The sequence below is a fragment of the Arthrobacter silvisoli genome, from assembly GCF_003369445.1.
Classification (GTDB): Bacteria; Actinomycetota; Actinomycetes; order Actinomycetales; family Micrococcaceae; genus Arthrobacter; species Arthrobacter silvisoli.
In genome coordinates, this window is record NZ_QRCU01000007.1 from 1 (window position 1) to 56,425 (window position 56,425).

The window sequence follows — 56,425 nt, forward strand, 5'->3', positions numbered from 1 at the left end:
CGGGGTCGTTGTGGTTGTATCCGGGGAATGGTCGTGGTGGGTGGTTGGCGCGGGTGCGTGTGGGTGGGGGGTGGAATGTGATGTCGGCGTTGGTGGGGCCGGGGGATTTCAATGGTGATGGCCGGGTGGATGTGTTGGCGCGGGATTCGTCGGGGTCGTTGTGGTTGTATCCGGGGAACGGGCGTGGTGGGTGGTTGGCGCGGGTGCGTGTTGGTGGGGGGTGGAATGTGATGACGGGCCTGGTGGGGCCGGGGGATTTCAATGGTGATGGCCGGGTGGATGTGTTGGCGCGGGATTCGTCGGGGTCGTTGTGGTTGTATCCGGGGAACGGGCGTGGTGGGTGGTTGGCGCGGGTGCGTGTTGGTGGGGGGTGGAATGTGATGACGGGCCTGGTGGGGCCGGGGGATTTCAATGGTGATGGCCGGGTGGATGTGTTGGCGCGGGATTCGTCGGGGTCGTTGTGGTTGTATCCGGGGAACGGGCGTGGCGGATGGCTGGCGCGCGTGCGGATCGGCGGCGGCTGGAACGTCATGACCGCCTTGGTTTAAACACCGGTGGGACGCGCCGGCCATGCCGACGCGTCCCACCCGTTGCCACCTTTGTCGAACCGGTTCCTACTGAACGGTGAACCTCCCGCCCGCCAGCTGATCATCGGCGAGCTGATCATCGATGAACTGCCCTTCCGCGAGTTCCTCCCCGGCGGACCGGCCGCCCTTGGACCGGTCGCCCGTCGACCGGCCGCCCGCGGCCAGCCGCCGGATCAGCTCCGCCTGCGCAGGGAACCCGGCCACGAGCGCCGCCACCTGCTCCTCCGTGGGCTTCGCCGAATCCGCCGGCTCGTAGCCGGGCGACAGGCTGCAGCTGACCAGCGCGAACCCCGGTCCGGCCAGTTCCGCGCCGAACCAGGTGGAATGCGGCGCGGCTCCGTGCAGGACCTGGCCGGCGTCCGGATCCGGCCCGAACACCGTCTCCGCATACCCGTCCTCCCCGGAGAAGACGTGCAGCCGGATAGGCGCACCCAGGTGGAAGAACCACAACTCATCCTGCTTGAGCGTATGCAACTGCAGGACCTCGCCGGCCTCCAGCAAATACCAGTTGGAGCTGTAGAGCGGATGGTCGGCGCCGCCGAAACGGGACGGCAGCGCCGCGCCGGGGATGGCCTCCTTGCTCACCATTGCCGGTGCGAACCAGCCGCCAACCCCCGACGGCGTCATGCCCAGCCGCTTGATCCAGCCCGCTGCGTCGGGTCCGCCCATGCCGATGTCACTCACTGGGCGGATCCGCCAGGGAGAAGCACACCGTGATCCCGATGATCGCGCCGGTGTCCAGGGACCGCAGGAGGCCCTTCTGCGTCACGATGTCCACGTTCACCCAGCCGCCGTCCTTGAGGGGCACTTCGATGGTTTCGTGGAAGTTCAGCAGGGGCTTGCCGCTTGCCATGACCTCCTTGTCGTGGGCCACGTGCTCGGCGCGCGAGTCCTGGTGGCCGATCAGTTCGTCCTTGGTCATGCCCACCAGGTCGGCGAAGTTCTGGTTGACCCACAGGAACACCGAGTTCGCGTCCTTCACCACCCAATAGACGCCGTCCTGCTTGTCCAGCACATCGGCGATGGTCATCGGCGGAACGGTGGGCAGGACAACTCCTTCCACCGCCGGGACCGCCGCGGTCACTGCGAAACTCCCTTGCCGCCGTCGGCCTCCAGTCTTTCGGCAAGATCCTGGGCGAGGGCCACCATGGTCATGGTCGGGTTCCAGGAACCGCCGGTGGGCCACAGCGCGCCGCCGGAGACAAAGACGTTCTCGACACCGTTGAGGCGGTAGTCGGTCCCGACGACGGCGTCCTCCTCTTCGCCGATGGGCAGGCTGGAGCTTTCGTGGACCAGGCCCGGGACGCGGCGTTCCGGGATCCCCGGACGCTCGGTGCTCCAGCTTCCGTTGTTCGGATCGCCGTGCCAGTACTCCACGCGGCCGGCCCCACCGGGGGAAAGCACGCGCTCGAGCATCTGGAAGGTGCCTTCGTCCATCGTGTCCCAGGTGACGTCGTCAGTGGCGTTGGCCAGCACCTGCAGCGTTACGTTGGTGGTGGGGTCCGCGCCGCCGGAGAAACGCAGGTGGTTCTCCGGATTCGATTCGTCCAGCTCGCCGAGCACCGCACAGACGAACACCAGGTAATCCTCCGAGGACAGCAACTGCGCCATGGACGCGGTGGCCACCACGTCCGGGGCATAGCGCTCGGACTTCTGCGCGTTCTCCGCCGGCTTCCGGTCCGAGAGCACGGACAGCTGCACGTGGTACTGCATGCCTGCCGGGCTCTTGCCCGCCATGTAGATGGCCGCCAGTTCCAGTTCGCCGAGGGCTTCGCTGAAGTCGTAGTCCTGCCGCGGGACCCTGGCCACCACCGAGGTGATGAAGTGCGCGCTGAAGCTTTCGCCGGCCCGCTGGACCTGCGGGAAGGAATTGAGCACCAGCGTGGCCGGGGGAAGCGTGCCCATGGCCAGGACCAGGTTGGCGTTGCCGACGTTCACCACGCCGCGGCTCGTATCCAGGGCCGTGGCCCGGCCGTCCTGCTGGAACACGGACTTCACGGTGCAGTCGGTGACAACGCGCAGTGGCGAGCCTTTGCCCTGCGAGGCGAGGGCCTGCTGCCTGTCCGAAAGCTCAAGCAGTACGGCCGGCGTCGAGAACTTCGCGAAGTCGATGCCGGAGTTGGCGCCTGAGGCCGCGGCGAGCGGCGCCGGCATGGAGCGCGTGGCCGAGTCGATCTCGTGCAGGCCCGCTGCGAGCCGCTCCTGCAGGGCCTTCTGCATGATCCCGTACACCGGGCGGGTGTTGTTGATGAGGTCAACGACTTCGGCCGGGAGCCCGGCGTCGATCTGGTCCGCCGGAATGACATTGAGCAGGTCCTCGGCCGTGGCGAAGTGCGCCTTCGCGGCGTCCATGACGGCCCGCGGCCAGCCCCGCATCTCGTCTTCCTCCGGGCGGGGACACCAGGCGCTCCACATGATGGAGCGGCCGCCGTAGAACGGGACCATGCCGTGCTGCCAGGAGATCTTGCCGGGCGGCTGGCTGGCGGTGGCTGCGGCCAGGGTCCAGGGGAAGGTCTCGGAAAGCCCGCCGAGCGTCTCCCGGTACGGCAGGGGCAGGTTCTGGAAATGCTGGGGCAGGAAGAACGGACCACGCTCGATGATGAGGATCCGGGCCTGCGGGTTGACGGTCAAGGTCCGCTCTGCGAAGGCGTAGCCGCAGAACCCGCTGCCGATCACGATGTGGTCGAATTGTTCTTCTTCGCGGACCGTTTTCCATTCGCCTTCACTCAGGAAAAACACATGGTCCATCACTTTTTGCGGTGAGGGGTCCTGGGGTCCGGGCGTGGGAAATCCGTGGTTGAAATTCTGGGACGAAGAAACTGCACTCACAATGAAGCCCCCATCAGTCTGGTTTGTCTCACGACGTCGTGAAAACAAGCGTCCTGCCGGGCAGAGAGGAGTTTCACCCGCCCCAGCGCGGATCACTGGCATTAGTGAACCACTGATGGAATGCGTTCACAATAGGGTTTGCCGCCGACTTTCGGCGGCCTGTATTGCGGACGTAATTGCAAGTCAGGTATCGATTAATATCCGAGAATTGAGTGTCAAATAAAGTCGATAAGACGTGACCCGCCGGGAAATTCGGGAATCGGTGCCGGGCCCTATTCGATTCCGGCGAAAAGCTCGTTCAGTTCGTCCGTGAGCTGCTTGCGCAGGGCCGGGGTGCCGATTTCCCTGCCGTCCACGTGGTTGACCGGTGCGATCAGCCGGATGCTCGAAATCAGCCAGACGGCGTCGGCGTCGTACAGGTCCTGGGTGACCAGCGGGCCGTAGCCGAGCTCCCAACCCGCCGCCTTGGCCTTCGCGAACAGCGCGCCCTGGGAGGTTCCGGGCAGGATGCCGCTGTCCAGCTGCGGGGTGATGAGCCGCTTGACGGTGCGCTGGGAGCCGCTGCCGTCGTCGAGGGTTTCCACATGCGCCAGCAGCACGGTCGACGTCGGGCCCTCCAGGACGCGGCCGTCGCTGGAGATGAAGATCGCGTCATCGGCGCCCTGCTTGTGCGCGTAGCGCAGCGCCGCCATGTTCACCGCGTAGGACAGCGTCTTGGCGCCGAGCAGCAGCCACGGGGCGCGCTCGCCCGCCTCGGCGTCGAAACCGCGGTCCAGCAGGACGACGTCGATCCCGGTCTCCCGCTGCCGGCGGCTGCCCGCGGGGGACGGCGAGGCCTGGATCCAGCACGTGGGGGCCGAGGCGCCTTCGACGCCGCGCGTCACCAACAGCTTGACCACCACTTCGTCGGACTCCGGCTCGGGGGCGGGGAAAGTCCCGCGGTATTCGGCGATCGCCGTTTCGATGGCGCGGCGCCAGGCCTCCTGCTCCGGGATCACGAGGTCCAGCGCGCGGGCCGAGGCCTGCAGGCGGTTCAGGTGGGCGTGCACCTTCCGGGCATGGCCGCCGACGGCGAGCAGGGACTCGAAGACTCCGTCACCGCGCGTAGCCCCGAGGTCCGTCGCCATCAGCTGGGGCTGCGTGGCATCGGCGATGCGGCCGTTCTCGAACGCGGGGTCAAGGAACACGAGAACCGTGGGGACGGGGAGAGTCATGGTTCCAGCTTAGTGCGGGCGGACGGGCCTGATCCGCCCAGCCCACGGTGCCCCTTTCCCGGGCCCATGGCTATGGCGCAAGACTGCCCAGGCCGCTGCTTGGCACTTTCTCCAGCCTGCCTCTGCCGGTTTCCGCGTGATCTTTCCGGGTGCGGGCCTCACCGGGCCACCGTTTCCGGGGTGGGAGCCCGCGCTGCTTCGATTGATGCCGCGGAATCCTACGTGGCCACGGACAGAACAATGCGCCCCGCCGGTTACGCTGGTCCCTAACGGCAGTGGGAATCGTGGGGGTTTGAGTGCTTTTTCCTTTCCAGGTGGGGACCGATTGGACCTGGCCCTTGGCCTTGTGGGCGCTCGCCGAAATCATCCTGCGCATCGTGCTCCTGGGCACCATTCCCGGCAACCGCCGCCCCACTACCGCCATGGCCTGGCTGCTGGTGGTCTTCCTGGTCCCTTCTATCGGCTTCGTGCTGTTCCTGCTCTTCGGCAATTTCCGGCTGTCCCGGCGCCGCCGCGAACAACAGGCGGAAGTCAACGAACGGGTGCGCTCGGGCGTCTCGGCGATGGCCGACGTCGTGAGCAAATACTCCGGTCCTGAGTGGGTGAGCTCGGCCGCAGAGCTCAACCGCCGGCTCGGTTCCCTGCCCATGGTGGACGGGAACTCGGTGCAGCTGATCCCCGGTTACCAGGAATCGATCGACGCCATGGCCGAAGCCATCCGTGGCGCCCGCAGCTACGTCAATGCCGAGTTCTACATCATGGGCAGCGACTCCGTCACGGACGGCCTGCTCACCGAACTTGAGAAAGCGGCCGAGCGCGGAGTTGAAGTGCGGCTCCTGTTCGACCACATCGGAACCCTAAGGGTGGCCGGCTACCGCCGGTTGATCCGCCGGCTCAGGGCCAGCCGCATCCAGTGGAAGCGGATGCTGCCCCTGCTGCCCATCCACGGCCAGTGGCGCCGGCCGGACCTGCGGAACCACCGCAAGATCCTGGTGATCGACGGCGAGACAGCCTTCACGGGATCGCAGAACCTGATCGAGCCCTCCTACAACAATCCGCGGCACCGCCGGGCCGGCCGCAAATGGGTCGAACTCATGGCCCGCTTGGAGGGCCCGATCGTGGCAACCCTCAATGTCGTGTTCGCCACGGACTGGCTCAGCGAAACCGACGAATCCCTCGAATCCCAGCTGCGGCTGCCGGAAGACCCGCGCCGGGGACAGGTCACGGCCCAGGTGGTGCCCAGCGGGCCCGGGTTCGTCACCGAAAACAACCTGCGCCTGTTCAACACCCTGATCTATTCGGCCCAGCACCGCATTTCCATCTGCAGCCCGTACTTCGTGCCGGACGATTCCCTGCTGTACGCCATCACCACCGCGGCCCAGCGGGGCGTGGATGTGGAACTCTTCGTTTCGGAAAAGGGCGACCAGTTCCTGGTCCATCATGCCCAGCGCTCCTACTACGAGGCCCTGCTCGAGGCGGGCGTGCGCATCTACCTGTACCGCGCTCCGCAGGTACTGCACGCGAAGCATTTCACCATCGACGACGAGGTCTCCGTGCTGGGGTCCAGCAACATGGACATGCGCTCCTTCTCGCTCAACATGGAGGTGTCGGTGATGCTCCTGGGCGCGGAAACCGTGGACCTGATGCGCTCGGTGGAGCAGAGCTACCGGGAGGCGAGCTTCGAGCTGACGCTGGGGGACTGGCTGCACCGGCCGATGCTGGCCAAATACGTGGACAACGTGGCGAGGCTGACCGCGACCCTGCAATAGTCTGCGCCGCAGTGTCAGCCTCCGCCGCATGGGCAGTCTTGCCCATGGCAGCGCTGCCGGGCTCCATGCAAGGATTTGGGGACGCCGTACGCCGACCGCACTCTTTCCCGGGGGAATCATGACCTTCTTTGGAGCTGATGTAGACCAGCTTCGCGCCTTGGCCAAGGCGGCCGACAAGGCTGCCACGCTGCTGAGCACCAAGGCTGCATCCCTGCAGGGCCAGATCATGGCGGCCCCCTGGAAAGGCAACGACGCGGAACGCTTCAAGCACGACTGGACGGGCAGCCACCGCCCCAGCCTGGACAAGGTAGTCGAAAGCCTCCGGCAGAATTCCAGGATCCTGCTCAAGCACGCCGACGAGCAGGAAAAGGCCTCCGACCGCGGCACCGGCGGGACCAGCATGACCTTCGCGGAGAAGGCCCAGGAGAAGATCGACGCCGCCCGGGAATGGCTGGCGGAGCGCGCCAAGGAAGCGGCCGAGCGGGAGGAACACCGCAAGGAGCTCACCGAAGGCGCCGAAAAGATGCTCAAGGCCAGCCCTGAAGAGCAGGCAAAGTGGTGGAACAGCCTGTCCGACGAGGACAAGAAGTACCTGCTCAACAACGAAGAGACCGCCAAGCAGATCATGGAGATGGACGGCGGAGTCCCGGACTCCGCCCAGGCAGAGGCCCGCAAGTACCTCCACGAACAGGCGAAGGCCGACATCCCGGTCTACAAGGAAACCGGCAAGGCCGCGATCGAAGCCCGGGTCGCCTGGGTGCACGGCGGCGCCGAGGTGGGCACCGAAATCGTGCAGAACGCCGACGGCTCCGCCACCATGAAGGTCCATGGCAAGCTGGGGCTGGGCGTGAACGACCCGTCCGGAACGGCCGGGGCGACGCTCAGCGGCGAGGTCTCCCGGGAGTACACGTTCGACAGCGTTGAAGAAGCCAAAGCGGCGCAGGCACAAATGTTCAGGGAACTCCCGCCGGACAGCATCGGCGACGTCAAGGACGTGGCGTCGAACCCGCCGGACTACATCCTCGACCGGATCAACGATGCCGCCGAGGACAACGGGGCAGACGGCCACGTGGACAAGGCAAAGGGCACTCTGTCCCTCGAGGCGTCCGGCAAGGCCGGCACCGACGCCGAAGGCGGCGTGAAACTGGACCTGTCCTACGAAAAGAACCTGAGCGACGGCACGTCAAAGGCCAGCGGCGAGGTGTCCGCCTCGGGACAGCTCGACCTTGACGGCCAGCGCTTCGAGGCCTCCGGCAAAGGCGGCCTGGAGGTCAATATGAACAAGGACAACAACATCGACTCCGTCTCCCTGTCCCTCGAGGGCACCGTTGCCACGGGCGCCGTCGACGGCGTTGAGGCCAAGGGTGTGGGAAGCGCCGAGTCGAGCATCACGGCCGGCACCCAGGGCACGGTCAAGATCGACATTGACTACACTCCGGAGAACAAGGAAATCATCGACAGCTACATGCGGAACGTCGCCACGGGCAACACCGCGGCTGCGGCATCCGATGCCGCGAAGCTGTACGACCACGGTTCCGCCACAGTCCAGGTGAACAACGTGGTGACGGCCAAGAACGAGGCCGGCGTGGACCTCAAAGCCGGCGAAGTGAAGGTCAGCACCGAGAACCAGGTGACCACCAATGTGACCACGTACCACAAGGTCGAGAACGACACGAAGCTCGAGAAGCTCTAGGCAGCCGCGCAGGCAGCCGCACCGAGTCCTCACCGAAGGAGCAGCCACATGACAGTGCACATCGAATCCCCGCTGGGTTTCACCGCGGACTTCCCCGAATTCACCCAGGTCCTCCCCGAATCCACGGCCGGGCCCAACACCGAACAGTACGGGCTCCTGGGCGGCGTCCTGGTGACCGTCGTCAAGGACGATGGCGCCGTCACGGACGCGCCCCAGGCCACCGGTTGGGCGCACCTCATGGCCGCCTACTACGTGGACGAACGCGGCGGCACCCAGCTCGCCGAAGGTTCCCTCGACCTGCCCGGCAAGGACTCCTACGCCGTCATGGTGGGCTTCGAGGATCCCGACGGCACAGCGAAGGTGGCCTCCGCCGTCGGCGTCCTTGAGAACGGCCGGTTCATCGGCGTCCTGGTGGTCTGGCCCGTGTCCGACGCCGGGAAGGAACCGCGCACGGACCGCCTGAAGGAGATCGTCGGGGCGATCAGCCTCGGCTGAGTTCCGCAGGCCCAGCCGGGTCCTGTACAGGCAAACAGAAGCGCCGGGCTCTTGCTGAAAGGGCCCGGCGCTTCTGCTGCGTCCGGGGTGGGACCTCAGATCCTGAGCGTGACGCCCTCCGCCGTGCACGGACCGGAGCTGGCCAGGAAAGCGTCCCGGATGGCGTCCTTGGATTCCTGGGACGGGGCGTCCCCGAGCGAACGGTCCAGCGCCAGCAGGCTCAGGGCCGCGAACAGCCCCGACACTTCCTCGGGGGCGGAGTCCTTGGCGTCGTCCGAGCGCAGGTAGATGTCGTCGAAGCCGTCGGCGTCGTCCTTTCCCGTGGCGGCGTATTCGGCGTAGAGGGAGTTGAAGAGCTCGCAGGATTCCTTAACGCCGCCCGCCGCAGCCGACGACGGCGTCCCCTCAGCGCCGCCCGACGGCCCGGCACTGCTTGAAGCGCTGTTCGAGAGGCTTGGCGGCGCGGTGCCCGGTGCCGCTCCGGCGCCGCCCGGCGAGCAGGCGGTCAGGCACGCGGCGCCGGCGAGGGCGATCGTTGCGAGGAGGTTCTTCATGGTCCCCCACCCTACGTGGATCGGACAGGCGGTGCACCGGATGCGCATGGGGAGTTCTCCCCTCCGGAGGCAGCCCAGCTATTGTTGCCCGCTCAGTCGTCCTCGGGGAAGTCCGTGCCCAGCGCGGAGAGCACGCCGAATGCCTTGGTACGGATCTCTTCGTATTCCTCCGCCGGTTCGGAATCGGCGGTAATCGCGCCCCCGACGCCGAGCGAGAGCGCGTGTCCGCGGTCGCCGTCGCGGTTCATCACCAGCGTGCGGATCACGACGGCGAGGTCGCTCGCCGCGTTGAGCGAAAAGTAGCCGATGGCTCCCGAATACACGCCGCGAGGGCCGTCCTCGAGCCGGTCCAGGATGTCCATGGTGCTGATCTTCGGGGCCCCGGTCATCGATCCTGCCGGGAAGGCGGCGGCCACCGCCTCGGCCCGCGGCGCGCCGGGGCGCAGCTGCGCGTCGATGGTGCTGACCATCTGGTGCACCGTGGCGTAGCTTTCGATCGCGCAGAGCCGGCTCACGGTCACCGACCCCGGCACCGCGAAGTGGCTCAGGTCGTTGCGGAGCAGGTCCACGATCATGATGTTCTCGGCCCGGTCCTTGGGCGAGCGGGCCAGGTCGTTGCGGAGATGGGCGTCGATCACGGGGTCGTTCGCGCGGGCACGGGTGCCCTTGATCGGTTCGGCCCGCATGGCGCCGTCGGAAGCGATCCGCAGGAAACGCTCGGGGGAGGTGCTGGCCACCGTGAGGCCGCCGAAGCGCAGGTAGCTGGCGAACGGAGCCGGGTTGCGGCGGCGCAGCGCGAGGTAGCTCTCCCACGGATCGAGCCCCGGGTCCGGCGCGCTGACGGTGGTGGTGAGGCAGACTTCGTAGCTGTTGCCTTCGGCGATTTCTTGCTGGGCTTCCTTGATCTTGCGGAGGTAGTCGGTGCGGCCGTCACGGCTGGCGAACGACGGCGGCTCCGGCGCTTCCGGCGAGGGCCCGACGGTGGCAGGCCCGGCTTTTTCCGGCGCCGCTGTGCCCGGCTCTGCCTTGAACGGCTCAGCCGCCGCCTGCACCGCCGCGCGGGCGTGCGCCAGCCAGTCCCCGGCGTCGGGGGCGTCCAGCGCGAGCAGCCACGCTGAACCTTCCTGGTGGTCGAGCACCACGGCCCGGCCCGCGAACAGGAGCGCAGAGTCCGGGGTGTCCGAGGGAACGTCGTTGCCGCCGGTCTCGCGCTTGAGCTCATAGCCCAGGTAGCCGAGCCAGCCGAGCGTGAATTCGCAGTCGTAGCCTTCGGGGGCGCGTACGGCCCGGCGGCCCCACACGGTATCGAGCCAGCGGAAGAAGGGGGAGGCAACCCGGGCGGTGGCACATCCGGCGGTGACCCGGGTGGTCCCGGAATGGTGCAGCACCGACTGGCCGAAGGTTCCGCCGTCGTCGGCCAGGACGCTGAAGCGGCTGCGCGCCGCCGCCTCATCGCCGGCGGCGCTCGCCGTTCCGGCGTTCGAGGAATCCAGCCAGACCGCGTTTTCCGATGTTCCGTACAGGGCCTGGAACAGGGTTTCGGCGCGGGGCTGCGCGTCGATCCGCTCAGACAAGAGCCGCAGTCCCCGCCGTGCGGAGAGTTCGGGTGCGAGGACGGCCGAGAGCGCCGGAAGGTAGTTCAGGGCCTGCATCAGGTCGTCGGGGGCGGCGCCGTCGGCGCGGTTGAGGACGTGGATGTCGGCGTGGGCAGGGACGTCGTCCGTGTCCAGCCATTCCTGTTCCTGTGCTGCCCAGGTGTCCCAGTAGGGTCCGTAGCTGCTGCCGTCGCGGTCCAGGGCGCGCTGGCGGCGGTCCTCCTCGGGTGACTCCACCCAGACCACCGCGTCCACGAGGGGACGGGCTGCCTCGGCTGCCGCACCGACGCCTTCGACGACGACGATCTCCGCCGGGAGGGTGGTGTGGGTGCCGCCGTCGTAGTGCATGTCCCAGTCCCAGCTGACCCATTCGGCTGCCATGCCGCGGCGCAGGGGTGCCAGGACCGTGGTGACGTAGCGTTCGACGCCGGCGGCGAGCCCGTTCCAGCCGGGGTAGATGTCCTCAAGATGAAAGAGCGACACCTTGTGGTGCTGGCGCAGCCGCGCGGCAAGTTCCACGGCCAGCGTGGTCTTTCCTGCTCCTGAGCGGCCATCGACGGCGATGATCACGGGTGCTGGAGTCATGAAGTAGAGCGTACCTGCTGGGTGTCGTCCTGTTTTCCGGCGATGGCGTTCCGCGCGAATCCGACGATGCCTGGAACGGCCGCGTTGATGAGGTCCCAGGTGGCGTCGAAGTCGCGGTGGCCCCCGTACCAGGGATCGTCGATGCCAAGCTCCAGGGTGTTGCGGCCTGCCACGGCGGGATCGAAGCTGCGCAGCATCCGGATTTTCGCCAGGTCCGCCTGCCCCCGGGCAGCCTGCTGCAGCCAGCCGTAATGGTCGACGTCCAGTGCGAGGATCAGGTCGCGCTCCTGGAACCATTCCGGCCGCCAGACGCGGGCGATGTGGGATCCCGAACGGATCCGGTGGGCCGAAAGCTTGCGGGCGGCGCGGGGGTCGATCGGCCGCCCCACCTCATAGGACGTGGTTCCCGCCGAATCCACCGTCACGACGTCGGCCAGCCCCGCGGCACCGAACGCTTCCACCAGCATGAGTTCCGCCATCGGGGAGCGGCAGATATTGCCGGTGCAGACGGCGATGATGCGATACGGCCGGGACGCTGAATACATGTCGTCAAGCATTGCCGGTGCCGCCGCTCTTTGGCTAGTTGAGGGCTTCCGCTCCTGTCACGTTTCCGGGCAACTCCGGTGGGATGGTATCGACGGCGGGTTCGCGCCGGGACCGGCTCAGCGGCTCGCCAGGTCCCGGCGCCGGTAGCCGGCCAGCCCGGCGAGCAGCAGGCCGACCGCCAGCAGCAGGGTCCACGCCACCGGCAGCCAGTCGGGGTTGGACTCCATCACATTGGGCACCACGTGGAACGGGCTGGTGCCAAGCAGCCAGTCCGGCGCTTTCAGCACCGGCCCGAACATCGTGAGCAGCAGCCAGTACACCAGCAGCAGCCACGCCCCCGCCCGTGCGCGCGGGGCCAGGCCCACCAGGAAAAGCGCGACGGCGGCCGCTAGCCACAGTGCCGGAACCTCCGCCAGGCCCTGGAACACCACCTTCGCCGTATCCAGTTCGGACCCGGCCAACCGGGCTGAGGTGGCCAGCGCTGCCGAACCCGCGGCCATGCCGACGGCGGGGCCCACCGCAGCGAGCACGACCGTTGGTCCCACGTAGGACAGGCGGGACAACGGCGCCGAGAGCATCCACTCGGCCCGGCCCTCGTCCTCCTCGGTGTGGAAGCGCAGGACCACCTGGATGCCGAAGACACCGCCGATGAAGGCCAGCACCAGCAAAAGGACTTCCACGAAGGCGAACAGCAACTGCTCCTCGGTGGCCAGCCGGAAGGCGATCATCTGCTTCACGAAGGGATTGTCGTTGAAAATGCCGGACATCGTGGTGGCCACCAACCCGTACACGGAGCCAAGGGCGACGAACACAACGGCCCACGTCAGGAAAGCTCCCCGGTTCAGCCGTGCGGTCAACCCCCAAGTGCCCAGCCGTCCCCGGGCAGGTCCGCCGCGGGGAGCGATCAGCCCCATCCCGAAGTCCCGTCGCGATTCCAACCAGGCCGCCAGCACGGCCAGCATCAATGCCGCCGCCAGCAGGAGCAGCAGTGGCCGCAGCTCGTTCTCCGACGCCGGCCGGATCTTTTCCGCCCAACCCATCGGGCTGGTCCACAGCAGCCACTCTGAATCGTCCAAGGTGTCGCCGAGGCCGCGGAGCAAGTAGCTGACGCCCAGCACGGTGGCGGCGAGCGTGTTCGCCGTCCGGCCGGTCGACCCGAGCTGCGCGGTGACGGCGGCGACCCCGGCGAACGCCAGACCCATCCCGCCGAACGCGCTTCCGAGCGCGAAGGCCGGCACCGGCTCCGATCCCGCCACCATCAGCGCTACGCCGACCAGGACCGTCACCGCGGCGGAAGCAAGCCAGGCCAGCACGACGGCGGACGCCAGCCGGGCGTGCCGGCCCACCACCCCGGAATCCAGGAGTTCGGCCCTGCCGGATTCTTCGGCTGCCCGGGTATGCCGGGTGACGGTGAAGACCGCCATCAGGGCCGCGAAGAACATTCCGAACATCTGGACGCGCCACGCGGTGAAGCCCGCCGCTGTCCCGAGATCGGTGGCCGGGCCAAAGAGCAGTGAGAAGGCCGGGTTGGTGCCCAGGCTGAGCTGCAGGGCCTTGGCTTCCAACGGCGTGGAGAACAAGGAGCCGTACACCGAGTAGCTCACGGTGGGAAAGATCCCGATCACGAGCAGCCACGGCAGCAGTTTCCACCGGTCCAGCCGGAGGGCGTGCCGCAGCAGGGCCAAGGTTCCGGTCAGGGGTGTTCCGGTGAGTGCGATCCGGGTGAGCGGCGTCCGGGAGGTTTGGGTCCCGGCGGTGCGGATCGCGGCGTGGCGGCCGGTCATTGGGTCCGTCCCTGCCCGCCGCGCTCGCCGTAGTGCTGGAGGAAAAGGTCCTCAAGGCTCGGCGGGGTGACCGTCAGCGCGCTCACGCCGAGTCCGGTCAGCACGTTCATCGCCGCCGCCAGCCCGCCGGCGTCGACGTTGAACTGCACCCGGCTGCCCTCGATCCGCAAACCGTCGACGCCGGGGACCGCCCCGAGCTGAGGTGTTGCGGAGAGCCGGGTGGCGCCGTCGCTGAGGGTGGCGGCCACATTGGTGCGGGCGTGGCTGCGCATCTGGTCCAGGCTTCCGCTTTCCACCACTTTGCCCCGGCGGATGATGCTGATCCGGTCCGCGAGGGATTCCACCTCCGCGAGGATGTGGCTGGAGAGCAACACGCTGCGGCCCTGGGCCCTTTCACGGCGGATTTCCTGGCGGAACGTGGCCTCCATGAGCGGGTCGAGGCCCGAGGTGGGTTCGTCGAGGATGAGCAGCTCGGCGTTGGACGACAAGGCCGCGACGATCGCCACCTTCTGCCGGTTGCCTTTCGAGTAGGCGTGGCCGCGCACCGTGGGGTCCAGTTCGAAGGTCTCCAGCAGTTCCGCCCGCCGCCGGTCGTCCAGGCCGCCGCGCAGCCTGCCCAGCAGGTCGATCGCTTCGCCGCCGCTCAGCCCGGGCCACAGGCTGACGTCACCGGGGACGTAGGCGATGCGCCGGTGGAGGGTGACGACGTCGCGCCAGGGATCGCCGTCGAGCACGCGGACGGTGCCCGCATCGGCACGCAGCAGCCCCAGGAGGATGCGGAGCGTGGTGGACTTCCCTGCGCCGTTGGGACCCAGGAAACCATGGACTTCGCCTTCGCTGACCTCGAGGTCCAGGCCGTCCAAGGCCATGGAGTGCCCGAAGCTTTTGGTCAGGCCCGCGATGCTGACTACGGCAGCCATGGACCGAGACTACTCCTGGAACCCCGCCCCCGGAACGGGTGCCGGCAGCCGGCCTAGCCCGACGTGGCCCCTTGCTTTCCATCCGCGGCGGGGCGTGCGCCGGGGCGCGGGATGCTGGCCGCGGCGACCAGCACTGCGAGGGCACCGAGCCCGAACGGCAGGGCGCTGACGGCGGCGATCCCGCCCACCAGGAGCGGCCCGCCGGCGTCGCCGAGTTCCCGGCCCAGTTCGGCCGACCCCATGGTGCGGCCCATGCGGTCGGGCGGCGTGGTATTCGCCAGATGGGCAAAGCCCAGTGGTGTTGCCATGCCGACGCCGGTGCCGATGGCCGCCGCCGAGAGGAACAGTGTCACCGGGCCGGGCGCGACGGCGATGACCGCCACGCCGGCGGCGGTGAGGAGGAGGCCGGCGGCCATGCCCCTGCCGTCACTGATGTGTCCCTCGTCCCGCATGCGGCCCACGCGCGGCTGGGTCAGCAACGATGCGATGGCCAGGACGCTGACCGTTGCCGTGCCCGCCACCGGGCCGAGTCCATGCCTGGTAGCCAGCGCGGGTAGGAAACCGATCGCCGCGCCCATGGCCGCCATCGATGCCGCCAGGACCAGCGTGGGTACCAGGAAGCGCCGCTCGGTGACCTGGCGGAAGAGGTCCACCACGGTGTAGCGCTGGCGGGGGAGCGGCGGGAGGTGCGGCACCCCGAGCAGCACCCAGAGTGCGGCCGCCAGTGCGAGCCCGGACAGGACCGCGAAGAGCAGGGCGAAGCCGCCGAGGAAAATCAGGCCGGCGCCCAGCAGCGGGCCGATGACGTAGCCCAGGCTCTTCCAGGAGCCGTACTTTCCGAAATAACTGCCGGCGTTCTTGCCGGCGGCCAGCCGTGCGACCATCGCAGAGGCGGCGGGGGAAAAAGCCGACGCCGCCGCACCCTGGCCCAGGCGCGCGATGCCGAGCATGACCGGATCGCTGCCGCCGAGCCCCGGGAGCGAGAGCACGGCGAAGGCCAGCAAACCGGCGACGATCACGGGCTTGGTGCCGATCCTGTCGCTCAGCGCACCGAAAACGGGCTTGAGGAAGACCTCGGAAATGTCGTAGGCAGCAAGGAGAACGCCGAGGCCCAGAAGCGTGAGGCCGATGTTTTCGCTCTGGGCACCCATCCCGGCGGCGATGCTGTGGGCGCCGAACGCGGTGACGAAGCCGGCGGCGTACAGCGGTGCGGACGTTCCCCGCGCGGTGGGCGGGGCGATGGGCCGGGTGCGGTTCACACGGGGCTCGGGCGTCACTCGGGGCTCCTTGCCTGCGTCGGTGCCGGGCGGCTTGGCGCTGCGTGGTTTGGGTTCTTAGTGGATGGCGGCCAGCAGGACGCCCACCGCAACGAAGAGGCAGCCGAAGATCCGGTTGAGGATCTTTTGGCCGCGCTGATCGTGGGTGAAACGCTGGAATGTGCGGGCGGCGAGGGCGAAGAAGAACCACATCACCAGGATGTCGATCGTCACCACCGTGGCGGTGAGGACGAGGTATTGCTGCAGCAGGGGCTGGTCCGTGCGGATGAACTGCGGCATGAAGGCCAGGAAGAACACGATGGCCTTGGGGTTGAGCAGGTTCACCCAGACGCCGCGCTGGAACATCGAAAGCGCAGGCTCATTCCGGCGGTCCTCGACCTTCTCCTTGTCGAGGTCCGGCTTGTGCAGGAACTGCCGGATGCCCAGGTACACCAGATACGCGGCACCGGCATAGCGGATCACGTTGAAGACCACCGGGGAACCGGAGACCAGCACGCCGACCCCGAGCGCGACGATCACGATGTGGATGATGAGGGCCAGTTGCTGGCCGAGGACGCCCCAGATGGAGCGGCGGAAGCCCGAGTTGAGCGAGTTGCTCATGGTGGAAATGGCCCCGGCACCGGGAGTGAAACTGATCAGGGTGCCGGCACCGACAAGGGCCAGCCAAAGGGAAAACTGCACTGATCCAGCTTAGGCCCGCCCGGAGCGGGGAACGGACGAAGCTGTTCGGGCCGCGATCAGGCTCCGGTGCGCCGCGCCGACGTTCAGCTCGTCGTTGGGCCGTTCGACGTGGAACCGGCGGCCTTCCACAACAGATAGTTGCGCTCCTGGAGGCTTCCGGTCTTCTTTGCGGCGGCCACGAAACAGGCTCGGGCCGCGGCAAGGTCGCCGGTCATTTCGAGCAAATGCCCGCGGACGGCGTCGAGCCGGTGCGTCTGGGCAAGCTCGCCATCCAGGCCTGCCAACAGCGCCAGCCCGGCCTCCGGCCCGTGCACCATGGCGACGGCGACCGCCCGGTTCAACGTCACGACAGGGCTTGGTGCTACGGACTCAAGTACGTTGTACAGGGCGAGGATCTGCGGCCAATCGGTGTCCTCCGCAACGGTTGCCTCGGCATGAACCGCGGCGATGGCTGCCTGCAGACGGTACGGGCCCGGGCCGTCGATGGTGAGGACCGACTCAAGCAGCACCAGTCCTTCCCCGATCTGCTCCCGGTCCCACAGTCCGCGGTCCTGTTCGGCGAGCGGCACCGGCATGCCGTTGGGCAGGGTGCGGGCCCGGCGTCGGGAATCCGTCAGCAACATGAGGGCCAGAAGCCCGCCGGTTTCCGGTTCCTCCGGCAGCGCCGAACGCAGTAGCCGTGCCAGGCGGATCGCCTCCGTTGTCAGATCTTCACGCTGCATGGACGGACCTGAGCTCGCCGCATAGCCTTCGTTGAAGATCAGGTACAGGACCTGGAGCACGACGGCGAGCCTCGCCTTTCGTTCACCGGGATCCGGCAGCGCGAACCGGGCTCCTGCCTTCTTGATTCCCTGCTTTGCCCGGCTGATCCGCTGGCCCATGGTGGCCTCGGGCACCAGGAAAGCGCTCGCGATCTCCGCCGTCGTGAGCCCGCCGACCGCCCTCAGTGTCAGCGCCAGCTGGGACGGTGCGGAGAGGACGGGATGGCAGCAGAGAAACAGCAGGGCCAGGGTGTCGTCGGCGTCCTGCGGTGGCCTGTCGGTCGGGTCACCGGGCGGGGCGGCTTCCAGGGCAGCGGCACGCTCCTCGCGGGAGCGCCGCGCGGCCTCGCTGCGCCATTGGTCAACCAGCCGCCGGCCGGCCACCGTCAGCAACCACGCCCTCGGATTGTCCGGGACGCTCCCGGACCGCCACGCCAGGGTGGCCTCCAGCAGGGCCTCCTGCACGGCGTCCTCGCACTCGGCGAACTGCCCGTGCCTGCGCACCAGCACACCGAGGACCTGCGGCGCCAGCGTGCGCAGCAGGTCCTCAAGGGCGGGATCCCGGGGAACAGCGGCCAACAGCTAGACCTCGGGAGGACCGTCCGGAATGGCGCGCAACTCCACCACCTGCGAATACTTCACGATCCCGGAGCAGATCTCGATGGCCCGTTCCTCGCTGGCCACGTCCACCACCCAGTATCCGATCAGGGACTCCTTGGCCTCGGCGTAGGGGCCGTCCGTGGTGATCACGCCGTCGGGCGTCTGCTTGACCAGCTTCGCCGTGGAACCGTCCGCCAGACCGGCGTTGAACACGAGCTCGCCGCAATCACTCAGGTCCTTGTCGAGCTGGACCATGTAGCCGATCATCTCTTTGACCCATTCCGGATCCGCCGTGGCCATCATTCCTTCGGCGGAACCGAACATCATGATCATGTACTTCATCTCGAACTCCTTGGGAAGGAGCCCCCGGTTTGGGTGCTCTCACTGACGGGTCGGACCTGCCTGCCGGATTTCTACATGCCCGCGGGACAATTCACGGAAAACTTCCGGAGGCCGCCCCTGGGGGCCTACGCCCGCGCGATCACCTCGCCGTTCGGGATCAGGAACCAGCCGTCGTCGGTGGATCCCCAACGGTGCCATCCCGCGGCGATCCGGGCCAACTCTGCCTCCTGCGCGAAGCCGTACTCGAGGGCCTGCTCGGCGAAGGCCGAGTGCAGCACCCGTTCGCTCCACACCCGCGCCTGCCAGCGGCGCTGCTGCGCCGTGGCGTACAGCCAGTTACTGCTGCTGGGTGCCACTTCGGTGAATCCCGCCTGCTGGGTCCAGGAGACCAGGCGGCGGCCGGCGTCGGGCTCTGCCCCGTTGCGGCGCGCGATCTTCTGGTACAGCTCCATCCAGTCGTCCAGTTCGGGGACCTCGGGGTACCAGCTCATGCCGTGGAAATCGGCGTCGCGCACGGCGACGATTGCTCCGGGCTTCGCCACACGGCGCATCTCGCGCAAAGCTGCCACGGGGTCGGTCAGGTGCTGCAGGACCTGGTGGGCGTGCACGAGGTCGAAGGTCTCGTCCTCGAACTCGAGGTCGTAGATGTTGCCGGTGCGGAACTCGATATTCTCCACTCCACGTTCGGCCGCCAACGACGCCGCGTGCGCCACAACATCGGCCGAACGGTCCAGCCCGACGACCTGCGCAGGGGCCACCAGATCCGCGAAATCGCAGGTGATGCTGCCGGGTCCGCAGCCGACGTCGAGCACCGAGGTTCCGGGGGTGAGATGGGGTATGACGAAGGCCGCGGAGTTCTCCGCCGTGCGCGAGGCATGGGCCCGCACAACGGACTCGTGGTGGCCGTGTGTGTAGACGTCGTCCGGCTTCTGCTCACTCATAGGGAAACGCTACTCCCCGGACCCCGGATTTGGCGGCAGCGTCAGCCGGCCCGGCCGGGTGGCGTGCGCGGGCCGCCCGGGTCCTGGCGGGAGGGCTCCGGAGGGCCGGGCTCCTGGCCGGCCGCGGCCGTGGCCGCAAGCATGTCGGACATGAAGCGGTGCACCAACTCAAGGTCCGCGGCGCTGTAGGGGGCCATCGCCTGGCCCATCGCGGAGGCGAGGGGCATGAACATCGCGCTGCCGTCACGGTAGGCCTTGGGGGTCATCCGGAGCTGGACCTGGCGTCGGTCCGTGCCCAGCCTTTCGCGGACGACGTGTCCGGAGGCGCAGAGCCGGTCCACCAGCGCCGTGGTGGCCGGCGAGCTCAGGTGCAGTTCGCTGCGCAGGACTCCTGGCGTGACCACGCGGTCGGCGGCCGAGTGCCGCATGATCACCGCCAGGGCGTTGAGGTCCGTCCGGTGCATGCCGTGCTTTCCGCCGGCGGTATCCGCATAGCGGTTGGCCTCCAAGGTGAACTCCCGGAGGAGCCTGACCAGCTCCTGCGCGGGGGAGGACTCCGCAGGGGAGGACTCCGCGGGGGAGGACTCCGCGGGGGAGGGCTGCTCGGCAGGAGCAGCCGACGGCGGAATGCCGGCTTTGCCGTCACGGTTTCGCGGCATGCCTCCCTCCTTACTCTCCTCGGACTGCTGCCTTCCGGATATTACCCGCGCGGACAGGCTGAACCGAAGTCGCCGCCCACAGGCCGCACCGGTCCACCCCAATTGTTTCCATGATGGAGATAGTCTATCTTGGAACTAGCTTGCGCAGCTTGGACATTGCGCACTGGCGCGGAAACGCAGGGAGGAAAGAGGGGATCCCGATGAAGGCAGGCAGGACCATGGGGTGGCTGCGGTGGCTGGTCCCCGCAGTGCTGGTGATGGCGTGGCTCGGGATCGCGGGCGTGGGTGGCCCGACGTTCGGGCGCTTGGACGAGGTCTCGGCCAACGACCAGGCGTCCTTCCTGCCCCGCTCGGCGGAAGCCACCGAAGCCGGCGACTGGCAGGCGAAGTTCCGCGACTCCGACGAGGTTCCGGCCGTGGTCGTCGTCGAAAGCGACACGGCATTCACTCCGGCCCAACGTGGCGAAGCAGCCCGGTTGAAAGCCGGCATCGAGGCACTCAAGCTGGGCAGCGCCGTCGTCGGGCCCATCCCGTCCCACGACGGCAAAGCCGTCCAGTTCATCGTCCCGATCGCATCCTCCGGTGAATTGCGGGACGCGGTGAAGGAACTGCGCGACGTGGTCCGGCCCGGCGCCCCGGACGGCATGCGCGCCTACGTCACCGGCCCCGCGGGGCTGACGGCCGACCTGGTCAACGCCTTCGGCGGCATCGACGGCGTCCTGCTGCTCGTGGCGCTCGGGGCAGTCTTCGTCATCCTGCTCCTGGTCTACCGCTCGCTGGTACTCCCGATCATGGTGCTCGTCACCTCGATGTTCGCCCTCTGCGCCGCCATCCTGCTGGTGTTCGGGATGGCCAAGCTCGGCTGGATCCAGTTGAACGGCCAGAGCCAGGGCATCCTGTCCATCCTGGTGATCGGCGCCGCGACCGATTACGCGCTGCTGTTCGTCGCGCGGTTCCGCGAGGCCCTGACCCACACCACCCACCGCACGCGCGCCGTCCTGAGCGCGTGGAAGGCATCCTTCGAACCGATCCTCGCCTCGGGCGCCACCGTGATCATCGCGCTGCTGTGCCTGCTCTTTTCGGACCTGAACTCCAACAAGGCACTCGGCCCGGTCGCAGCGGCAGGCATTGTCTGCGCCCTCTTCGCGGCGCTCACCCTCCTGCCGGCGTTCATGGCGCTGCTGGGCCGCGCCGCCTTCTGGCCCTTCCGCCCCAAGCTCCTGCCCGACGACGAACACGAACCTGCCTTGGTCACCGGCCTTGAGGGGCAAAAGGGCCTGTGGCACGGTGTGGGCACGCTGGTGTCGCGGCGGCCGCGCGTTGTGTGGATTGCTTCGGTGCTGCTGCTCCTGGCCGCCTCGGCCGGAGTCCTCCAGTTGAAGGCCAACGGCGTCCCGCAGACCGACGTCATCCTGGCCGCGTCCGACGCCGTGGACGGCCAGGCCGCGCTGGCGAGGCATTTCGACGCCGGCAGCGGCAGCCCCGTCGTCGTGGTTGCCTCCGAAGGTGCCGCGCAGCGGGTGCTGGACAAGGTCAAAGCCGCCGACGGCGTGGGGGACGCCTACCTGCTCGCAGAGGGCAGTGTGCCGATCACGGGAGCCCCCGGCACGCCCGCCGACCCTGCCGTTCGCGACGGCAGGGTGCTGATCAACGCAACGCTCAACTCCGCGGCGGACTCGGCCGAGGCGGAAGACGCCGTACAGTCGCTGCGCGCCTCCGTCAAGGACGCCGATGCCGGAGCACTCGTGGGCGGGGTCACGGCCATCGCGCTGGACACCAACACCACTGCGCAGCGCGACCTGGCGGTCATCATCCCAGTCGTGCTGGTAGTCATCCTGTTCATCCTCATGCTCCTGCTGCGCTCCGTGGTGGCGCCGGTGCTGCTGGTGCTCTCGGTGGTGCTGTCCTACGGGGCCGCGATGGGCGTCTCGGCCTGGGTGTTCAACGGGATCTTCGCCTTTCCGGGGGCGGATGCCACGGTGCCGTTGTTCGGCTTCGTGTTCCTGGTGGCGCTCGGGGTGGACTACAACATCTTCCTGATGAGCCGCGTGCGCGAGGAGTCACTGAAGCACGGCACGCGGCCGGGAATCCTGCGCGGGCTTGGCGTGACCGGCGGGGTCATCACCTCGGCGGGCGTGGTGCTGGCTGCGACCTTTGCCGCGCTGGGCGTCATCCCGATCATGTTCCTGGTGCAACTGGCCTTCATCGTGGCCTTCGGGGTGTTGCTCGACACCGTGCTGGTGCGCTCGCTCCTGGTTCCCGCGCTCGCCTACGACCTCGGCGCGCGCATTTGGTGGCCCGGCAAACTCTCGAAGGAGCCCGGCAGGCTCTCGAAGGAGCCCGCCGACGTGGCCGGGCCGGCGGCCCGTGAGGACGGCGTGGCGGAGGGGCACACGGTCCGCTGACGCTACTTGAGTGAGGCCAGGCCGGCCACCAGTGCGGCGAGGCCCAGCTCGAAGGCCTGGTCCGCGCGGGACAGGCGCGGTTCCGCAGTTTCGCCGGCCCGCAGGGCCTGCGTGTAGCCGGGGACTTCGCCGGCGAAATCGCCGGGTTCCATCATGTCCGGCGGGGCCACAGCATCCAGGGCCGAGCCAAGGATGAAGTTCTCCAGGGCCACGATGGCGCTGACGATCTTTTCTTCGGGCCAGCCCGCGGCGCGGAAGCCCTGGGATACTTCCTCGTACATCTGCAAGGTGGGGTGCGCGCCGGTGACCGGCACTGTGGCCAGCAGTGAGATCGCATAGGGGTGAGCGGCGAAGGCGGCCCGGTAGGAGCGCGCCCAGATGACGGTGGCCTCGTCCCAGGGCAGGGCCTTGAACACCCCGTAGTCGATGCCCGCCGTGACGAACTGGCGCATGCCGGCCAGGATGTCATTCTTGCCGCCCACATGGTGGTACAGCGCGGGGGTCTTGACGCCGAGCTCCTTGGCCAGGGCCGCCATGGTGAAGTCCTCCGGCCCGGTCCGGTTGAGCACGGTGATGGCCGTGGCCAGGATGAGGTCCCGGTTCAGGACGTTCTTGGCAGGCCTTCCCGCGCGTCGTTCCAGCGTTTCAGACATTTTTCCCTTCGCCCTTGATTGTTGCCTCAATCACACTCTATCCTCAATGCAGGAAATTTAATCCCGTTAAATTTATTTGGAGCGGCAATGACCTTGACCATCTTCCACGGCGGCACCGTCGCAGCGGCCTCGCCGGCCGGAACCACCGGCGGCGGCCGTGCCACCGCGCTTGCCGTGCGGGACGGCGTCATCGCCGCCGTGGGCGAGGACGCCCGGGAGCTGCTCGGCGAGGCCGACGTAACGGTGGACCTGGAAGGCGGCTACCTCTCGCCGTCGTTCGCTGACGGCCACGCGCACCCGCTCTACGGCGGGCTGGAAGACCTCGGCCCGCAGCTCCGCAGCTGCGGTTCCGTCGAGGAAATCGCCACCTCCGTGCGGGACTGGGCGGACGCCCACCCGGACGCGGAATGGATCATCGGCGCCAGCTACGACGCCACGCTCGCCCCCGGCGGGATGTTCGATGCCGCGTGGCTGGATGCCGCCGTCGCCGACCGCCCGGTGCTGCTGCGCGCCTGGGACTACCACACGGTGTGGGTCAACAGCGCGGCCCTGAAGGCCGCCGGCATCGACCGCGACACCCCGGAACCGGCGCTCGGCCGGATCGCGCGCCGCCCGGACGGCACCCCGCTCGGGACACTCCTGGAGCCCGGCGCGATCGACCTCGTGGCGCGCGTGGCCCCCGGATTCTCCCTCCAACAGCGGGTGGATGCCCTGGCCTCGGCCACCGAACGCTACGCCGCCGCCGGGGTCACTTGGGTGCAGGACGCCTGGGTGGAACTGGACGACCTGCCCGCCTACGAGGCAGCGGCCGCGGGCGGCCGCCTGGCCACCCGGCTCAACCTCGCCTTCCGCGCCGACCCCGCCGGCTGGCAGCACCAGCCCGAGGCCTTCGACGCCGCCCGCGGCCGGGTCAAGGTCCTGGACAACCCCCTGCTGTGCGCCAACACGGTCAAATTCTTCATCGACGGCATCATCGAAAGCCACACAGCCTGCATGCTGGCCCCCTACGCCGACGCCCCGGAGGAGAGCGGCCTGCCCAACTGGGAGCGCGAGGACCTGCACAACGCCCTGGCCGCCTTCGACGCCCTCGGCTTCCAGCTGCACCTGCACGCGATCGGCGACGGCGCCGTGCGCATGGCCCTCGACGGGCTCGAGGAGGTCCAGCGGCGCAACGGCCGGCGCGACCGCCGACCCGTGATCGCCCACCTGCAGGTGATCGACCCCGAAGACATCCCGCGCTTCGCCGGACTCGGCGTGGTGGCGAACTTCGAGCCGCTGTGGGCCTGCTCCGACGACGTCATGCAGCTGCTCACCATCCCGCGGCTCGGCGAACCCCGCGCCGCACTGCAATACCCCATCGCCTCCCTCGCTGCCGCCGGCGTCACCATCTCCTTCGGCAGCGACTGGCCCGTCACCGGACACCACCCCGTGCCGGGACTCGCGACGGCGGTCACCCGCCAGACGCCCGACCACCTCCCCGAAGGCGGCTGGCTACCCAACGAAAAGGTCGACGTCGAGACCGCCCTGGCGGCCTACACCGCCGGAGTCGCCCACCAGGCTTTCGCCGAACGAACCTGGGGGCGCCTGCTGCCTGGCATGAGCGCGGACCTGGTACTGCTCGCCGAGGACCCGGCGACCCTGCCCACCGAGCGGATTGCCGGCATCGAGGTCCTCGGTACCTGGCTCGCCGGGCGCCCCACCTTCCAGAAGCTGCCCGAGCCAGTGCGCTAGCGCGCATACCCCAACCCGCCCCCAACCCCGCCCCTCCCCAACCCGCCCCTCCCCAAATATGGGCGCGAGCCCTCCAGCCGAAAGTCTTCCGATGTCCGCGAACCATGGGCGCGAGCCCTCCAGCCGAAAGTCTTCCGATGTCCGCGAACCCCAATAGCAACGCTGCTCCGGTGGCTGCCTCCCCTGGCGCCCCGACGAGCAACCAGCCCCATCTGCGCCGGGTCCTTGGCCTGGCCGCCCTTGTCATGTTCGGCCTGAGCTACATGGCCCCGGTGACTGTCTTCACCACCTTCGGCACCGTCACCCAGATCACGGACGGGCACCTGGCCGCCGCGTACGTTGTTGCCCTGGTGACCATGATCTTCACGGCCTTCAGCTACGCCCACCTCTCGAGGGTGATCCCGGCCGCGGGCAGCGCCTACTCGTACGCCCAGAAGACCTTCGGCGGCCACATCGGCTTCGTCACCGGCTGGACGCTCATGCTGGACTACCTGTTCCTTCCGATGATCAACTTCCTGCTGGTGGGCCTGTACATGAACTCGGCGTTCCCGGCCATCCCGGCCTGGGTCTTCGCCTTGGTGAGCATCGTCCTCGTCCTGGCCTTCATCGCCATGGGAGTGAAGTTCGTGGGCAAGTCCAGTGGCGTCATCGTGGCCATGGCCGTGGCCATCATCGTGGTGTTCGTGGCGCTGTCCTTCTCCTACCTCGCCGGGAACCCTGCGCCGTCCGTACTGGCCCCCTTCGAGTTCGGCGCCGACGGAGCGAGCCCGATCTTCGCAGGCGCGGCCGTCCTGGCCCTGTCCTTCCTGGGTTTCGACGCGGTCTCCACCCTTTCCGAAGACGCCCGTGACGCCCAGCGGAACATCCCGCGCGCCATCGTCATCACCACGGTCCTGGGCGGCATCATCTTCATCGTGGTCGCCTGGGTGGGCGGCATGGTCTTCCCCGACTGGCACAGCTTCGCCGCCTTGGACACCGCCGGCATCGAACTCGTGGAAAAGGTGGGCGGCCCCGTCCTGAGCGCCATCTTCATCGCCGTGTTCGTGGCCGGCTGCATCGGCTCCGCCATGACCAGCCAGGTCAGCGTCAGCCGCATCATCTACGCCATGGGCCGCGACGGCCTGCTGCCCCGCGCCTTCGGCAAGCTCCACCCGCGCTTCGGCACCCCGGTGTTGGCAGCTGTCTCGGTTTCCGCAGTGTCTCTCTTGGCGCTCGTGCTCAGCCTGGAAATGGCCGCCACCATGATCAGCTTCGGCGCCCTGTTCGCCTTCTCCATGGTGAATCTCTCGGTCATCAAGCACTTCTTCTGGGACGGCAAGCTCCGCGACGCCGCCGGCGTGGTGAAGTATCTGCTGCTGCCCTTGGTGGGCTTCGGCCTGACGATCTGGTTGTGGACCTCGCTGGCGCCAACCTCGTTCGTCGTGGGCCTGTGCTGGATGGCGGTGGGCATCGCCTTCCTGGCCTTCCGCACCAAGGGCTTCCGCCAGGCACCGCCGAAGCTGACGTTCGGGTAGGGGTTCGCCTCCCGCTGTTCCCTCTCCCAACTGACTCGCAGTTGTTGTCGTTCTGATGCCTCATGGCGACAACAACGACTGCGAGTCAGTTGCGGTTTTGGGCCTGATCAGCCGGATCCCTCAGGATGGTGCAATGCAAGATGTTCGGCACAACGTTCGCGAGCTGATCCGGCCGAGTAAAGAGGAGTGGGCCTCGCTGCCCAGGCGGCGGTCCGGTGTGCGCCCGACGCTGCTGGCTTGGCTGCTGGGGCTGCTCACTGTCGGCGGGGCATTCGTAGCTGACCGCGGCTGGGAAGAGACTCCGCTGGGGTGGGAGGAGTCGCTGCTGCCGGTCAATGTTTTCGGCGGCATGGTCACAAATACCTCGATCCTGATGGTTGTTTTGGGGTGGTCTCTTGGGAGGCGCTTGCCTTTCGCCTCGGCCGCTCTCCTGGGGACGTGCGCCGTTGCCTATGCCAGCGTGGGCGCAGCATCAACAACGGCCTGGGCCGCGGGCGCGGTACTTTCGGCCGTCCTCGCCACCGCGGAACTCGTGTCGTCCCCTCCTCAGCTCAGGGAAATCCGAGAGCTTTCAGCAAGGTTGAGAGATGGCATGACAACAGTCGTAGGGGAGAAGGCCTTCTTGGCTGAACGGAGGGAACTCGCCTTAGGCTGGTGGGTCGCTTTCGGCCTAGCGTGCGTTTCGGCCGCGCTGTGGGCGTGGTTCGCTGCGGACTGGACGACAGCCCGGGCCACCACCCCACCGTCCGACCGGGAGTCCTTTGAACCAAACGAGGCAGTTTTCGCCCTCGCCGCCACCCTGCTGCTCGCGGTCTTCTGTGGGAAGGCCGCGCATCGGTGGTGGGTGCACCGCTACGCGAGGCAATTCGTGTGGATCGTACCTGGTTCCGGTGGTCCCGTTTGGGCGCAGGGGCTGGATCCCTCATACGGAGGCAAGTTGGAACCCAAGGAAAGCGATGCTCCAGGCTGCACCTGTGATGAGGAGACCGAACGCCGCGATCCGGAATACGAAGAGTCTCCCGTAGGGTACGTACTCCTTGACGATTACTGCGCTGCCCATGGCATAGACACTGTCAACGCCATGAACCACGATGCCTTCCGCGCCATCGCCCGCTCGGCCTGGCTGTGGGACGAGAGCTCGCGGGTCCCGCAAACGAAAGACGACGTGATCGCGTCATCCACCGGCCTGCTGGCATTTGCCGGGCATGTGTTCGGAGGTATCCCGGTGAAGCGCGACGCACGTGGCATGGATGCGGTGGATCCCAGCGTGGGCAAGGCAGAAGAACTGAAACAGAGCGATCAGGACATTCCTGCATGGAATGAACCCAAATTCCTCCCACCCACTGAGCAAGGCATCCTCGACACCATTGATCTCGCACCGGCAGGCCTGACTGGAACAGCGGTCCGCTACCGCCACGGCCGGGCCTGGCTCCGCACCGACGGGCCGTAGCTGGCATCCGCCGGACGGCTGGTTGTCACGCAGACGTCCCGTCCGGCCCCAAAAGCGCTGGTTTTCACGCCGCCTCAGACACTCCCAAAAGAGCGCGCCTCTGCCACAATTGAGCCATGGCCGCAGGGAGGCGGGGTCCGGGCTATTTGGCGGGTATCACTGGTACCGGCGCACTTCGTGACGGGCCGTCGCCCGAGGCGATCCGCAAACCGTTCTTCATTGCCGCCGTCGTGGTTTTTGCCATCGCCGTCCTGGCCGAGATCGGCATGTCGCTGCTGCTGGGCGGGACCGCCGTCGAGCCCGTCTCCCCGGGCGACGCTGCCAAGCTGGGCGTCCCGCTCGACGTTTTCCTCAAGACACAAAAGGCCGACGCCGAGCCGCCCGGGGCGGGGATCGGTTTCCTCGCGTTCCTGGATGGTCTGCTGCTGTTCACCGTGGTGATGCTGGGGCTCAGCCTGATGATGGAGCTGCGGCTCTACGGGCGGATCCAGGGGATCGTGACCCTGATTGTCACGTTCCTGTGGGTAGTGGCGGCGTTCTTCGCGGCGATGCTGGCCATGGCGAAGCTGTTCCTGATGTTCGGGCTGTTCGTCGCCGCGCCATTCGGGACCCTCGCCTACTTGGCTTTGTGGGGGAGCTTCCCCACGGGGCAGGCGGCGGCGATCCTCGGGCTGCTGCTCTTGCTGAAGGCCGTGTTCGCGGTGCTGCTGATCCTGAGCCAGCCCAAGTTCCTCAAGGTCACCGGGCTGGTGGTCCTGCTGGTGGTGTCCGTGCTCCTGCAACTGGTGCTGGGCCTGATCCACGGCTTCCTGCCTGGCCCGCTGGTGTCCATCGGCGACCAGTTCTGGGCGCTGGTGACCGTGATCGTGGCGCTGGTCTGGGCCCTGATAATGCTGATTCTGTCGATTCCGGCGATCATCAACGCCCTCCGCGTCAGCGGCTCGGCAGGAGACTAGTTCGCGTCTGATTCCGCGCGATCATTCCGGGACCGGTGCGGGTGGGACCAAGCAACGCTCGGCGGGGGATTCTCCGGCGGCGAATGATGGCGCGGAATCCGTCAATGCCCCGGCTCGGCGGGGGACTGAGCGCGGCTCTTATCCCTACACCCGGGCCCGGTACGCCGCGAGGAACGTCGAAATCCGGCGCACGGCTTCCTCGATTTCACGCTCGGCCGGCAGGATCACGAAACGGAAGTGGTCCGGCGTCGGCCAGTTGAAGGCGGTGCCGTGCGAGACAAGGATCTTCTGGTCCTGCAGGAGTTCCAGCACGAACTTTTCGTCGTTCTCGATCGGGTAGATCTCCGGGTCCAGGCGCGGGAACAGATACATGGCGCCGGCCGCAGGCACGCACGAGACTCCGGGGATCGCCGTCAGGAGTTTCCAAGCAAGGTCCCGCTGCTCGCGAAGCCGCCCGCCCGGCCTGATGAGTTCCTCGATGCTCTGGTAACCGCCCAGGCAGGTTTGGATGGCGTGCTGTGCCGGGACGTTGGCGCACAGGCGCAGCGACGCCAGCAGCTCCAAGGCCTCACGGTATTCGGCGGTGGCGGCATGCGGCCCGGTGACGGCCACCCAACCCGCCCGGTATCCGGGCATGCGGTACGCCTTGGAGAGCCCGCTGAAGGTCAGCACGCAGACATCGTCCGCCACCGAGGCCGTGTGGATGTGCTTGGCCTTTTCGTAGCGGATCTTCTCGTAGATTTCGTCCGAGAACAGCACCAGGTCGTGCTTGCGGGCCAGGTCAGCGAACTGTTCCAGGATGTGGCGCGGGTAGACGGCACCGGTGGGGTTGTTCGGGTTGATGATCACGATGGCGCGGGTGCGGGACGTGATCTTGGCTTCGACGTCGGCCATGTCCGGCCACCAGTTCCGGCCCTCGTCGCACAGGTAGTGCACAGGATTGCCGCCGGTGAGCGTCACCGCGGCGGTCCACAGCGGGTAGTCCGGGGCAGGCACCAGGACCTCGTCGCCGTTCTCCATGAAGGCCTGCAGGGTCATGGAGATGAGCTCGCTGACGCCGTTGCCGATGAAGATGTCCTCGACGCCGATCGTCATCAGGTTCTGGGTCTGGTAGTACTGCGAGATCGCGGTGCGGGCCGAGAAGATCCCCTTGGAGTCGCTGTAGCCCTGGGCGCCGCGCAGGTGGTGGATCATGTCCACCACCACCGATTCCGGCGCCTCCAGCCCGAACGGTGCCGTGTCCCCGAGGTTCATCTTCAGGATGCGGTGCCCCTCGGCCTCCATGGCCTTGGCCGCCTGGAGGAGCGGGCCGCGGAGTTCATAGCGGACGTTCTGGAGTTTGCTGGAGTGCTGCATCGGACGCATGGTTGATCTTTTCACGGAGGCGGGCCCTCTGCCGAGAGTTACGGGCCGGTCCAGGTATTAGGCTGGCCGGTAACCGCAACGGCGCACAGCACGGGGGACCGATGGAAATCCACGAACTCCAGGGTATTGAGCTGGCCGCCGACCGCCGCGGACCGGAGGATGCCCCGGCGGTGCTGCTTATCGCAGGTGGCGCGCAGTCGATGGACTGGTGGACGCCCGGGTTCTGCGAGCTGCTCGCTGCCGGGGAACTGCAGGTCATCCGTTACGACCACCGGGATACCGGTCAATCAAGCACCTGTCCGCCTGGACACCCCGACTACACCGGCGATGACCTTGCCGCCGATCCCCTGCGGCTGCTCGATGCCTTGGGCATCAGGAAGGCGCACCTGGTCGGCATGTCGATGGGCGGCGGAATCGCGCAGGTCATCGCCGTGCGCGCCCGTGAGCGGGTGCGCACCCTGACACTCATCGAAAGCAGCCCCGCCGGCGGCCGGTATGGCCAATTGCCGCCGCCGAGTCCCGGGCTCGCCGCGGGCTGGGAAGAACCCCAGACGGAAATCGACTGGAGCGACGAGACCGCCGTCATCGACTACCGTGTTGACAGCGAACGGCCGTACGCCGGCCCGCTTGGCTTCGATGAGGCCCGAGTGCGTGCCCTGGCAACGCTCGAAGTGGGCCGCAGCCGCAACATGCAATCATCCATGTCAAACCATTTCATCGCGGAGCCCGGTTCTTCGGTGGATCCGGCGGAAATCCGTGTGCCCACCCTGGTGTTCCATAGCGAGGACGATCCGATGTTTCCCCTTCCGCACGGAGAGGTTCTCGCCAGGATGATCCCGGGAGCCGGCTTGGTGCGCCTCAAGGGGATGGGCCATGAAATCCCGCCGCCCGCCCTGTGGGACATAGTGGTTCCTGAGCTGCGCAGGCACCTGCTGCAGGGCTGACCAGGCCCTATCCGCCCACCTTCACGCATTGGCTGTTCTTGCACAGGTTCGGGAAGGTGTTGTTGTCGATGAAGATCTTGGACCGCAGTTCCGTCCGCACCAGGACCAGGGCGTTCAGGTTCACCCGGGTGCCCACGTCCGGGTTCACGCCCAGCACCACGCAACGCTGCAGGCTCAGCTCCGGAGACTTGGTGCACGTGGAACTCGCCGTGAAATCCAACTGGATCTTCGCAGCGGCGAACTGGGACTTGGCCGATTCGACCGTGGCTCCCAGCACCGCAGGAACGGTCGTCCGCACCGGCACCGCCACCTCCAGGGCCACCGTGGAGCCGCGGCCCACGGTCCGTCCGCCCTCCGGTTCCTGGCCCACAACGGTTCCGGCCGCCTGCGTGCTTTCCTTCTCCGTGACCGAGGTGCCGAATCCGGCGTCCTTGAGGATCTGCACCGCCTCCGCCTGCGGCTTGCCCACCACCGGCGGCACACTGGCGTCCTTGAACAGGAACCACAGCACGGCCCCGACGACGGCGAGCAGCACTACGCCGCCGATGATCACCCAGAGCCACGGGAACCCGGGAGCCGGGGCCGGCGTCGCGGGTGCCGGCACCTCGAGCGTGACCACCCGGGCCTGGTCGGCGTAGTCCTCCGGGGCGTCGTCGGCCGAATAGGCGATGAGCTTCACCGGGTAGCTGCCGGGCTTGGCGCCGGCGGTGTCGAACGTGGCCAGGTACTGTTCCGTGGCTCCAGCCGCGATGGTCCGCAGCGGATCCGGGATCTCCGTGTAGGTTTCGGGGGCGGCGCCTCCCGGGAACGCGCCGAGCACCACGCGCGCGGACGCTCCGGTGCCGTTGGTCACGGAGGCGGTCAACGAGCCCTTCCCGTCCTTGAGGACCACGGTGGGGGAACTAAGGGTCATGGTGATGGTGCCCATGGGATTCTCCGGCCGTTACGGGGCGCTGTGCAGCGCCGCCTCGTCGTTTTCCTGCTTGGTCCTCGTCCGGGTCTCACCGGTCACGCAAACCTGGTCGCCATCGTACGCATCCCGCCACACGAAGCCCTGGAGGCAGGTATTGATGCCATATGGGCCGCCCGGAGGATTGGGCTTGCGCGCCGACTGGGTGCTTGCGGCGTTGTCCTCGAGGACCTGGGCGGCGGATGCAGGCGTCACGCACACTTTGTCGTCCGGAGTCACCCGCCGATAGACATAGCCGGGCTGGCATTTGTCCGCGGCCCGGGCGATCTCCACGCTCACCGTGCTCCCCTTCTCCGCGGTACCTCCCGCCGCAGGGTTCTGGCTGATGACGGTGCCGGGCGGCTCAGTGCTCACCACCTCGGTGGAACCCATCGAGAAGCCGGCGCCGATGAGGATCTGCGCCGCTTCGCCCTGCTGCTTGCCCCGCACATCCGGGACGTTGCCGCCGCCGCGCACCAAGAACCACAGCACCGCGCCGATCGCCAGGAGCAGCACCACCCCGCCGATGATCACCCAGAGCCAAGGAAACGTCGACGGCGGTTTGCCCGGCGCGGGTGCCTGGCTCACCGTCAGGGTCACCACGTGGGCCTGGTCCGCGTAGTCTTCCGGGGCGTCGTCCGCAGAGTAGGCGATGAGCTTCACCGGGTAGCTCCCGGGTGCCGCCCCGGTGGTGTCGAAGGCCACGAGGTACTGGTCGGTGGCTCCCGGGCCGATGGTGCGCAGCGGGTTGGCCACCGTGGTGTACGTCTGCCCGCCGGGCTGGCCGGGGAAAGCCCCGAGCACCACGCGTTCGGCCTCGGCGGAACTGTTGGTCACCGAAGCGGTCAGGGAACCCTTGCCGTCCTTGAGCTCGACCGTGGGGGAACTGAGTGTCAGGGTAATTCCGGTCATGTCAGCCTGCCTCCGCTAGTTGAAGCACACAGTTTCCCGGTACCAGGCAGCGGATGCCGAGGCTCCCGCCCGAGGTTCCGAACGTCAGGTCCACGGTATCCCCGGCGCTGGCCGATTGCTCGGTACGCGTGCCTTCCACGGAGAGTGTCACCGTCACGGCCTGCTGCGGGAGCAGCCGCGCCCGTTTGGTGGGCGGGCCGAAGTCGAACAGCCCGCCGAACTTGCCCACCTCGAAGGTGCAGCTCCCGGCGACCGCGAGCTGGCCGCCCGAGGCCGAACAGGAGCCACCCGCCGGAGCCAGGTCCGCCGTCGTGAGCTTTCCGCCCCCGGCGGCCTTCGCGAACCCCGACTGCCAGCCCGGCGCCCCGGCGTTGTTGCTGCCGCTGCAGCTGACCCCGAGCACCAGCACCAGCGCCGCGATGACCGCGCAGATCGCCACCACGATGATCGGCTTGCGGTTCCCGCTGTTCACGCGTCCATCACCTCGATGGCGTCGGTGACGTGCGCCGGTTTGATGCCCTTGACGATCCGCCGGACGAGCTCGAGCTGCCCGGCGGCGTCGGCCGGCACCCGCACCGTGATGTGGAAGGCCCCGGGCTCGGACACCACCTCGAAGCCCCGGACGCCCGTGGCCAGGTGCAGGAAGCGGGTGAGCCCGTCCACGGTGCCGCGGCGCGCGGACAGCCCGGCGGCGCAGGCGATCAGGTCCCGCTGCCGGGCCACCGGGATCCCGGCGGAACCCGTCCCGGTGGCTTCGGGGCCGGGCAGGGTGAGCCAGTCCAAGTCCACCCAGCGGGACAGGAAGGGAATGAGCGACGACGGCGAGCGCCCGGGATCCGGGACGGTGTGGATCCGGTCCAGGACGTCCCGGACGGGCCCGTGCAGGTCCTCGGCCACGGCCAGCAGGGCCTGCAGCGGCAGGCTGCTTTCGGCCGCCACCTGGTACACCTCCGGCAGCACGCGCACCAGCCGGGAGTCCTCCAGCCTGAAGTCGCCGTCAGTGGCCATGCACTACCTCGATCCGGTGCTCGCCCGAACAGAAGAGCCAGGTTTCCGGCAGCGTCACGACGTCGTCCACCACCCGGCGCGTGCAACTCGCCCAGGACGCAGTGTTGTCCGTGCTGCGGTAGATCCCCTTGGGCCCGGCGGCGAGCAGCAGTTGCGTGCCGTCCTCGCGCACGGCGCCGGAGACTCCGCGGACGGGTTCGAAGCGGGTGCGGTCACGCAGCGGCAGCCCGCAGTTCACGTCCGGGGTGCTCCACTGCTGGGATGCCTGGCCGAGCTGCAGCCGCAGCACTCCGCCGCTCTGCGTGGCGGCGAAGGCTGCGTTGCCCATGACGTGCACGGCCCAGCAGCTACCCCCCGTCCAGCCTGCGCCGAACTGTTCCCAAGCGGCCTGCAGGGTGTCGAGGTCGGTGCGGGCGAGCTCGTCGATCTTCAGCCGCAGGCAGCCGGTGCCGCCGCCCTCCGGAACGGAACGGCCCAGCCACAGGTAGCTCGCACCGCCGTCGTACTGTACGGTCATGCAGCGGATGTCCTCCCCGGCCGCCTTGACCCGCTTGAAGCTGCCGGCCATGCCGGCGTCGGGGGAGAGCCACACCCCGGCCGAGGCCTCAGCGGCCACGGCCACCCCGGTGCGGCCGCGCACGTCCACCAAAGCGTCCACCGCGTAGAAGCCGCGGTCCGGCTGCCCGGCGTCCACCACGTTCTGGACCGGGATGGCGCCTTCGCCCATGGGGAGCTCGTAGAGGCCGCGCTCGCCGGCGAGCAGCAGCACGGGCGCTCCCTGCCGGTCCACCCAGCACAGGTCGGCCACGACGAAGCCCAGTTCGGCGGCACGGCGCCAGGATTCGCCGAGGTCTTCGCTGATGTAGATGCGCGAGGAGGTGCCGGCCACCGTGCTGACCGCGACCATCCCCGGGTGCTGTCCGACGGCGGACCGTCCCGGGGCGGGGGAACGGAACGGTGCGATGGACCGCACCGTTTCCGTGGCCGCATCGCCGTTTGTATCGGCCCCGCCGAATTCGGCGCAGGCTTCCCAGCCGTCGCCGGCGTTGGTGGTGCGGAACAGCAGACCGTCCTGCGCCACGAACCAGGTGTTGTCCTGCCCCTCGGCCTGCACCAGTCCCATCGCATCGCTGTCCGGGACCTTGTCCACCTCCAGCCGCACGCGGTCCACGTATTGCACCCCGGGCTCGGCCTCCTCCATGGCCCGGTACAGGTTGGAGACCCGTAGCGGTTTGCCGAAGCCCGAACCGTAGCCGCCGGTGTCCGCGTGGGACGGGCCCTGGCTGAGCGGGCTGATGCCCTCGGCGAGCCGGGCGGCGATGCGGGACCTGACGGCGTCGGCGTCCTCATCGGGGCGGACCACGATCCGCGCGTCCACCAGCACCTGCTTGTACAGCCCCCAACGCACCACGGGTTCGGCGCCCACGGTGGAGCGGCGGCGCAGGTACTGTTCGACCTCGTCCCGCACCTCGGCGCGGGCCTGCGCGGCCAGTTCGTCGGCGGTGACGGGGGTACCTTGGGCGCCGCCGGTGCGCGGCACGAACGGCACCAGCACCACCTCCACCTCGCCGGGCTTCGCGAAGGCCCACAGGTCCTTGCGGGTGAACGCCCGGGCCCGGTCCACGCCGCCGTGCCGCATGGCCAGCACCTCGTAGTCGCGCACGGTGACGGCGCGGTCGCGGGCCTGGAAATCCTGCGGGGCGCGGCGGAGCGCATTCTCCAGGGCCTCGCCGTCGCGTCCGCCGGTGGCGGGTTCCGGGTTGTCGACCCGCACCCCCGGCACGGGGGTGCGGAGCACCGTGAGCTGCCCCGCCCCGACATTCCCGCGCTGCCCGCCGCCGCCGCGGTACCAGGCGCGCACCTCGGCGCCCGGACCCGGGACGGGCGGGTTCTCCTGGCCGCCGGCCCCCTGCCCGCCGAACGCCTCGTCCCACCAAGCGAACATCACGACGCCGGCACTCCGGTCGATCCGCACCGGCACCTCCCCGGGCCGGGCATCGGCGAACGCCTCCACCTCACGGCAGTACCGGAAGGGCTTGCCGTCCACCAGCACGGCCTCGCCGCTGCTGAGCCGGGTCCCTGCAGGCACTTCGATGGCTACGGACAGCCCGGCCCCGGACACGATCGGCGCGTTCGGAACCACGAAGCTCTGCCCGGGCCGTCCGGTTCCGGTGCCGATCGGGACGGCGTCGTACAAGGTGACATCGGCTGCCGGGACCAGCACACTGGCCTGCCCGGCCGGCAGCACGGCCGCTGCCGTCGTCGTGAAGACCGGCTGCGGCGCCCCGGGCACGCCGGGCGGACAGCTGACCTGGGTGCCGCGCGGGATCCGGATCTCCGGGGCCTCCCCGCCGGTCGCCACACGGGTGAACTCCAGCATGGTCTCGGCGCTGCCCGGCGGGTAAAGGCTGGTGCCCAGCAGGTTCAGGTACACGGCGTACAGCTTGTCCGGGACCCGGTTGAGCCGGTACATCAGGGTGTCCGTGAGGTAGGCGAAGGCCTCCATGATGGTGATGCCGGGGTCGTGCACGGACAGGTCCGTCCAGTCCGGGGCGACCTGCCGGATGCGCTCGCGGGCACCTGCCACCAGCTCCGCGAAGCTGCGGTCATCCAGGTTCGGCACGGGAATGCTCATGCTGCACCTCCGGAATCAACGGGCAGGGTGATGGCCAGTTCGTCCTGGTGCTGGGTGGCGCGGACCCGGTACCGAAGCCTGACCTCCAGCAGTTCCGGGCTTTCCTGCGAGCGCGAGGCGTCCAGCGACAGCACCGTGATCCGCGGCTCCCACTGCTCCACGGCCCGGGCCACGTAGTGGATGGCCAGGCCCGCGGTGGTGTCGTCCGCCGGGGCGAAGGCAAGCCGGAAGAGGTGGCAGCCGTACGTGGGGCGGTTGATGCGCTCGCCGGGCCGGGTGCTCAGGAGCAGCAGCAGGGCCTGCCGGACGGAGGCGGCGTCCGTGACGGTGGCCAGCCTGCCGTCCGGGGTGAGGTTGAGGCCGGAAATCCCGACGGCGGCGTCGAAGTCAGGGTGGACGAAAGCCACCGATTTGTACCGGGGGGCGCTCATGGCCGGGTTCTTTTCATGACTGCGCTCCTCATGATGCTGCCGCCACGAATTCCTGGCCCGGCCGCCGCACGGTGTATTTGACGGCGCCGGGCGGGGTGCCGTCCGTGAAGCCTTCCACGGTGTCCAGGCACATCCTCTTCCCGCCGATCCGGATGAACGTCGAGTACCCCTTCACCACGGGAAGGGTCTTTTGGCAGGGCTTGATGTTCAGGCCGATGTTGGGGCACATGGAGATGTCCCGGCCCACGGGATCGGCTTCGACCAGCACGGGGGAGCCCGCCACCCGCACCCATTCCTGCGAGGGGACGTTCTCCACCTTGCCGTCGTGCCCGCAGCGCAGGATGGCCTCCTTGACCAGGATTTTCATCGCCACCTCAGGCCTCCTCGAAATCGACGGTCTTGGCACGGATCTTCATGGCCTTGCCCGGGGCCTCGAGCAGCAGGTCCGTGGCCGCGGTGATCCGCAGCGTTGACGGCCCGAGTTCCACCGTGGAGCCGTGGCCGTCCGTGAAGCTGACGGTGCGGGCACCGCCGTCGAGCACCAGCTGCTGGCCGTCTGCGGAACGGAAGGTGTAGCGGCTCTCCCGGGCGGTGGTCACGCCGGCGTCGGGGGTGTGCCCGCGGCCGTAGAGCCCGCCGAGCACGATCGCCTGGGCCGGGTCCGTGGCAGGCAGCAGCACCAGCACCGTGTCCTCCGGCGCGGGCGGCAGCACCAGGCCCTTACCGGAGCCGGCGGCCCCGGACAGCACCGGCGCCCAGCCGCTCTCCAGCGGCGGGTAGGCGGGCAGGCGCACCCGCACGCGGCCGCGCTCTTCGGGATCGTCGACGTCGGCCACCACCCCCAGGGTGAACACGTCCGGCTGCCGCGGCGGCGGGGTTTCGGGCGGCCGGGTGGTGATGGTGGTTTCGTAGCCGTTGCTGTCCAGCCGGTGGGCGGCCGAGGCCACCGTGTAGGTGCCTTCCAGCGAGGAGGCCAGTCCCCGCACCCGGACCCGGCCCCCGGCACGCAGGAGCGGGTCGCCGTCTGCCACGAACACGGCGCTGACCTGGCCGGCCATCCGCACATCCAGTTCCGCCTGCGCCAGTTCGTGCGCCGCGGCGTCCGAAGCGAAGGCCTCGTTGCCGCGCTGCAGTTCGCCGCCCGCGCCGACGCTGGCCAGCGCAGGATCCGCGGACACTTCGGCCTTCGCGTCACTGCCCGACGCCGATCCCTCCAGGGCTTCGGCGTCGCCGGGGTTCCAGCCCGCCGTCCGGGCACCAAGGTAGGCCGGTTCCTGGCTGAGCTCCACCTCGGCCGAGTGCAGGCTGCTGCCCAGTTCCAGCTCCACGGGCTCGCCCTCGCCGGCCAAGGGGGTCAGGTGCAGGGCGTCGCCGTCAACCACGGGGTAGACGCCCACCCGGGCGCTTTGCTCCACCAGCAGGCCCAGGTCCGAACGTGCGCACTGGTACACCTTGCCCAGTTTTGCCGCACCCCCGGTGACCTGAAGCCCGGTGCCCTCGCAGAGCGTGCGCGCCAGGCCGGCCAGGTCAAGGTCCCCCTGTTCGCCTCCGTGCAGCCGCGTGAACTGGCGCTTGCGGAGGCGGTGGAGGGCGTCGTAGGCGCGGACCCGGATTTCCTGGGAGAGGTCGGCGCCGTAGCTGCGCTCCACCACGGTCACCTCGCCGACGAACAGCGGAGTGCGTCGTCCGCCCAGTTCCACCCGGAGCGCATCCCCAGGTGCCGGGTCCACGCCCCGGGTTCCCGGGCCTCGCTGGCCACCTGCCGGCCGCCACGTGATGAGGCACTGGGCCGGGCGGGCAAGGGAGCTGAGGACCTGAACGGACACGATCGCGGCGGTGTCGGCCGCGGAAAGCCGGCGCCGCCCGAGGGTGACGATCAGTTCGGGCAGCCCCTGCAGCTGCCTCATGGCGCCTCCTTGGTGGCCCGGTTCATGGCGCCTCGCCCATCGGCGGCACGGCCAGCGGGCCCGTGAAATGTGCGGGGTCGTCCACGTTGTTGTACTCCAGCAGCAGCTTCCACAACAGCGGCGTCCCGAAGGCCTGCAGGCTCAGCCGCCCCAGCTCACCCGGCGGCACCTCGGGAAGCGGCTCGCCGCCGTCGGGGGCCAAGGCGTCCCGGTCCGTGCCGCCGTCGCCGGTCACCGTCAGGGTGTCCACGGGCGGGGCCGTCAGGTCCACCGGAGGCAGGCGCTGGGCGAGCTCGTAGTTCTCGCCGCCTTCCTCGTCCGCGCTCTGGCCCACCCGCACGAACACCAGGCGCATCCAGGAACGCAGGGGCGAGCCGTCCGGGGCGAAGCGGTCGAAGCGTTCAGCAACCTCCGTGACGATTCCGGGCACATTCCACGCCCTGCCCCAGACGAAGCGGACCGACGGCGGCCGGCGCTGCCGCTCTACCTCCGCCGAGTTCTCCGCGAGCGCCCAGATGGGCCGGGTCATCTGCCGGACGTCCTGGACGTTGAGCGACGCCGGTGCGAGATCGACGTCGAACAGCAGATCCAGGCGGAGCTCGGTGTGCCCGCCGCCGGTGAAAAGCAAGGGATCGTCCGCGAGTCCGCTGCCGGTGAGCTTCCCGCCCGCGCTCCTCCGGGGCTCCACACCGGCGCTGCGCTGCATCACCACTGTCTCCGGGTTGAGCAGGCAGCCCAAGTGCTCGCCGGTGTCTTCGATGAGGAACGCGACCCTCTCCATCTCACACCGCCGACCGTTCGTGGTTCAGCCGGGCGGCACGGGCCAATGCGTGTTCGAGGTGTTCGCTGCCTGGTGTGGTGCTCGTCTGGGGGCTTGGTTTCGGGGCGAGTTCGGGCCAGGTGCCGGTGAGCGGGGCCTTGGGAGCGGGGTGCTGGGTGGTGCTGGCGTGCGGGGCCGCTGTGTTTGGAGTTTGTGGTTTCGGAGGCTGCGCTTCCGGGGCGTGTGGTTCCGGGGCGTGGGGTTGCGCGACGTGTGGGAGCACGACGGCGGCGGGCGGGGTCGGGCGCCCTTGCTTCGTCGTGGCTAGCCCATCGCTTGGTGCCTGGGGATTCGCCGTCGACGGGTCCGGGGGCACCGGCATTGGCCCGGCTGCCCGTTGTGAGGCCTGCGATACGCCCTTTGAGCGCGCCAAAAGACGTAGAGCAGGCCTCACAACAGGTGGGGCACCACGTGGTTCGGTGGTTTGGCCTGGCGTGGTTGGAGGTTCCGGGGCGGGGTGCGCCTGGTAGGGCTGGCCCGGGCCGGGTTGCGCGAGGCCGGGCTGCGCCGGGGAGGTCCGTGTTGCGCGCTCCGGCCCCAGGCGCAGCACAGGCACTGCCTCGTTGCCGCGTTGCGCGGCCTGCTCTACGTCCTTTGAGAAGGGGAAAGGACGTAGGGCAGGCCCCGCAAGTGGAGGAGCCACGGCATCGGAGGCTTCGGAGCCAGGGGGAAGGGCTCCTGTTTCCTGAATCCGCATGTCCGGAGCCGGGGTTTCCTGCCGGTATGCCGACGTCGTGGGGATCGTTGGTTCAGCGACGCGGGACGGTGTCCGCTCCGTGGCTGGCCGCAGCCTGATTTTCCGTAGCCGGGACAGTCCAACGTGCCGGACGGATGGTGCATCGATGGTTGGCGCATCGACGCTTGGCACATCGACGCTTGGCACATCCATCGCCGAACCACTCTCCGCAGGTGCCAGGCCGGCATCGCGCAACAGGCGCACCCAGTGCTCGGGTGCGCCGGAGAGATCAAAGGCGTGGGCCGGCGTCGGGCCCGCGGCCGGGCCCTCTGTCCCCACACCGGTGCCCGGCGGGGTGCCCGGCATGACGCCGGGGACCGAAGATCCCCGGCCGGCGGGGTCGAGGCGCTCCGCGAATCCGCGCAGCCGCGCGGCCAACCCCCGCCGCCACCCGGCCGGACCGTGAGACCCGGCCGGACCGTGAGACCGGGCCGTACTGTCAGACCCAGCCGTGCCGTCAGGCCACGGGCGCGCGGGCATCGTCCAGTTCCAGGCGGTCGTAGGCGATGGTCACGGATTCGATGGCCAGGTCCTTGCCCAGGGCATCCAGCGGTGCACCGAACCACTCGCACAGCCAGGCGCCCAGCAGGTTCCAGCGCCGGACCTCGGCCGAGCCGGAATCGTTGAGCATGGCGATCGACACGTTCCGCCGCTCCACCTGGCCGTTGGCTGCCTTGAAGAGCCACTGCAGCATTTCCGTGGAATCCGTGAGCCCGTATTTCAGGGTCACGGGCGTGTATTCGACCTGCCCCGGAATGACCCGCACCGTGCTGTTCTCGCCGCCGGAGCGGTACAGGATGCGGTCGATCTTCATGCCCAGGCCCTCCACCTTGGTGAAGTGCCCCTGGACCACGCCCTGGATGACCAGCTTGAAGTTGTAGGCGCGGTACGGGTCCACCACGTTGCCGGGCTGCGCGGCCGGGGCCGGGGTACTTGGCTGCACGCTCATCTCAGGCTCCTGCGCTTTCTGTCTCGCTGGTGGCTTCGGCCGACTGCATGAGTTTGAAGATCACGAACTCCGCCGGTTTCACGGGCGCGATCCCGATCAGGGTGACCACCTGGCCGGCGTCGCGGACTTCCGGCGGGTTGGTTTCCTCGTCGCACTTCACGAAGAACGCCTGCTGCGGGGTGGTGCCCAGCAAGGCGCCGTCCCGCCAGACGTTGGTCAGGAACGCGCCGATGTCGCGCCGGATCGACTTCCAGAGGGTGTGGTCATTGGGTTCGAACACCACCCACCGGGTGCCGTCCGCCACCGATTCCTTGATCATGTTGGTCAGCCGGCGCACGTTGATGTAACGGTATTCGCTGGCCTCGGGCGCCTTGGTCCGCGCGCCCCACACCCGGATCCCCTCGCCCGGGAAGTAGCGGATGCAGTTCACTCCGGCCGGGTTGAGGACTTCCTGCTCACCGCGGCTGACGCGCCGCACCAGATCCAGGGCGCCCTGGATGGGCTCATTCGCCGGGGCCTTGTGCACGCCGCGGCTGCCATCCACCCGCGCCCAGATCCCTGCCATGTGGCCCGACGGCGGCTGGGTCACCTTCTTGCCCGACACCGGGTCCGTCATGACGATCCACGGGAAATACAAGGCGGTGTACCCGCCGGGCGACTGGGGTGCGCCGAGCGCGTCCTCGCCGGTGGCTCCCGCACCCGGGGCGGGTTTCCCAGCCTCGGGCTTGTCGGGCTTGGGCTTGTCAGTTTTGTCCGGCTCCGGCTCCGGCTCGTCAGGGACGCCGGAGGTGGCCGCCCGGGTGAGCGCTCCGACGTCGTCCACTTTCTCCACGGTGTCCAGGATCGCCATGCGGTCCTGGCGCAGCGGGTGTTCCACGTGGGCCTGCAGGGCCGCGTAGGCATCGGCGTTGGCGTAGCCGGGGGCAACCACCATGGAGATGTCGTCGATCGCTTCGAAGAGGGTCAGGCCAGTGGGTTTCCTGGCCGTGCCGGTGAGGCTGCCCCCGGTGCCGATGTTGACTACGTAGCAGCGGCCGCCGCCGTTGGCGAAGAAGCCGAACACCGCATTGGATAGCGGCGTTCCCTGCGTGGCCTTCCCGACATACTGGTCCACGAACTGGGTCCAGTTGTCCAGGACGCGTGCCTCATCCAGATGCGCCAGCGGATCCGGAGCGACCCCCACGAATCCTGCGATGCTGGTGCTGACCTGCCCGATGGAGCGGGCACCGCTGGGCACTTCCTGCACATACACTCCAGGTGCCTGATAATTCACCATGGTGCGCTCCCTTTACTCCCACCGGATGGTCACCGGCAGGCTGCTTGTGCTGGCTGACATTTCACGTTCCGTGCCGCGGACTGCCACGGCAAAGTGCTGGAGTTCGTCGGCCGAGGCCAGGACCTCGAAGTGGCCGGTGGCGTCGCTGACGACGGCGATGGCGGACGAATGCGCGCGGATGTAGGCGTTGGGGATGCCTTTGTTGTGGATGTCCACGAGCCGGCCGTGGATCCGCCGCGCCACCGTGGTCTGGGCGATGAGCGGTTCCAGGACGGGCGGGCCGGACGGTTCCTCGAAGGCCAGTGACACCGGGACGCGGACCAGGAACCCCAGTCCTCCACGGATGCTGGCACTGTACTCGCCGGGCTCGAACTCTCCGGTGGAAACCACGGAGTACTGGCTGTGGCGCTCCACCGCGAGCAGCAGCTGTTCCATGGTGGTGAGGCAGTCCCGGCCCCGCGCCTCGACGGCTACCTTGAGTTCGAGGTCCAGGAGCGGACCGTTCCTGCGGGAGCGGCCCACGCGGTTCAGGGCGACGGCCCGGACGGTCACCACCGCATCCCGGGGGGCCTCGGCAGGGGCCTCGGCCGGGGCATCGGGAGGGGAAGGCTCGCCGTCGTCCTCGAGGTGGACCGGCACAGGTGAGGCGGCATCCGACAGCAGCCCGAGCAGTTCGGTCAACGAAGCTTGCACAACACCCACGGTGACACCCCAGTCGACAAGGTGGTCCAGTACAGCGGTTGAGCTTAGGTTACTCCCGCGACGGTCCCTCAGTCACGATGTCTTGCCGGTAAGTCCATTCGTTTGAAGATTGTGTTGAGCGTGCGTCCCGGCGAATCCTCACGCCTCCTGCTGCCGCCACCAGGCAATAGTGGCTGCGGCTGCCTCCGGTAGCGGCGTGGGTGCCAGGCCAAGCCGCGCCTGGCTGGCCGCAGAGTCCATGACGAAGGGCCGCTCGAACTGGTACAGCGTTTCGGCGAGTTCGCGCATGGATGTGGATGCCAGGCCCAGGGCCTTCAGCAGCCAGCCCGGGATGGTGCCGAGCTTCACCGCCGGCAGGCCCGCGGCGGTGGTGAACGCCGTCGCGAGTTCCTGCTGGCTCAACGCGGGACCGGTGGGGGCGTGCAGCACCGAGTTCCACAGCCCAGGCGTCTGCGCGGCTTTGACCATCGCGGCGGCGAGGTCCGGCACGTAGGTGAAGGAATGCGGCAGGTCCGCGCGCCCGATCACCTGCAGCGATTTCCCCTTCAGCAGCACCGGCACCATGCGCTCGCCGGCATGTGCGCCGCGGACCCGGGGGCCGAAGAAGTCGCCCGCCACCACGCTCACGGTGTCCGCACGGTGGACCCGGCGGGCCTCGAGCAGCGCCGTGCGCACGCCCCGCTTCCCGCCGCTGGCCCCGCGCGGGCTGTCCTCCCGCATCGGCTTGTCCGGCTCGCTGTACGAATACAGGCTTTCCGGGAAGACGACGACGGCGCCCGCCTCCGCGGCCGCGTCCAGCACCGTCCGTTCGGCGCGGGGCAGTTCGGCCTGCCAGGCTTTCGCGGTGTATGCGGAGCCGTGGATGCAGTGAAAGACCGCCGCGGCGCCGTCGAAGGCGTCCGCCAGTTGGGCCGGGTCCGAAACGTCGGCCTTCCGCCGCTCGATCAGCGGGTGCTCCGGGCCGGAGCCGGAGCGGGTGAGCAGCCGGACCTGGTGGCCTTGCTCCGCGAGCAGGCTGGCAATGGTCGAGCCGACCGGGCCGGCTCCGGTGACTGCGTAGGTGGTGGTCATGGCGGGGCTCCTTGATGGGCTTGCTTGGCTGGCTTCAATTTTCGAGAGCAGTGCTCTCTTGTTTCCAGAATGAACCTGTCGTTCAAGGAAGTCAAGAGCACTGCTCTCTTTTGTTGACGCCGCTCTCCTTTGTGGCATGCTGGGGGCATGTCGTCCACCGCGAAACCGCAGGCCCCCACACCGCAGGCCAAAGCCCCCACGCCGCGGGAGCGCGCCCGGGCCCGGACCATCGCCGACATCGTCCGGATCGGCCGCGAACACCTCGCCGTCCACGGTGCCGCGGCGCTGTCCCTGCGGGCTGTGGCGCGGGACCTCGGCGTCGTGTCCTCCGCGGTGTACCGCTACGTCGAGAACCGTGACGAACTCCTCACCCTGCTGCTGGTGGATGCCTACAACGAGCTCGGAGATGCCGTGGATGCCGCCGTCGACACCCTCCCTGAAGGTGATTTCGCCGGTCGCTTCCATGCGCTGGGGCACGCCGTCAGGAACTGGGCCCTGCGCGAACCCGCCTGTTACGCGTTGCTGTTCGGCAGTCCGGTCCCCGGATACAGGGCGCCGGGGGAGCGGACCATCGTCCCCGGCACGCGGGTGGTGTACCGCCTGGTCCGCAACGTCGACGCCGCCCACCGGGCCGGTGCGCTGGCCGCCCCGGCGGGACCCGCCGTCGTCGTTCCCGACAAGCTTGCCGGCGACCTCGCCGCCATCCGCAGCGAGCTCGGCCTCGAGGTGCCGGAGGAACTGGTGACGCGCGGTGTGCTGATCTGGACGTCCTTGTTCGGGGCCGTCAGCTTCGAAGTGTTCGGCCAGTACGGTGCCGGCACTTTCGCGGCCCGGGACGAACTGTTCGCCCACCAGCTCGGCTTGCTCGCCGGGATCATCGGCCTGGTGTGAGGAGTAGGGTGGCTGCATGGTTCGCGGCTTGGCGGATATCGGGGCGGAAGCCGTGCTGCTCGCCGGGGCCGGATCGGCCATCCTCCTGCAGCTCGCCGATCCGGCGGTAGGACGCGGCGTCGCCGAACACAGCACCTTCGCCGAACGGCCCCTGGACCGGCTCGCGGCAACCATGGGCTACGTCTACGCCGTCATCTACGGTTCCGAGGAACAACTGACCGCGGTGCGCCGCGCCGTCAACCGGGCCCACGCGCCGGTCCGCGGAGAGTCCGACGGCACCTCTCCCGGCTATAACGCCTTCGATCCCGAATCCCAGCTCTGGGTGGCGGCCACGCTGTACAACACCGCCGTCCGTATGTACGAGCGGGTGTACGGAATGCTCGACGGCGAAGCGGCGGACCGCGTCTACCGCGAGTATGCGCGGATCGGGACAGTCCTGCAGCTCCCGGCCGAACTCTGGCCCGCGGACAGGGCGGCCTTCACCGACTACTGGAATAAGCGCCTGGCGGGGCTGGCCCCGGCGCCAGGGGCTGTGCGGGTGGCACGGGAGTTGCTGCACCCCGCCGTGGGACCGGCGTGGCTGCGCATGGTGATGCCCCTGATGCGGCTGCTCACCGCCGGGCTGCTGACGGAGTCCCTGCGCGCCGCGTACGGATTGCCCTGGGATCCGCGCCGGCAGCGCCGATTTGACGGGGTGATGCGGATGCTGGCCATTGTGTATCCGAGGCTTCCGGAGCGGATCCGGCATAAGCCGAAGGACTACTACCTTGGCCGGATCGATGTGTCCGGTGTCCGGTGGAGCACCGGGCGTGGACGGCTTACTGAGCGCCCCGCGAGGCGGGAGGCCGCGGATGCGTAGCCTGACCGCCGTCGAACAGTTCCTGCATGAACGCGCGCACCGCTTCCTGGGGCCCGCGCCTGCCGGCGGTTTGCGCTGGACGCTGGCCGAATTCCTGGTGTTCGGCCTGAAGCAGGCATGGGCCTGCATTTTCGGCGCCTCGCTGTTGGCCGTGATCTTCGGGGCGAGGCTCTGGTATCCGGAGGACGCGGCCCTTGCCAGGAACGACTTCCTGACCATTGCCGCCGTCGTCATCCAGGTCGTGATGGTCGCCGCCAGGCTGGAGACCCTGCGCGAACTCAGGGTGATCGTGCTGTTCCACCTGGTGGGCACGGTCATGGAACTCTTCAAGACCGGCGCCGGCTCCTGGAGCTACGAGGCCGAGGGCGTCCTGCGGGTGGGCGCAGTGCCGTTGTTCAGCGGGTTCATGTACGCCTCGGTCGGCTCCTACATGGTGCGGGTCTACCGGCTCTTCGACCTCCGTTTCGCCCGCTACCCCCGGCGCTGGATCACCGCGATCGTGGCCCTCGGCATCTACGCGAACTTCTTCTCGCACCACTACGTTTTCGATTTCCGCTGGGTCCTGCTTGCCGCCGTCGTGGTGGTGTTCGGGCGCTGCGTGATGCACTTCCGGGTGTTCCGGCGCAGCCTCCGGATGCCGCTGCTGGTGGCGTTCCTGCTGGTGGCGCTGTTCATCTGGATTGCCGAGAACATCGCCACCTGGTCCCACGCCTGGCTCTACCCGAGCCAGGTGAACGGCTGGCACCTGGTCTCGCCGGACAAGCTGCTTTCCTGGTTCCTTCTGATGATCATCTCCGTGGTGCTGGTGGCCTGGGTCTACAAACCGGTGGCGCCGGATGGTGCGGTGGCGCCGTCGGGCCCGCTCGGGGGCGGGGCCGCCGGGGTGGAGCCGGATTCGCCGGAATGGTGCGGGGTCGCCGGAACGTTGCAGCGACCCCGCAGCTCTCCCGCGATGTCGGCGCGCCGCCGGATCCAGAGTTGAGCGGATATCACTCAACTTTGGCTTGACTTAAATCGGCGCCCGGGTACAGTTGAGTGAAGAACGCTCAACTAGCCGACTGTTGAGTGGTCCCAGGCACTCCTCCGCAAGGACGCACGCCCGGGTGCAATCTCGAACATCGGCATTGAAAGCAGTGAAAGGAAGCAACACACATGTCACGTGCAGTAGGTATCGACCTCGGAACCACCAACTCCGTTGTCTCTGTTCTCGAAGGTGGCGAGCCCACCGTTATCGCCAACGCCGAAGGCGGCCGCACCACGCCGTCCGTCGTTGCCTTCTCCAAGTCCGGCGAAGTCCTGGTCGGCGAAATCGCCAAGCGCCAGGCCGTCAACAACATCGATCGCACCATCGCCTCGGTCAAGCGCCACATGGGCACCGACTGGTCCGTCAAGATCGATGACAAGAAGTACACCGCGCAGGAAATCTCCGCGCGCATCCTCATGAAGCTGAAGAACGACGCCGAAAGCTACCTCGGCGAAAAGGTCACCGACGCGGTGATCACTGTTCCGGCCTACTTCAACGACGCCGAGCGCCAGGCCACCAAGGAAGCAGGCGAGATCGCAGGCCTCAACGTCCTGCGCATCGTCAACGAGCCCACCGCGGCCGCCCTCGCCTACGGCCTGGACAAGGGCAAGGAAGATGAACTCATCCTCGTCTTCGACCTTGGCGGCGGCACCTTCGACGTCTCCCTGCTGGAAGTCGGCAAGGACGAAGACGACTTCTCCACCATTCAGGTCCGCGCCACCGCCGGCGACAACCGCCTCGGCGGCGACGACTGGGACAACCGCGTGGTTGAGTGGCTGCTCAGCCAGCTCAAGATCAAGGGCATCGACCTCACCAAGGACAAGATCGCCCTGCAGCGCCTCCGCGAAGCCGCAGAGCAGGCCAAGAAGGAACTCTCTTCCTCCACCAGCACCAACATCTCGCTCCAGTACCTCTCCGTCACCCCCGACGGTCCGGTCCACCTGGACGAGCAGCTGACCCGCGCCAAGTTCCAGGACCTCACCAAGGACCTGCTTGACCGCACCAAGAAGCCGTTCCACGACGTGATCGCCGAAGCCGGCATCAAGGTTTCGGACATCGACCACATCGTGCTGGTCGGTGGTTCCACCCGCATGCCCGCCGTCTCCGATCTCGTCAAGGAACTGGCCGGCGGCAAGGAGCCCAACAAGGGCGTCAACCCGGACGAGGTGGTTGCCGTTGGTGCAGCCCTGCAGGCAGGTGTCCTGAAGGGCGAGCGCAAGGACGTGCTGCTGATCGACGTCACCCCGCTCTCCCTTGGCATCGAAACCAAGGGCGGCGTCATGACGCACCTGATCGAGCGCAACACGGCCATTCCCACCAAGCGTTCGGAAACCTTCACCACCGCTGACGACAACCAGCCGTCCGTGGCCATCCAGGTCTTCCAGGGCGAGCGCGAGTTCACCCGCGACAACAAGCCGCTGGGCACCTTCGAACTGACCGGCATCGCCCCGGCTCCCCGTGGCGTTCCGCAGATCGAGGTCACCTTCGACATCGACGCCAACGGCATCGTGCACGTCTCCGCCAAGGACAAGGGCACCGGCAAGGAACAGTCGATGACCATCACCGGTGGCACCGCACTGTCCAAGGAAGACATCGAGCGCATGGTCGCCGACGCCGAAGCACACGCTGCCGAGGACAAGGCCCGCCGCGAAGCCACCGACACCCGCAACTCCGCCGAGCAGCTCGCCTACTCGATCGAGAAGCTGCTGTCGGAAAACGACGACAAGCTGCCGGAAGAGGTCAAGACCGAGGTCAAGGCCGACGTCGACGCCCTCAAGAAGGCGCTCGAAGGCACCGACGACGCCGCCGTCAAGACCGCGTTCGAGAAGCTGCAGCAGTCCCAGACCAAGCTGGGCGAGGCCATCTACGCACAGGCCTCCGCGGCTGGTGCCGAAGGCGCCGAAGGTGCTGCGCCGGCCGGTGACAAGAAGGCCGCCGATGAGGACATCGTCGACGCCGAGATCATCGACGAAGACGAGAAGAAGTAACCATGCCCCACCACGGCAACGAATCAGAGCACTCGGATTCGGAGCAGGGCAAGCCGGTCATCCGGGACAACCGCAAGGTTGACCCGGAGACCGGGGCCGCCCGGCATCCGCACCAGGAAGCAGCCCGCGACGCCGGTACCCCCGCAGGTACCGGAGGCGCGGCTGCCGGGGGCGATGCGCTGTCCCAGGCTGAGGAGATCCTCAACGGCGTCGAGGTTCCGGCTGAGGAGTCGGTAGCCTCCGGTGCCTCGGCCGAGGCCGAAGCCGCGGAACTGCGCAACGACCTCCTCCGCCTCCAGGCCGAGTACGTCAACTACCGCAAGCGCGTCGAGCGTGACCGCGCCGTCGCGGGGGAAATGGCCGTCATCGGCGTCCTGAACTCCCTGCTTCCGGTGCTGGACGACATCGACGCCGCCCGCCAGCACGGCGACCTCGAAGACGGCCCCTTCGCCGCCATCGCCGCCAAGCTGGAGAACTCGCTGAAGACCTACGGGCTGGAACGGATCGACGCCACGGGTGTGGAGTTCGACCCCACCATCCACGAGGCCCTTATCCAGCAGCCGGGCCAGGACATCGAGGTGGACACGGTCAGCCAGGTGCTGCGCTCGGGCTACCGCTCCAAGGAGCGCGTCCTGCGCGCGGCCCAGGTGATTGTGGCTGTTCCGGCTTAGCTGTTCCGGCCTCACCTCTGCCTTCGCGGATGAGGGGGCCGTATCACCGCGAAGCGAGACAAGGGGCCCCGCCCCTTCGCTGGGCGGCTCCGGTCCGCGAGGACCGAGCCGCCCACGCGTAGGGGCGGGGGCCTATGCTCTGCGTAGCGCGAACGGAACGCAAAACCGACGCGTAGCGTGTACGTAAGACAGAAACGAGAAAGGACACACACTTGGCAAGCCAGGACTGGGTTGAGAAGGATTTCTACGCGATCCTTGGTGTGGCCAAGGACGCGTCCGACGCCGATATCAAGAAGGCGTACCGCAAGCTCGCGCGCCAGTATCACCCGGACACCAACGCGGGCGACGCTGCCGCGGAGAAGAAGTTCAAGGACATCTCCGAGGCGTATTCCGTGCTGTCCGTCGCTGAAGACCGCCAGCAGTACGACGCCATCCGGGCCATGGGCGGCGCCCGCTTCGCTCCTGGTGCCGGCGGCCGCGGAGGCCCCGCGAACGGCGGCTTCGAGGACCTGTTCGGCGGCCTGTTTGGCGGCGCGCGGCAGCCTGCCGGCGGCGGCATCCCGCCTGAATTCGCCGACCTGTTCGGCGGCGGCTTCGGTGGTGGCCAGACCGGCTTCCAGCGCACCCCGCAGAAGGGCTCGGACCGCACCGCCACCACAAGCATTTCCTTCAAGGGCTCCATCCAGGGCACCACGGTGAGCCTGCGCGAAAACAACGGCAAGGTGATCGACGTCAAGATCCCGGCCGGCATCAAGGACGGCCAGAAGGTCCGCCAGCGCGGCAAGGGCAACCCCGGCCCGGCCGGCAACGGCGATCTGATCATCACGGTCAACGTCAAGCCGCACGAGTTCTTCACCCGCGAAGGCGACAACATCCGCGTCCACGTCCCGGTCACCTTCCCTGAAGCCGCGCTCGGCGGCGAGATCGAGGTCCCCACGCTCGACGGCGGCCAGGTGAAGCTCCGCGTCCCCGCCGGTACCAACTCGGGCCGGACGCTGCGGGTCAAGGGCCGCGGCGTCCATACGCCCAAGGCGAGCGGTGATCTGCTGGTGACGGTCGACGTCGTCGTTCCCCAGAATCTGCCGAAGAACGCCGAAGAGGCCGTGAAGGCCTTCGCCGAGGCGACGGCGGACGCCAACCCGCGCCGGGACCTGGCCGCCAAGGCCAGGTTGTAGGAGCCAGCCATGGGCATCGACGTCAACCAGCCGATCTTCGTCATTTCCGTGGCGGCGGAGCTGGCTGACATGCACCCGCAGACGTTGCGCCAGTATGACCGCCTGGGCATCGTCTCGCCCAGCCGTGCCCCCGGCAAGTCGCGGCGCTACTCGCAGCGCGACGTCGACCGGCTGCGCGAAGTCCAGCGGCTCTCCCAGGAGGGCGTCTCGCTGGAAGGGATCAAGCGAATCATGCAGTTGGAGAACAAGGTGGCCGCGCTGCAGCACCGCGTTGCGGAGCTGACCGAGGAGCTTGCCCGACGCCGGGAGCCGGTGGATGCGCGGATCTTCGCCGCAGGCGCGGCCGGCGACGTCGTCAGCTTGGCCCGCGGCCAGCGTCCCCGTCCGCGGTCCCAGGCCCTGGTGGTCTGGCGTCCGCGGGACTGACCTTCCTCCGAGGGCGGTCCCTCAGGGGGCGGTCGCTCGGAGGGCGATCGCGAAGATCAGTTGCTCCCTGCCCTTCCTGGTGGCTTTCCTTTCCAGGTGCAGTCCGGCTTTCTGCGCCACCCGCTGCGAGGGGAGGTTCGCGGGATCGATGATGGCGATGACCCGCGTGATCCCCGCGGCCGCGGCGAACCGGAGGCACTCCCGGGCGGCCTCGGTGGCGTAGCCCTCGCCCTGGTGCACGGTGACGACGTGGTAGCCGACTTCCACGTCCGCCGTGCCGTCCACGTGTTGGATGGTCAGGCTGCAGTCGCCGATGAAATTGCCGTGGTGGTCCTCCATGATCCAGAGGCCAAAGCCGTGTTCGGCGTAGTTGCGCTTGTTCCAGTCGATCCAGCGTTGGGCTTCGGCCCGTGTCTTGGGGGCGGGGTAGTAGCGCATCACCTCGGGGTCGCCGAGCATGGCGGACATCTGCTCGAGGTCGTTGTCCGTCATGGGCCTCAGGCGGAGCCTCGCGGTTTCGATCACGGCGTCACATGCTGTTGTCGGCCTGTCGCGCGGGATCGCCATGAGTGCCAGCCTACGCCAGGGTGCGCCGGGGCCCGAAGGCCTGGGAGGCGCCGGCCCCTCCGGGGCCGGCCAGTTCGCTTTCCGTGCAGCATCCCTGCGTACAATCGACTGAAACCGACCACTTGAGGGACCATGAAAAAACTCACCACTGTTCTGCTCGCCGCCGGGCTCCTTGTCTCGGCCTCCGCCTGCACCGCGCCGAAGCTGTCCACGAAGGAAACCTGCGAGCGCCTCAACCTTGTTGTGTCGAACCCCGGAACGGGCAAGGCCGCGATGAACCGCATCGCTAACGCCCTGCGTCCCCTCGAAGCCGTGGCGTCCGAGGAGCTCCAACCGTCGCTGAAGTCGCTCCTGGAATACGCCGACGAATCCGCCAAGCAGAACCCGGACGAGAACAAGCTCGGCAGCCTCACCGAGGAGTACCAGAAGGCCGGCGCCAAGTTCAGCCAGCTTTGCAGCGGAGCCTGATCCGACGCATCGAAGCCGCAGTTTGTGAAGCGCCGGGAGTTACCGGAGCACGAAGGATTCCCCGCCCCGTCCTTGGACGAGGCGGGGAATTTTCTTTAAGTGCTGGTTGACGCAATCGCTATTTCCTATAGGATATTTGGTGGGCAGCATCACAGGGCCCACTGATCTACAAGCGCAATGGAGCACTATGCCAATCGAGCAGCCCCCTTACACCGCCGAGACTTGGCCTATCGCCACGTGCCTGCACGGCTTCCGCACCGTCGGCCGTGACGGCACCGCCATGCACGACGCGCCCGCCGAGGTGTGGGACGATATGTTCGCCCAGGTGGCCGACGTCGGATTCACCCTCGCGGAGCTTGCCGACAGCCACGTCCGCCCCGCAGACCTGGAAGCATCCAGGCGCGAGGAATTCCTCGCGATAGCGCAGTCCCACGGCGTCGGCATCCCCTCCGTCCACCTGCAGCGGCAGAGCGTGATCATGCCGGGCCACGAGGAACGCAACCTCGAATATGCCCACCGCACCATCGACGCCGCCGCCGAATGGGGCATGGATGTCTTCTCCACCGGACTGCACCAGCCCTTCAGCCAGGCACAGCGCGAGGCCCTCTGGTTCTGGACGGCGGAGGGGCCGAAGGACCCCGACGACCGGGAAATGTGGGACACCGCCGTACGCCGCATCCGCGAACTCGGCAAGCACGCGGCTGAACTCGGGCTCATCATGTCCCTGGAGATGTACGAAGACACCTACCTCGGAACCGCCGACAGTGCCGTGCGCTTCATCGAAGACGTCGGGCTGGAGAACGTCGGCCTCAATCCGGACGTCGCCAACCTCATCCGCCTGCACCGACCGGTGGAGGACTGGCGCGAGCTGTACGACAAGACCCTCCCGTACGCCAACTACTGGCACGTCAAGAACTACACCCGGGACGAAGCCGCGGACGGCAGCTGGGCCAGCTCGGTGCCGTCCACCATGGAGATGGGGCTGATCAACTACCGCCAGGTGTTCCGTGACGCGGTGGCCGCCGGTTTCAACGGCATCATCCTCGCCGAACACTACGGCGGAGACAGCCTCGGCGTCTGTGCCACCAACCAGAAATACATCCGCACATTGCTCCCCAAAGCCCAGGAGGCATCATGAGTGAGCTGACCATCGCCGTCGTCGGTTCCGGATACATGGGCGGAGGCATCGCCCAGGTGCTCGCCCTGTCCGGCGCGACCGTCCGGATCGCCGACGTCTCCGAAGAGGTGGCGCGGAAGAACTACGAGCGCTTGCTCGAGGAAGCCAGGCAGTTCGTCGCCGACGGGCTTTTCCCGGACGACGCCGTCGCCCGCCTCGAGGCGAACCTCTCGCCTTCAGCGTCCATCGAGGAAGCTGTGGCGGACGCCGACTTCATCGAGGAGGCCGTGCCCGAAAAGCTCGAGATCAAGCACGCGACATTGCGCCGGATCAGCGCCGCAGCGCGGCCGGACGCCGTCATCGGTTCCAACACCTCAACCATCCTGATCGCGTCGCTGGCCGAAGCGGTGGAACGTCCGGAACGCTTCCTCGGCGTCCACTTCTCCAACCCGGCCCCGTTCATCCCGGGAGTCGAACTGATCCCGCACCCCGGCACGGACGACGCCGTGCTCCCGGTGGTCGAACGCATCGTGGCCGCCACCGGCAAGGAGAGCGCCAGGGTCAAGGACGCCACCGGCTTCGTGCTCAACCGTCTCCAGTACGCGCTCTTCCACGAAGCCACCCAGATCGTCGAGGAAGGCATTGCCAGCCCCGAAGACATCGACACGATCGTCCGCACCACCTTCGGTTTCCGGCTGCCGTTCTTCGGCCCGTTCGCCATCGCGGACATGGCAGGCCTGGACGTCTACTCCTTCTGCTACGCGTCCCTGCAGACCCGCTGGCCCGAACGCTTCGCCACTCCCGAGTCCCTCAAGGAACTGGTGGACGCCGGGAAGTTCGGCACCAAGAGCGGCGCGGGCTACCTGGACGTTCCGGCCGAACGCACTCCCGAACTGGTCGCCTACCGGAACCGGGCCTACGTGGCCATGCAGCGCCTGATCGACGAACTCGGCCCCGCCCCGGTCCACCCCGCTCCCGCCACTTCCGCGGTCAACTGACACCCCCACCTGAACTGAAGGACACCATGAACGATTTCGCACCAAGCCCCGCTTTCCCTGCCGAGCGCAGCGTCATCCTCACCGGCGCCGCCTCGCCGCGCGGCATCGGCCGCTACGCCGCGCACTACCTCGCCGAGCGCGGCTGGAACGTCGGCATCCTGGACCTGGATGCCGAGGCCTCGCAGAAGCTGGCCGCCGAGATCGCCGAGAAGCACGGGGTTGCCGCCGCCGGTGCCGGCGCCAACGTGGCCGACGAATCCCAGGTCCGTGCCGCCTTTGATGCCCTGGAAGCCCAGCTGCCGCAGCTCGTGGCCGTCGTGAACCTGGCCGGCGTCTCCTCCCCGGTCCCGTACCTCGAGGTGTCCGCAGAGGAGTGGCACCGCGTCATCGACATCAACCTCCACGGCGTCCACCACACCACCAGGCGCGCCGTCGAAACCATGGTGCGCCACGGCGTCGGGCGCGTCGTGAACCTCTCCTCCGTCTCGGCGCAGCGCGGCGGCGGCACCTTCAGCAAGACCGCGTACTCGGCCGCCAAGGCCGGCGTCCTCGGCCTGACCCGCAGCCTGGCCCGCGAGCTCGGCTACCAGGGCATCACGGTCAACGCCGTCTCGCCCGGCCCGATCGACACCGACATCATGGGCGGCACCCTCACCGACGAGCGCAAGGAGAAGATGGCGGCCGACGGCGTGCTGCCGCGCATCGGCACCCCGCGGGACATCGCTGCCGCCATCCACTACCTCATCGGCGAGGACGCCGGATTCGTGACGGGCCAGACCCTGAACGTTGACGGCGGCCTCTACATGCACGGATGAGCGCCCGCCGCTGGTCGGCGGGGAGGATCGTCTTCCTCCTCGTCGGCCTGGCCCTGGTGGTCTTCGGCGTCGCCCAGATCGCCCCGGCCCTGTTCCAGTAACCCTGCCCCGGCACCACCTCCACAAGTCCCACCCCTTTCGCACCACCCCACCACCCAACGCATCCCACTCAAAGGAGAGCGGACATGTCCTCACCCACGCAGGTCATCGACGTGCTCAGCACGAGTCCCGTGCTCAAGACGGCCATCAAGAAGGCCGCGAAGCATCTCATGCCGATGCTCATCATCCTGTATTTCGTTGCCTTCCTCGACCGCACCAACGTCGGCTTCGCCGAGGCCGCCCTCAAGGTCGACCGCGGCGTTTCGGACGGTGCCTTTGCCCTCGGCGCCGGGATCTTCTTCATCGGCTATGCCCTCTTCGAGATCCCCTCGAACCTGCTCCTGAAGCGCTTCGGTGCCAAGTTCTGGCTGGCCCGCATCGCCGTCACCTGGGGCATCACCGCGGCGGCTTTCGCCTTCGTCACCGACGAGACGATGTTCATCGTCCTGCGCTTCCTGCTCGGCGTGACCGAGGCCGGCCTCTTCCCGGGCGTCATCATGTACCTGGCTGCCTGGTTCCCGAACAAGGTGCGCGTGCAGATGTTCGCCCTGTTCTACCTGGCCCAGCCGTTCTCGCAGATGCTCGGCGCCCCGCTCTCCGGCGGACTGATCGCGCTCGGCGGCGCGACCGCCTGGCACGGCTGGCAGGTGATGTTCTTCGCCGAAGGCATGCTCGCCGTCGTCGCCGGTGTTGCCGCACTGTACTTCCTCATCAACTCCCCGCAGGACGCGAAGTTCCTCAACACGGAGGAGAAGGAGGCCCTCGAAACTGCGATGGCCACCGAGGACGCCGTGCGCACCGCCGACGGTCCCAACGGGATCTGGGCCGCGATGGCCAACTGGAAGGTCTGGTACTTCACGGTCATCTACTTCTGCCTCCAGATCGCCGTGTACGGCACCACCTTCTACCTCCCGCAGCAGGTCGCCTCGCTGCTGGGCAAGAAGGTCGGCTGGGAGGTGGGCGTGGTCTCCGCGATCCCGTGGCTCGTGGGTCTGTTCGTCTGCTACTTCGCCGGCCGGGCCGCCAACACCGTGCTGCGCCGCCGCAACTGGGGCACCCTCTGCTACCTGTCGACCGGCGT

At 68.2% G+C, this 56,425-nt stretch carries 53 protein-coding genes (1 of these 53 cut by a window edge); 22 read left to right on the forward strand and 31 right to left on the reverse strand.

Annotated features, from left to right (window positions below):
* Window positions 1-548: FG-GAP repeat domain-containing protein (locus tag DWV11_RS00960; protein WP_136017853.1), on the forward strand; the 548-nt coding region annotated here is incomplete at its 5' end.
* Window positions 549-614: 66 nt separating this feature from the next.
* On the opposite strand, the gene DWV11_RS00965 is transcribed toward DWV11_RS00960, so the two are convergent.
* From DWV11_RS00965 to DWV11_RS00980, 4 genes are all read right to left on the reverse strand, one after another.
* On the reverse strand, window positions 615-1,271 hold the full coding sequence (locus tag DWV11_RS00965) for a cupin domain-containing protein (RefSeq protein WP_115787004.1): 657 nt from the start codon (window positions 1,269-1,271) through the stop codon (window positions 615-617).
* Complete coding sequence (locus tag DWV11_RS00970) at window positions 1,264-1,671, reverse strand: PAS domain-containing protein (RefSeq protein ID WP_115787006.1); 408 nt, start codon at window positions 1,669-1,671, stop codon at window positions 1,264-1,266. Before DWV11_RS00970 ends, DWV11_RS00965 begins: the two co-directional genes overlap by 8 nt.
* Window positions 1,668-3,326 (reverse strand): GMC oxidoreductase, encoded by a 1,659-nt coding sequence (locus tag DWV11_RS00975; protein WP_210725635.1) that lies wholly within the window; start codon window positions 3,324-3,326, stop codon window positions 1,668-1,670. The genes DWV11_RS00970 and DWV11_RS00975 overlap by 4 nt, the downstream gene beginning before the upstream one ends.
* 362 nt (window positions 3,327-3,688) lie before the next feature.
* Window positions 3,689-4,630: an aminodeoxychorismate lyase gene (locus DWV11_RS00980; protein WP_115787010.1), complete on the reverse strand. Its 942-nt coding sequence runs from the start codon at window positions 4,628-4,630 to the stop codon at window positions 3,689-3,691.
* 296 nt (window positions 4,631-4,926) lie between these two features.
* On the opposite strand from DWV11_RS00980, the gene cls reads away from it, so the two are divergent.
* From cls to DWV11_RS00995, 3 genes are all read left to right on the forward strand, one after another.
* The gene (gene cls / locus DWV11_RS00985; RefSeq protein ID WP_115787012.1) at window positions 4,927-6,399 is read left to right on the forward strand and encodes a cardiolipin synthase; all 1,473 of its coding nucleotides are present in this window, start codon (window positions 4,927-4,929) and stop codon (window positions 6,397-6,399) included.
* A gap of 118 nt (window positions 6,400-6,517) precedes the next feature.
* Window positions 6,518-8,092, forward strand: coding sequence for a hypothetical protein (locus DWV11_RS00990; RefSeq protein ID WP_115787013.1), 1,575 nt, complete (start codon window positions 6,518-6,520; stop codon window positions 8,090-8,092).
* A 48-nt stretch (window positions 8,093-8,140) separates the two neighbouring features.
* Window positions 8,141-8,587, forward strand: coding sequence for a hypothetical protein (locus tag DWV11_RS00995; RefSeq protein ID WP_115787014.1), 447 nt, complete (start codon window positions 8,141-8,143; stop codon window positions 8,585-8,587).
* A gap of 95 nt (window positions 8,588-8,682) precedes the next feature.
* On the opposite strand, the gene DWV11_RS01000 is transcribed toward DWV11_RS00995, so the two are convergent.
* The 11 genes from DWV11_RS01000 to DWV11_RS01050 all read right to left on the reverse strand — a co-directional run bounded on the left by DWV11_RS01000 (window position 8,683) and on the right by DWV11_RS01050 (window position 19,832).
* On the reverse strand, window positions 8,683-9,141 hold the full coding sequence (locus DWV11_RS01000; protein ID WP_115787015.1) for a hypothetical protein: 459 nt from the start codon (window positions 9,139-9,141) through the stop codon (window positions 8,683-8,685).
* Between the two features lie 92 nt (window positions 9,142-9,233).
* Complete coding sequence (locus DWV11_RS01005; RefSeq protein ID WP_115787016.1) at window positions 9,234-11,321, reverse strand: chorismate-binding protein; 2,088 nt, start codon at window positions 11,319-11,321, stop codon at window positions 9,234-9,236.
* On the reverse strand, window positions 11,318-11,866 hold the full coding sequence (locus tag DWV11_RS01010; RefSeq protein ID WP_115787113.1) for a low molecular weight protein-tyrosine-phosphatase: 549 nt from the start codon (window positions 11,864-11,866) through the stop codon (window positions 11,318-11,320). The genes DWV11_RS01005 and DWV11_RS01010 overlap by 4 nt, the downstream gene beginning before the upstream one ends.
* A gap of 117 nt (window positions 11,867-11,983) precedes the next feature.
* Entirely contained in the window at window positions 11,984-13,651 is a 1,668-nt protein-coding gene (locus DWV11_RS01015; RefSeq protein WP_115787018.1) for an ABC transporter permease, read from the reverse strand.
* Window positions 13,648-14,571, reverse strand: coding sequence for an ABC transporter ATP-binding protein (locus DWV11_RS01020; RefSeq protein WP_115787020.1), 924 nt, complete (start codon window positions 14,569-14,571; stop codon window positions 13,648-13,650). Before DWV11_RS01020 ends, DWV11_RS01015 begins: the two co-directional genes overlap by 4 nt.
* 53 nt (window positions 14,572-14,624) lie before the next feature.
* Window positions 14,625-15,830, reverse strand: a complete 1,206-nt coding sequence (locus tag DWV11_RS01025) for an MFS transporter (protein WP_115787114.1) — start codon at window positions 15,828-15,830, stop codon at window positions 14,625-14,627.
* A 75-nt stretch (window positions 15,831-15,905) separates the two neighbouring features.
* Window positions 15,906-16,529, reverse strand: a complete 624-nt coding sequence (locus DWV11_RS01030) for a LysE family transporter (protein ID WP_115787022.1) — start codon at window positions 16,527-16,529, stop codon at window positions 15,906-15,908.
* Between the two features lie 83 nt (window positions 16,530-16,612).
* The gene (locus tag DWV11_RS01035) at window positions 16,613-17,869 is read right to left on the reverse strand and encodes an RNA polymerase sigma factor (RefSeq protein WP_168404499.1); all 1,257 of its coding nucleotides are present in this window, start codon (window positions 17,867-17,869) and stop codon (window positions 16,613-16,615) included.
* Between the two features lie 3 nt (window positions 17,870-17,872).
* Window positions 17,873-18,232: a YciI family protein gene (locus DWV11_RS01040; RefSeq protein WP_115787023.1), complete on the reverse strand. Its 360-nt coding sequence runs from the start codon at window positions 18,230-18,232 to the stop codon at window positions 17,873-17,875.
* A gap of 125 nt (window positions 18,233-18,357) precedes the next feature.
* The gene (locus tag DWV11_RS01045) at window positions 18,358-19,173 is read right to left on the reverse strand and encodes a methyltransferase domain-containing protein (RefSeq protein WP_115787025.1); all 816 of its coding nucleotides are present in this window, start codon (window positions 19,171-19,173) and stop codon (window positions 18,358-18,360) included.
* Window positions 19,174-19,214: 41 nt separating this feature from the next.
* Window positions 19,215-19,832, reverse strand: a complete 618-nt coding sequence (locus DWV11_RS01050; RefSeq protein WP_115787027.1) for a MarR family winged helix-turn-helix transcriptional regulator — start codon at window positions 19,830-19,832, stop codon at window positions 19,215-19,217.
* Between the two features lie 200 nt (window positions 19,833-20,032).
* Here DWV11_RS01050 and DWV11_RS01055 point away from each other — a divergent pair, with 200 nt between their 5' ends.
* The gene (locus DWV11_RS01055; RefSeq protein ID WP_115787029.1) at window positions 20,033-22,237 is read left to right on the forward strand and encodes an MMPL family transporter; all 2,205 of its coding nucleotides are present in this window, start codon (window positions 20,033-20,035) and stop codon (window positions 22,235-22,237) included.
* A gap of 2 nt (window positions 22,238-22,239) precedes the next feature.
* Here DWV11_RS01055 and DWV11_RS01060 read toward each other — a convergent pair whose 3' ends face one another.
* On the reverse strand, window positions 22,240-22,890 hold the full coding sequence (locus tag DWV11_RS01060) for a TetR/AcrR family transcriptional regulator (protein ID WP_115787031.1): 651 nt from the start codon (window positions 22,888-22,890) through the stop codon (window positions 22,240-22,242).
* A gap of 87 nt (window positions 22,891-22,977) precedes the next feature.
* On the opposite strand from DWV11_RS01060, the gene DWV11_RS01065 reads away from it, so the two are divergent.
* The 4 genes from DWV11_RS01065 to DWV11_RS01080 all read left to right on the forward strand — a co-directional run bounded on the left by DWV11_RS01065 (window position 22,978) and on the right by DWV11_RS01080 (window position 28,541).
* Entirely contained in the window at window positions 22,978-24,621 is a 1,644-nt protein-coding gene (locus DWV11_RS01065) for an amidohydrolase (protein WP_115787033.1), read from the forward strand.
* Window positions 24,622-24,791: 170 nt separating this feature from the next.
* Window positions 24,792-26,135 carry an APC family permease gene (locus tag DWV11_RS01070; RefSeq protein WP_245953379.1) on the forward strand — a complete coding sequence of 448 codons (1,344 nt, stop codon included), beginning with the start codon at window positions 24,792-24,794 and terminating at the stop codon, window positions 26,133-26,135.
* 55 nt (window positions 26,136-26,190) lie between these two features.
* On the forward strand, window positions 26,191-27,585 hold the full coding sequence (locus DWV11_RS01075; protein ID WP_136017854.1) for a hypothetical protein: 1,395 nt from the start codon (window positions 26,191-26,193) through the stop codon (window positions 27,583-27,585).
* 116 nt (window positions 27,586-27,701) lie between these two features.
* Window positions 27,702-28,541, forward strand: coding sequence for a hypothetical protein (locus tag DWV11_RS01080; protein ID WP_115787039.1), 840 nt, complete (start codon window positions 27,702-27,704; stop codon window positions 28,539-28,541).
* Window positions 28,542-28,685: 144 nt separating this feature from the next.
* Here the strand turns inward: DWV11_RS01080 and DWV11_RS01085 are convergent, their stop codons facing one another.
* Entirely contained in the window at window positions 28,686-29,906 is a 1,221-nt protein-coding gene (locus DWV11_RS01085) for a pyridoxal phosphate-dependent aminotransferase (RefSeq protein ID WP_115787041.1), read from the reverse strand.
* Window positions 29,907-30,007: 101 nt separating this feature from the next.
* Here DWV11_RS01085 and DWV11_RS01090 point away from each other — a divergent pair, with 101 nt between their 5' ends.
* On the forward strand, window positions 30,008-30,850 hold the full coding sequence (locus tag DWV11_RS01090; protein WP_115787043.1) for an alpha/beta fold hydrolase: 843 nt from the start codon (window positions 30,008-30,010) through the stop codon (window positions 30,848-30,850).
* A gap of 7 nt (window positions 30,851-30,857) precedes the next feature.
* On the opposite strand, the gene DWV11_RS01095 is transcribed toward DWV11_RS01090, so the two are convergent.
* The 13 genes from DWV11_RS01095 to DWV11_RS01155 form a co-directional block, all read right to left on the reverse strand.
* Window positions 30,858-31,778: a PASTA domain-containing protein gene (locus DWV11_RS01095; RefSeq protein WP_115787045.1), complete on the reverse strand. Its 921-nt coding sequence runs from the start codon at window positions 31,776-31,778 to the stop codon at window positions 30,858-30,860.
* A 15-nt stretch (window positions 31,779-31,793) separates the two neighbouring features.
* The gene (locus DWV11_RS01100) at window positions 31,794-32,711 is read right to left on the reverse strand and encodes a PASTA domain-containing protein (RefSeq protein WP_115787047.1); all 918 of its coding nucleotides are present in this window, start codon (window positions 32,709-32,711) and stop codon (window positions 31,794-31,796) included.
* Window position 32,712: 1 nt separating this feature from the next.
* Window positions 32,713-33,183 carry a hypothetical protein gene (locus DWV11_RS01105; protein ID WP_115787049.1) on the reverse strand — a complete coding sequence of 157 codons (471 nt, stop codon included), beginning with the start codon at window positions 33,181-33,183 and terminating at the stop codon, window positions 32,713-32,715.
* The gene (locus DWV11_RS01110; protein WP_115787051.1) at window positions 33,180-33,719 is read right to left on the reverse strand and encodes a phage tail protein; all 540 of its coding nucleotides are present in this window, start codon (window positions 33,717-33,719) and stop codon (window positions 33,180-33,182) included. Before DWV11_RS01110 ends, DWV11_RS01105 begins: the two co-directional genes overlap by 4 nt.
* Complete coding sequence (locus DWV11_RS01115; protein WP_115787053.1) at window positions 33,709-36,354, reverse strand: baseplate J/gp47 family protein; 2,646 nt, start codon at window positions 36,352-36,354, stop codon at window positions 33,709-33,711. Before DWV11_RS01115 ends, DWV11_RS01110 begins: the two co-directional genes overlap by 11 nt.
* A complete protein-coding gene (locus DWV11_RS01120) occupies window positions 36,351-36,785 on the reverse strand; it encodes a GPW/gp25 family protein (RefSeq protein WP_115787054.1) in 435 nt (144 codons plus the stop codon). The genes DWV11_RS01115 and DWV11_RS01120 overlap by 4 nt, the downstream gene beginning before the upstream one ends.
* Window positions 36,786-36,813: 28 nt before the next feature.
* The gene (locus DWV11_RS01125; RefSeq protein WP_115787116.1) at window positions 36,814-37,152 is read right to left on the reverse strand and encodes a hypothetical protein; all 339 of its coding nucleotides are present in this window, start codon (window positions 37,150-37,152) and stop codon (window positions 36,814-36,816) included.
* 7 nt (window positions 37,153-37,159) lie between these two features.
* Window positions 37,160-38,692 (reverse strand): phage baseplate assembly protein V, encoded by a 1,533-nt coding sequence (locus DWV11_RS01130; protein WP_115787056.1) that lies wholly within the window; start codon window positions 38,690-38,692, stop codon window positions 37,160-37,162.
* A gap of 22 nt (window positions 38,693-38,714) precedes the next feature.
* The gene (locus DWV11_RS01135; RefSeq protein WP_115787058.1) at window positions 38,715-39,473 is read right to left on the reverse strand and encodes a CIS tube protein; all 759 of its coding nucleotides are present in this window, start codon (window positions 39,471-39,473) and stop codon (window positions 38,715-38,717) included.
* 1,232 nt (window positions 39,474-40,705) lie between these two features.
* Entirely contained in the window at window positions 40,706-41,197 is a 492-nt protein-coding gene (locus tag DWV11_RS01140) for a phage tail protein (RefSeq protein WP_115787060.1), read from the reverse strand.
* Window position 41,198: 1 nt separating this feature from the next.
* Window positions 41,199-42,473: a phage tail sheath family protein gene (locus tag DWV11_RS01145; RefSeq protein ID WP_115787062.1), complete on the reverse strand. Its 1,275-nt coding sequence runs from the start codon at window positions 42,471-42,473 to the stop codon at window positions 41,199-41,201.
* Between the two features lie 12 nt (window positions 42,474-42,485).
* The gene (locus DWV11_RS01150) at window positions 42,486-43,166 is read right to left on the reverse strand and encodes a hypothetical protein (RefSeq protein WP_245953380.1); all 681 of its coding nucleotides are present in this window, start codon (window positions 43,164-43,166) and stop codon (window positions 42,486-42,488) included.
* A gap of 147 nt (window positions 43,167-43,313) precedes the next feature.
* Complete coding sequence (locus DWV11_RS01155; RefSeq protein WP_115787066.1) at window positions 43,314-44,246, reverse strand: NAD-dependent epimerase/dehydratase family protein; 933 nt, start codon at window positions 44,244-44,246, stop codon at window positions 43,314-43,316.
* Window positions 44,247-44,393: 147 nt separating this feature from the next.
* On the opposite strand from DWV11_RS01155, the gene DWV11_RS01160 reads away from it, so the two are divergent.
* The 7 genes from DWV11_RS01160 to DWV11_RS01190 all read left to right on the forward strand — a co-directional run bounded on the left by DWV11_RS01160 (window position 44,394) and on the right by DWV11_RS01190 (window position 51,280).
* Window positions 44,394-45,137, forward strand: coding sequence for a TetR/AcrR family transcriptional regulator (locus DWV11_RS01160; RefSeq protein ID WP_115787068.1), 744 nt, complete (start codon window positions 44,394-44,396; stop codon window positions 45,135-45,137).
* A 16-nt stretch (window positions 45,138-45,153) separates the two neighbouring features.
* Window positions 45,154-45,996 (forward strand): oxygenase MpaB family protein, encoded by an 843-nt coding sequence (locus DWV11_RS01165; RefSeq protein WP_115787070.1) that lies wholly within the window; start codon window positions 45,154-45,156, stop codon window positions 45,994-45,996.
* Complete coding sequence (locus DWV11_RS01170) at window positions 45,989-46,978, forward strand: DUF817 domain-containing protein (protein WP_115787072.1); 990 nt, start codon at window positions 45,989-45,991, stop codon at window positions 46,976-46,978. The genes DWV11_RS01165 and DWV11_RS01170 overlap by 8 nt, the downstream gene beginning before the upstream one ends.
* 170 nt (window positions 46,979-47,148) lie before the next feature.
* Entirely contained in the window at window positions 47,149-49,008 is a 1,860-nt protein-coding gene (dnaK, locus tag DWV11_RS01175) for a molecular chaperone DnaK (protein WP_115787074.1), read from the forward strand.
* A 2-nt stretch (window positions 49,009-49,010) separates the two neighbouring features.
* A complete protein-coding gene (locus DWV11_RS01180; RefSeq protein ID WP_115787076.1) occupies window positions 49,011-49,679 on the forward strand; it encodes a nucleotide exchange factor GrpE in 669 nt (222 codons plus the stop codon).
* 212 nt (window positions 49,680-49,891) lie between these two features.
* Complete coding sequence (locus DWV11_RS01185) at window positions 49,892-50,854, forward strand: DnaJ C-terminal domain-containing protein (RefSeq protein WP_115787077.1); 963 nt, start codon at window positions 49,892-49,894, stop codon at window positions 50,852-50,854.
* 9 nt (window positions 50,855-50,863) lie between these two features.
* Window positions 50,864-51,280, forward strand: coding sequence for a heat shock protein transcriptional repressor HspR (locus tag DWV11_RS01190; RefSeq protein ID WP_115787078.1), 417 nt, complete (start codon window positions 50,864-50,866; stop codon window positions 51,278-51,280).
* A 21-nt stretch (window positions 51,281-51,301) separates the two neighbouring features.
* Here DWV11_RS01190 and DWV11_RS01195 read toward each other — a convergent pair whose 3' ends face one another.
* Window positions 51,302-51,847, reverse strand: a complete 546-nt coding sequence (locus DWV11_RS01195) for a GNAT family N-acetyltransferase (RefSeq protein WP_115787079.1) — start codon at window positions 51,845-51,847, stop codon at window positions 51,302-51,304.
* Window positions 51,848-51,979: 132 nt separating this feature from the next.
* Between DWV11_RS01195 and DWV11_RS01200 the strand changes: the two genes are divergently transcribed.
* The 5 genes from DWV11_RS01200 to DWV11_RS01220 form a co-directional block, all read left to right on the forward strand.
* Window positions 51,980-52,315 carry a hypothetical protein gene (locus DWV11_RS01200; RefSeq protein ID WP_115787080.1) on the forward strand — a complete coding sequence of 112 codons (336 nt, stop codon included), beginning with the start codon at window positions 51,980-51,982 and terminating at the stop codon, window positions 52,313-52,315.
* Window positions 52,316-52,502: 187 nt separating this feature from the next.
* Entirely contained in the window at window positions 52,503-53,453 is a 951-nt protein-coding gene (locus tag DWV11_RS01205) for a sugar phosphate isomerase/epimerase family protein (RefSeq protein WP_115787081.1), read from the forward strand.
* Complete coding sequence (locus DWV11_RS01210) at window positions 53,450-54,430, forward strand: 3-hydroxyacyl-CoA dehydrogenase family protein (RefSeq protein ID WP_115787082.1); 981 nt, start codon at window positions 53,450-53,452, stop codon at window positions 54,428-54,430. The genes DWV11_RS01205 and DWV11_RS01210 overlap by 4 nt, the downstream gene beginning before the upstream one ends.
* A 26-nt stretch (window positions 54,431-54,456) precedes the next feature.
* Complete coding sequence (locus DWV11_RS01215; protein ID WP_115787083.1) at window positions 54,457-55,245, forward strand: SDR family NAD(P)-dependent oxidoreductase; 789 nt, start codon at window positions 54,457-54,459, stop codon at window positions 55,243-55,245.
* A 185-nt stretch (window positions 55,246-55,430) separates the two neighbouring features.
* Window positions 55,431-56,425, forward strand: the 5' portion of a protein-coding gene (locus DWV11_RS01220) for an MFS transporter (protein ID WP_115787084.1). 370 nt of this gene lie beyond the right edge of the window; 995 of the gene's 1,365 nt are visible here — the first part of the coding sequence; its start codon is at window positions 55,431-55,433; its stop codon lies beyond the right edge, outside the window.

Excerpts from the sequence above, each read along its gene's own strand:
- DWV11_RS00980 (WP_115787010.1), bottom strand. The coding sequence starts at position 4,630 with ATGACTCTCCCCGTCCCCACGGTTCTCGTGTTCCTTGACCCCGCGTTC.
- DWV11_RS00990 (WP_115787013.1), top strand. The coding sequence starts at position 6,518 with ATGACCTTCTTTGGAGCTGATGTAGACCAGCTTCGCGCCTTGGCCAAG.
- DWV11_RS00995 (WP_115787014.1), top strand. The coding sequence starts at position 8,141 with ATGACAGTGCACATCGAATCCCCGCTGGGTTTCACCGCGGACTTCCCC.
- DWV11_RS01000 (WP_115787015.1), bottom strand. The coding sequence starts at position 9,141 with ATGAAGAACCTCCTCGCAACGATCGCCCTCGCCGGCGCCGCGTGCCTG.
- DWV11_RS01005 (WP_115787016.1), bottom strand. The coding sequence starts at position 11,321 with ATGACTCCAGCACCCGTGATCATCGCCGTCGATGGCCGCTCAGGAGCA.
- DWV11_RS01010 (WP_115787113.1), bottom strand. The coding sequence starts at position 11,866 with ATGTATTCAGCGTCCCGGCCGTATCGCATCATCGCCGTCTGCACCGGC.
- DWV11_RS01015 (WP_115787018.1), bottom strand. The coding sequence starts at position 13,651 with ATGACCGGCCGCCACGCCGCGATCCGCACCGCCGGGACCCAAACCTCC.
- DWV11_RS01020 (WP_115787020.1), bottom strand. The coding sequence starts at position 14,571 with ATGGCTGCCGTAGTCAGCATCGCGGGCCTGACCAAAAGCTTCGGGCAC.
- DWV11_RS01040 (WP_115787023.1), bottom strand. The coding sequence starts at position 18,232 with ATGAAGTACATGATCATGATGTTCGGTTCCGCCGAAGGAATGATGGCC.
- DWV11_RS01045 (WP_115787025.1), bottom strand. The coding sequence starts at position 19,173 with ATGAGTGAGCAGAAGCCGGACGACGTCTACACACACGGCCACCACGAG.
- DWV11_RS01050 (WP_115787027.1), bottom strand. The coding sequence starts at position 19,832 with ATGCCGCGAAACCGTGACGGCAAAGCCGGCATTCCGCCGTCGGCTGCT.
- DWV11_RS01055 (WP_115787029.1), top strand. The coding sequence starts at position 20,033 with ATGAAGGCAGGCAGGACCATGGGGTGGCTGCGGTGGCTGGTCCCCGCA.
- DWV11_RS01060 (WP_115787031.1), bottom strand. The coding sequence starts at position 22,890 with ATGTCTGAAACGCTGGAACGACGCGCGGGAAGGCCTGCCAAGAACGTC.
- DWV11_RS01065 (WP_115787033.1), top strand. The coding sequence starts at position 22,978 with ATGACCTTGACCATCTTCCACGGCGGCACCGTCGCAGCGGCCTCGCCG.
- DWV11_RS01075 (WP_136017854.1), top strand. The coding sequence starts at position 26,191 with ATGCCTCATGGCGACAACAACGACTGCGAGTCAGTTGCGGTTTTGGGC.
- DWV11_RS01080 (WP_115787039.1), top strand. The coding sequence starts at position 27,702 with ATGGCCGCAGGGAGGCGGGGTCCGGGCTATTTGGCGGGTATCACTGGT.
- DWV11_RS01085 (WP_115787041.1), bottom strand. The coding sequence starts at position 29,906 with ATGCGTCCGATGCAGCACTCCAGCAAACTCCAGAACGTCCGCTATGAA.
- DWV11_RS01090 (WP_115787043.1), top strand. The coding sequence starts at position 30,008 with ATGGAAATCCACGAACTCCAGGGTATTGAGCTGGCCGCCGACCGCCGC.
- DWV11_RS01095 (WP_115787045.1), bottom strand. The coding sequence starts at position 31,778 with ATGGGCACCATCACCATGACCCTTAGTTCCCCCACCGTGGTCCTCAAG.
- DWV11_RS01100 (WP_115787047.1), bottom strand. The coding sequence starts at position 32,711 with ATGACCGGAATTACCCTGACACTCAGTTCCCCCACGGTCGAGCTCAAG.
- DWV11_RS01110 (WP_115787051.1), bottom strand. The coding sequence starts at position 33,719 with ATGGCCACTGACGGCGACTTCAGGCTGGAGGACTCCCGGCTGGTGCGC.
- DWV11_RS01115 (WP_115787053.1), bottom strand. The coding sequence starts at position 36,354 with ATGAGCATTCCCGTGCCGAACCTGGATGACCGCAGCTTCGCGGAGCTG.
- DWV11_RS01120 (WP_115787054.1), bottom strand. The coding sequence starts at position 36,785 with ATGAGCGCCCCCCGGTACAAATCGGTGGCTTTCGTCCACCCTGACTTC.
- DWV11_RS01125 (WP_115787116.1), bottom strand. The coding sequence starts at position 37,152 with ATGAAAATCCTGGTCAAGGAGGCCATCCTGCGCTGCGGGCACGACGGC.
- DWV11_RS01130 (WP_115787056.1), bottom strand. The coding sequence starts at position 38,692 with ATGAGGCAGCTGCAGGGGCTGCCCGAACTGATCGTCACCCTCGGGCGG.
- DWV11_RS01135 (WP_115787058.1), bottom strand. The coding sequence starts at position 39,473 with ATGGAGAGGGTCGCGTTCCTCATCGAAGACACCGGCGAGCACTTGGGC.
- DWV11_RS01140 (WP_115787060.1), bottom strand. The coding sequence starts at position 41,197 with ATGAGCGTGCAGCCAAGTACCCCGGCCCCGGCCGCGCAGCCCGGCAAC.
- DWV11_RS01145 (WP_115787062.1), bottom strand. The coding sequence starts at position 42,473 with ATGGTGAATTATCAGGCACCTGGAGTGTATGTGCAGGAAGTGCCCAGC.
- DWV11_RS01155 (WP_115787066.1), bottom strand. The coding sequence starts at position 44,246 with ATGACCACCACCTACGCAGTCACCGGAGCCGGCCCGGTCGGCTCGACC.
- DWV11_RS01160 (WP_115787068.1), top strand. The coding sequence starts at position 44,394 with ATGTCGTCCACCGCGAAACCGCAGGCCCCCACACCGCAGGCCAAAGCC.
- DWV11_RS01165 (WP_115787070.1), top strand. The coding sequence starts at position 45,154 with ATGGTTCGCGGCTTGGCGGATATCGGGGCGGAAGCCGTGCTGCTCGCC.
- DWV11_RS01170 (WP_115787072.1), top strand. The coding sequence starts at position 45,989 with ATGCGTAGCCTGACCGCCGTCGAACAGTTCCTGCATGAACGCGCGCAC.
- dnaK (WP_115787074.1), top strand. The coding sequence starts at position 47,149 with ATGTCACGTGCAGTAGGTATCGACCTCGGAACCACCAACTCCGTTGTC.
- DWV11_RS01180 (WP_115787076.1), top strand. The coding sequence starts at position 49,011 with ATGCCCCACCACGGCAACGAATCAGAGCACTCGGATTCGGAGCAGGGC.
- DWV11_RS01190 (WP_115787078.1), top strand. The coding sequence starts at position 50,864 with ATGGGCATCGACGTCAACCAGCCGATCTTCGTCATTTCCGTGGCGGCG.
- DWV11_RS01195 (WP_115787079.1), bottom strand. The coding sequence starts at position 51,847 with ATGGCGATCCCGCGCGACAGGCCGACAACAGCATGTGACGCCGTGATC.
- DWV11_RS01200 (WP_115787080.1), top strand. The coding sequence starts at position 51,980 with ATGAAAAAACTCACCACTGTTCTGCTCGCCGCCGGGCTCCTTGTCTCG.
- DWV11_RS01205 (WP_115787081.1), top strand. The coding sequence starts at position 52,503 with ATGCCAATCGAGCAGCCCCCTTACACCGCCGAGACTTGGCCTATCGCC.
- DWV11_RS01210 (WP_115787082.1), top strand. The coding sequence starts at position 53,450 with ATGAGTGAGCTGACCATCGCCGTCGTCGGTTCCGGATACATGGGCGGA.
- DWV11_RS01215 (WP_115787083.1), top strand. The coding sequence starts at position 54,457 with ATGAACGATTTCGCACCAAGCCCCGCTTTCCCTGCCGAGCGCAGCGTC.